The organism is Paraburkholderia rhizosphaerae, from assembly GCF_004366595.1.
Taxonomy (GTDB): Bacteria; Pseudomonadota; Gammaproteobacteria; order Burkholderiales; family Burkholderiaceae; genus Paraburkholderia; species Paraburkholderia rhizosphaerae.
The window spans coordinates 1-45828 of sequence record NZ_SORE01000040.1 but is presented as its reverse complement, the minus strand read 5'-3'; the positions used below and the strand labels follow the sequence as shown (position 1 = coordinate 45828).

The window sequence follows — 45828 nt, the reverse complement described above, 5'->3', positions numbered from 1 at the left end:
CCACCGCCACCGCCACCGCCACCGCCACCGCCACCGCCACCGCCACCGCCACCGCCACCGCCACCGCCACCGCCACCGCCACCGCCACCACCACCACCACCACCACCACCACCGCCACCGCCACCGCCACCACCACCCGATTTCCCGCCGCCACCACCCGTGCCGCCAGACGCAGCGCCGCCACTGCCACCGCCACCCGCCGCTCCGCCGCCACCCGCCGCGGCACCGCCAGCTGCCGCTCCGCCCGACCCGCCGCGGCCTCCGCCGCGCACATAGGGACCGCAGTTGTTCTGGTTGCCAATACAACTATCTGGCGTGAACACCAAAGCCGCGTCGTCGGCTGCGGTCGCGTTCATCGCATCGACACCCGATTGACCCACGGCGGTCGGATCGCCCGGCGCGCCTGCATCGCTGCTTCCCGGCTGCGCTGCAACCGACACACTGCTCGCCGGCAACGCGGCGTCCGCGATGATTAGCCACTGCGGAATCACTTCGCCCGCGGCTGCACCTTGCGCGGCAGCCCAAAACACCGCGCTGAGTGCGATCATCATCACACCCCGTGCTGACAAATCGGAGTGCGTAGTAAAAATTCTGGTCTTCATCGCACTTCTCCCCGGAACCTGCAGCCCCGTCGCTGCGATTCCCTTTGTTCCAATCTTGTCGGCGGGCGGGTTGCGTGACTTTCTGTTCACATGGCCCGCCGCCCTTTATTACCCCGTAGCTTGTCTCGCGCAGCGTTCCGCTATTGACGGTCCGCGGTTTGCAACTCGCCCGCGGATCGCCGCTTGTGACGGTCGATCCGCGTGCCTGCCGGTGTGCGCCGACCGTCGTTATGACCGGCGTTGACCCGACGCACGCGATCAAGCGATAAACATGCCATTGCGCGCACACACGCGCTGCATACGGCGCGACGTGGACGAATCGAGCGCGTGCATGTGTAAATCGGCCGAAAACGTTTCTGCGCTGAAACGGGCGTGCGAAATTAGCGCGCGCGACGTTTCACTCGCGCTGTTGAAGCGAGCGAAGCTCGTCGATGGGGATGTGGCAGCGGATGCGATGGCCGTCGCCGGCATCGGACCAGGGTGGGTCCTGCTGTTCGCAGATCGCGCCGATCTTGCGCGGGCAGCGCGTATGGAACACGCAGCCTGAAGGCGGCGCAGCGGGACTGGGCGGCTCGCCGTCGAGATGAATGCGTGGACGGCTCGCCGTCGTCGCATGCGCATCGAGCGTCGGCACCGACGACAGCAATGCTTCCGTGTACGGGTGATGCGGCCCATCGAACACAGCGGCGGCCGGTCCGATTTCGAGTAGCCGCCCGACGTAGAGCACGGCGATGCGGTCCGACAGATATCGCACAACGTGCAGGTCGTGCGAGATGAAAACGTAGCTCACGCGGTGCTCGCGCTGCAGATCCGCCAGCAGGTTCAGGATCGCGGCCTGCACCGATACGTCGAGCGCGGACGTCGGCTCGTCGCAGACCACGACGCGCGGGTCGCCTGCGAACGCGCGCGCGATCGCGACACGCTGCTTGAGTCCGCCGGACAACTGGCGCGTGCGTGCGCTTAGATAGCGGTCCGGCAAGCGTACCGCGGCGGCGAGCGACGCGAGCCGTTCTTCGCGCGCGCCGCCGTGCAGCGAGGTGAGCCGCGAAAGCGCGCGGCCGATCAGGCGTTTCACCGAATGCGCGCGGTTGAGCGCCGAATCGGGGTTCTGAAACACGATCTGCAGCGACTTCACCTGCTCGTCGTTGCGGCGTGTGACGCGCGACGCCAATGGCGCACCGTCGAGTTCGAGCACGCTGCCTGCGTCGGGCGCAATCAGTCCGAGCAGCATTTTCGCGAGCGTCGTCTTGCCGCTGCCGGATTCACCGACGAGGCCGAGCGTTTCGCCCGCTGCGAGTTCGAGCGATACCGCATCGACTGCGCGGATCACCGCGCCCGCTGCGTGAAAGGTCTTCGAGATGTGTTCGGCGCGTAGCACGCGCTCGGCGCCGTTGGCCTTCGATGCAGAAGGCGGCGCTTGCGTCTGCGTTTGCACGGAGGATTGCATCGCGTGCGCCGCGTATCCATCGTGCCCGGATGCATCCGCATTGACGCGCGGCAATTCGACCGCACGCTCGTGATAGTGACAGCGCGACATCTGATCGCCGTGCGGCGCGCTCATCCGGTAGGGCGGCGGCGCATCGCGACGGCAACGGTCGTCGGCGAGACGGCAGCGGTCCGCGTAGATGCAGCCTTGCCTGATCGAACCGGGTGACGGCAGGCTGCCCGCGATCGTGTCGAGCCGGTTGGCATCCTTGTTGCGCCCGGGACTGGGCAAGCAGCGCAACAGGCCGACCGTATAAGGATGCCGCGGCCGGGCGAACACGTCGCGGGTCGCGCCTTCTTCGACCAGCTTGCCCGCATACAGCACGCCCACGCGTTCGCACATCTTGCCGATCACCGCGAGGTTGTGGCTGATGAATAGCACCGCGGTGCCATACTCTTTGCGCAACTGCGCGATCAGATCGAGCACTTCCGCTTCGACCGTTGCATCGAGGCCCGTGGTCGGTTCGTCGAGTATCAGCAGCGCCGGATTCGACGCGAGCGCCATCGCGATCACCACGCGCTGCTGCATGCCGCCCGACAACTCGTGCGGGTAGCTGTCCATCACGCGTTCGGGCGCTGCGATGCGGACCCGGCGCAGCATCTCGAGCGTGCGCTGCATCGCGTCGTCATAGGTCGCGCCGCTTACCTCGAACGCTTCCGCGACCTGGCGAGCGATGGTCAGCGATGGGTTCAACGCGCGCGACGGGTCCTGATACACCATCGAGATCGCGTTCGCGCGCATCTCGCGTAGCGCGTGCGCATCGAGCGACTCGACGTCCTCGCCGCCAATCGAAATCCGGCCGGCTTTCACGCGGCCGTTACGCGCGAGATAGCGCAACACCGCCATCGCGACGGTCGATTTGCCGCAGCCCGATTCGCCGACAAGGCCGTACGCTTCGCCGCGCCGCACACGGAACGACACATCCTGCAGCACTTCGCGATCGCGCCCGCGCACCCGGTACGCGACCGTGAGGCCGACGATCGTCAACGCATCCGCGCGGTCGCGCCTGGATACGTCGAATGCGGGAAACGCAGCAGCCGGCGACGCGCTCATCGATCGAACACTCCTTGCACACTGTCGGCAATCAGGTTCACGCCCACCACCAACGATGCGATTGCGGCCGCGTCGAATACGACGGTCCACCATGCGCCGCCTGCCATCAGCGTGTACGACTCGGACAGCGCGAGCCCCCAGTCCGCGGACGGTGGCTGGATACCGAAGCCGAGAAACGATAGCGTCGCGACCGAGAAGATCGCGTAGCCGAGGCGCACGGTCGCTTCGACGACGATCGGCGGCAGCACGTTCGGCAGAATCTCGGCGAACATGATGTAGAACGCGTGCTCGCCGCGCAGCTGCGCAGCGGCGACATAGTCGAGATGGCGTTCGGCGAGCACCGCGGCGCGTACGGTGCGCGCGGTGATCGGCATAAACGTGATGCCGATCACGAGAATTACCGTGACATTCGACGCACCGACCGCGGCGAGCGCGAGCAGCGCGACAATCACGAGCGGCAATGCGAGCACCGCATCGATCACGCGGCCGATCAGATGATCGACCCACCCGCCGAAGTAGCCGACGATCAGCCCCAGCGCGGTGCCGGCGACGGTGCCGACCAGCGTGGCGAGCGGTGCGATCGTCAGAATGTCGCGCGCGCCGACGATCACGCGCGAAACTACGTCGCGGCCGAGCTGATCGGTGCCGAACCAGTGCGTGTGATCGGGCGGCAGCAGCGAGTTCAACGGGTCCGACGCGTACGCATCGTGCGGCGCGATCCATTTGCCGGCGATCGCGCAGGCGACCCACCACAGCACGATCAGCACGCCGATCACGAAGCCCGGCGACAACAGCAGCAAGCGCAGGCGTTCGTAACGCGGCTCCTGCGCGCGCGGCGGCGGTGCGGCGGCGGGCGCCGGGGTAGCGTTGCGCGATGCGTCGGGCGCATTCGGCGCATTGGGCGAACCCGGGGCGGCGCTCGTCATTCGGCGCTCCTCACGCGCAGGCGCGGATTGAGCGTCACATGCAACGCGTCCGCAATGAAATTGGCCACCGTATAGACGACCCCGACCGTCAGCACCCCAGCTTCGAGCATCGGAAAGTCCTTTGCTTTTGCGGCGCTGTAGATCAGCGAACCGATACCGTCATAGTGAAACAGCGTCTCCACGACGACGAGGCCGCCGATCATATAGCCCAGCTGCGTCGCGGCGACCGTGATGGTCGGCAGCAGCGCATTGCGCAGCACATGCCGGAAAATCACGACGTGCGGCGGCAAGCCTTTGAGGATCGCGGTGCGCGTGTAGTCGGCATCGAGCGCTTCGACCGTGCCGACGCGCGCCATCCGCGCGATATAGCCGAAGAAGATGAACACCAGCGGCAGCACCGGCAGGATCAGATGCCGCAACTGCTCGAGCACGCCGGCGCCGGCCGGCGCGGTGGCTTCGATGGGCAGCCACTGCAGCCACACGCCGAACACGAGAATCAGCACGATCGACGACACGAACTCCGGCACCACCGTTGCGGAAAGCCCGGTGATGCTGATCATGCGGTCGATCCAGCGTCCTTCGTGCAACGCAGCCCAGACGCCGCCTGCGATGCCGAGCGGCACGACGATGATGAAGGCGAGCAGCCCGAGCTTCGCCGAGTTCGCGAGCGCGCTGCCGATGAAGGGCGCAACCGGTTCGCGAAACGCGTACGACGTGCCCATGTCGCCGTGCATCAGATGCGTGATCCACTGAGTGTACTGCGTGAAAAGCGGCCGGTCGGCGCCGAGCTGATGATTGAGCGCGGCGACCGCGCGTGGGTCGGCGAGCGGGCCGAGAATCGCGCGGCCGATATCGCCGGGCAGCAGTTGCCCACCGGCGAACACGAGCACCGACAGTAGCCACAGCGTAATCAGCGCAAGCGCGAGACGCGTCGCGAGGAAGATCGCGACGCGTGCCGCATTGCCCGACGTGGCGCGTGTGACGGTGGAAGCAGTGGTCGACATCGATCTCCCTTTACTCCAGTCGCATGCAATGCAAGCGACCGGGCTATGCGGTGATCACCGCGCGATCGAAGTACAACTGTGCGAGCGCAGTGAAACGCACGCCGTTCAGCTTTGCGCGTGCCGCTACCAACTGATCGTAGAAGAACGGAATGATCACCGGGGTTTCATCGAGCAGTAGCGCCTGGATCTGCGCGGAGATGCGCTTTTGCGACGTGATGTCGAGCGCCGCATCGAAATTCGCCACGAGCCTGTCGTATTGCGGATTTCTGAAGTGCGCAGCATTCCACGTACCCGTGCTGGTCAACGGCGCTTTCAGGAACACGTTCGGCACGCCGCGCGCGCCGTAGTCGGTGATGCCGAGCGGCGAGTCGAGCCAGTCGGACTTGCCGGGCGCACCCGCGCCGTAATACATCGACTGGCTCTCGACCTTCAGGTTGATGCGCACGCCGATCGCCTTCGCGTAGTTCTGCACGACCACCGCGAGATCCGGCAACTCCATGTACTTTTCGGTGGTCAGCGTGATATCGAAGCCGTTCGGCACGCCCGCTTGCGCGAGCAACTGTTTGGCTTGCGCGACGTCGATCTTGCGTTGCGGCACGCCCGCATCCGAGGACGGAAACACCGGTGCGAACGGACTGTCGTTGCCGACCTGTGCGCGGCCGCGAAACAGGCCGCGCACGATCACGTCGCGGTCGATCGACAGCGCCATCGCCTGACGCACGCGCTTGTCCTTGAACTGCGGGCTGTCGTTGCGCATATGAATTTGCCGGTGCGCGCTCGACTTCACGCCAATGATCCTGAACTCGGGATTGTTCAGCAGACCCAGCCCGCCTTGCACGGTGAAGGTGCCCATCACATCGGCCTGACGGCCTTGCAACGCGAGAATCTGCGCTTGCTGGTCCGCGTAAAACATAAACTGCACGCGCTGCGGCAACGCCTTTTCGCCCCAATAGTCTGGGTTGCGCACGAACGATGCGCCGACCTTCGGCTGATACTTCTCGAGCTTGAACGGCCCGGTGCCGATAAAGGACTTTTCGTAATCGCCCGTGTAGCTGGCGGGCAGGATGATCGCGTTGTAGTTGTCCGACGAAACGTAGTACGGGAAGTTGCCGGTCGGCGCGTCGAGATGGAACGCGACGGTGTGGTCGTCGACGACCTTCGTGCCGCCCTTCGACAGCACGCCCTTTAGCACCGACAACGCGGCCGATCCGCTTGCCGGGTCCGCGAGACGATCGAAGGTCGCCGCAACATCCTTCGCGGTGAACGGCGCACCGTTGCTGAACTTCACGTTCTGCCGCAGCGTGAAGGTCCAGACGTCGCCCTTGTCGTTCGGCTTCCAGGAGAGCGCGAGCGCCGGCCGCAGCATCAGCTTTTCGCTGTCGTCGTCGAGCAGGAATTCGCCGGTCTGGTTCAGCAGCGCGAGGCTGCCGGCATCGGTGACGGTGAGTGGGTCGACGGCGCCCGCGGGCATCAGATGCGCGACGCGGATCGTCGCGTTCGATGCACCTTGCGCGCGCGCTTCGCGCGGCGCGAAGAGCCCCGCGCCCGTCAGCGAAAGTCCGATCACGCTGGCGTAACGCAGCAGGTCCCGGCGTGACAGGCGGCCCGCGAGGAATTCGTCGATTGCATGATTGCCGTACGCATCGGCATCGCGGCGGGCGGCCTCGACGGCCCGGCGAACATGCGAAGGGTACGGTAGGTCCGCGGGGATCTTCATCGATGGATAGTCCGGTCCGTTCTGTTGAGCGTCGCGCGCGACAGAGCATCTGAGCGCGGCGGTGCGAGCGGTACTGCGACGATGGATGAGGGCTCAGTGTAAGCGATTGCTCCGCGCTTCGGCGTGTTTGCCGCCAGGAACCGTGGCGGGGACCGCGCAGCTTGTCTCGTGCTGACAACGTTCGGCGGACGATTGGCAACGCTCGGCGGACGATTCAGTGCCGGGCCTGTCCGCCAATGCGGCACAAGCGTCGCTGCGGCGTGTTTTCAGTGCGCGCTCAGCGCGTTCTCAGTGAGCGGCCGGCGCACGCCGCCAGCGATGGAAGAGAATCGAGCCGATCCAGCATGCCATGAACACCGCGACGATGCCGTAGCCGAGCAGCCCGAAGTGCGCATTGATGGACGCGACTGCGTCCCATGCGCCGCCGGAGAAGCCGAGCTTGTCGGCCACGAGGCCGAGCGCCTCGATGCCGCCAATCGCAATTGCGACCAGCGCCGACACGAAGGTGATGCTCGCGTTGTAGTAGAGCCTGCGCTTCGGATCGTCCATTGCCCAGCCGTACGCGTGGACCATCAGCACGTTGTCGGTCGAGTCGACGAGCGTCATGCCGGCCGTGAAGAGCGCCGGAAACACGAGGATCGAGTACAGCGGCAGGCCTTTGCCGGCCTCGCCCGCGGCAATTGCGAGCAGGCCGATTTCGGTTGCGGTGTCGAAGCCGAGGCCAAACAGCACGCCTACCGGGTACATATGCCAGCTCTTCGTGACGACGCGGAACAGCGGCTTGAGCGCGCGCGATAGAAGTCCGGCTGGCGCGGCGGCGTGTGCGGCCGCTGCGACGTCGATGCTGGCAGCGGCTTGACTGCCGTCCCGCTGCGCGTGGCGATCGTGTTCATCCCCGCGTCCATGTCCGCGCCGGTCGTTCCGGTAACGGCGCCACACGTCGCGCAGGATCGTCAGATTCACGCCTGCGAGCACTAGCAGAAACCCCGCGGACACCAGTGTGCCGATGGTGCCGCCCACCGCCTTGAACTGATCGAAGCGGCCATGCAGCGACAACGCGGTCGCCGCAATGCCGATCGTCGCGGCGATCACAATCGTCGAATGGCCGAGCGAAAACGCGAGGCCGACGCCAAGCGGTTGCTTGCCCTGCTGCATCAGCTTGCGCGTGACCGCATCGATCGCGGCGATATGGTCGGCATCGACCGCGTGCCGCAGGCCGAAGCCATACGCGAGCAGCGCGGTGCCGAGCAGCAGCGGATAGTGGCGAAACGCGATCAGCGCCCACGCCCACGCGCCGAGATTCGCGCCAATCAACACCGCATACAGGATGACGAGTTTTCGTGTCGGCAGGCGTAGGCGCGTGGAGGTGGGCGTCATCAGGCGTCGTCGGGGGAGGGCGGTGAGGTCAGTGCTGGTGCGGATTTTTGTGGATCGGATCGACCCAATAGACGGTTTCCGGCTGTTCCACCGCGTCGATGTTCAGATTCACGACCACCGCTTCGTTATCGCTGCGCACGAGCACGCATTCGAGCGGATCGTCGGTGCTCGCGTTGATTTCCTGATGCGGCACGTACGGCGGTACGAAGATAAAGTCGCCAGGGCCGGCTTCCGCGGTGAACTCCAGGTGTTCGCCCCAGCGCATCCGTGCGTGGCCGCGTACCACGTAGATCACGCTTTCGAGCGCGCCGTGATGATGTGCGCCGGTCTTCGCGTTCGGGTGGATCGTTACCGTGCCGGCCCAGATTTTCTGCGCGCCGACGCGGGCCGCGTTGATCGCGGCCGCGCGATTCATGCCTGGCGTTTGCGCGGTGTTCGTGTCGAGCTGGTCGCCGCGGATGACTTTCACGCCATGTTCGCGCCAGTCGACTGGTCCGTCGTGATCGCCGTGCGCCGGTTGATTCGGATCGTCGTGGTTATCGCTCATTCCTTATCTCCTCGCGCATACCCGTATTCCCAATGCCATCGGGGCGCGCGTCCAGTCATTCTGGCATGGCCATAAATTGTCCGCATGGATTCACGTTCATCGCCCGGCGATCAGCCGCGCACGCGCGAAAAAAAGCCCGTCCGGAGTGAACGGGCTTCTGCGAACCATCGAACTCCGGTTACTTCTTCTTCGTGTTGATGATCGCTTCGGACACGTTGTTCGGCGTTTCCGCGTAATGCTTGAACTCCATCGTGTACGTCGCGCGGCCCTGCGTGAGCGAGCGCAGCGACGTCGAATAGCCGAACATCTCCGCGAGCGGCACTTCGGCGCGCACCAGCTTGCCGCCACCGCCCGCGATGTCTTCCATGCCCTGCACGATGCCGCGCCGGCCGGACAGGTCGCCCATAACGTTGCCCATGAAGTCCTCCGGTGTTTCCACTTCGACGGCCATCATCGGTTCGAGCAGCACTGGTTTCGCGCGGCGCATGCCTTCCTTGAAGGCCATCGAGCCGGCCATCCGGAATGCGTTTTCGTTCGAGTCGACGTCGTGGTAAGAACCGAAGGTCAGATGAACCTTCACGTCGACAACCGGGTAGCCCGCGAGAACGCCGGCCTTCAGCGTCTCCTGGATGCCCTTGTCGACTGCCGGGATGTACTCGCGCGGAATCACACCGCCCTTGATCTCGTCGAGGAACTCATAGCCCTTCGCCGGGTTCGGTTCCAGCCCGATCACCGCATGACCGTACTGGCCGCGGCCACCCGATTGCTTGACGAACTTGCCTTCGACGTCATCAACCTTCGTGCGGATCGTTTCGCGATATGCGACCTGCGGTTTGCCAACCGTCGCTTCGACGCCGAATTCACGCTTCATCCGGTCAACCAGAATTTCGAGGTGCAGTTCGCCCATGCCCGAAATGATGGTCTGGCCGGATTCCTCGTCGGTGGTGACGCGAAACGACGGGTCTTCCTGCGCGAGACGATTCAGCGCCATGCCCATCTTTTCCTGGTCGGCCTTCGTCTTCGGCTCGACAGCTTGCGAAATAACCGGCTCCGGGAAAATCATCCGTTCGAGGATGATCACGTGATCCGGGTCGCACAGCGTGTCGCCGGTGGTCGCTTCCTTCAGGCCGACGGCCGCCGCGATATCGCCTGCGCGCACTTCCTTGATTTCCTTGCGCTCGTTCGCATGCATCTGCAGGATCCGGCCGAGGCGCTCCTTCTTCTCCTTCACCGCGTTGTAGACCGTGTCGCCCGATTCGATCACGCCCGAGTACACGCGGAAGAAGATCAGCTGACCGACGAACGGGTCGGTCATGATCTTGAACGCGAGCGATGAGAACGGTTCGTCATCGCTCGGATGACGCTCCGCCTCCTTGTCGTGCTCGTCGTGGCCAAGAATGGCGGGCACATCGACCGGCGATGGCAGGTAGTCGATCACCGCGTCGAGCATCGCCTGCACGCCCTTGTTCTTGAATGCGCTGCCACACAGCATCGGCACGATTTCGTTGGCGATCGTGCGCTTTCTGAGCGCGCCCTTGATCTCTTCTTCGGTCAGGCTTTCGTGGTCTTCGAGGTACTTTTCGAGCAGCGCTTCGTCGGCTTCCGCCGCGGCCTCGACCATCTTTTCGCGCCATTCATGCGCGAGCTCGACGAGATTCGCCGGGATGTCCTTGTACTCGAATTTGATGCCCTGGCTCTCGTCGTCCCAGACGATCGCCTTCATCTTCACGAGGTCGACCACGCCTTCGAAATGTTCCTCGGCGCCGACCGGAATCTGGATCGGCACCGCGACGCCTTTCAGGCGCTCGCCGATTTGCCGCTGCACGCGGAAAAAGTCCGCGCCGACGCGGTCCATCTTGTTCACGAACGCGATGCGCGGCACCTTGTACTTGTTCGCCTGGCGCCAGACGGTTTCCGATTGCGGCTGCACGCCGCCGACCGAGTCGTACACCATGCACGCGCCGTCGAGCACGCGCATCGAGCGTTCGACTTCAATCGTGAAGTCGACGTGGCCCGGCGTGTCGATGATGTTGATCCGGTGCTCCGGATAATTGCCGGCCATGCCCTTCCAGAACGCGGTCGTGGCGGCCGACGTGATCGTGATGCCGCGCTCCTGCTCCTGCTCCATCCAGTCCATCGTCGCCGCGCCGTCGTGAACCTCGCCGATCTTGTGAGTCACGCCGGTGTAAAAGAGGATGCGCTCGGTGGTGGTAGTTTTACCGGCATCGATGTGAGCGCTGATCCCGATGTTGCGGTAGCGCTCGATGGGAGTCTTGCGGGGCACGTGAACCTCCATGAAATAGCGCGCCGCTTCGAAGCCGCCAGCCGGGTGATCACCCCGTCCGGTCGGCTGCGGCGCGACTGGCAGAGAATATAAGGATAGCGTGTCGGTTTGCGTTTTGCTTGATCTTCCGCATTGCGGCAAGCGGACACGGTGCGCGGCAGATGGCGCGCGGTGGATGGCGCCGTCAATCTGGCGCGCTGAGATGAGAAGCCGGTACGACCTGATGCGTGCGCTGATGCGGCGCTGATGCGGCGCCGATGCGGCGCCGATGCGACACGATGGGGCATCGTGCGGATGCTAAAAAAACCGGCTCGCACGCTTGAAGCGCGGGCCGGCTTTTTACACGCTGTTTGCCGTGCGCCGGTTACTGCGGCTGCGGCAACCCTTGAAGCTTCATGCCGGGCTTGATGCCCTTCGATGTAAACCACCCTTTGCTCATTTCGAGCGCGTAAACACCGTTATTACGCGGGCAGTGATTGTTGGTGGTTTCGGCCTGCATCTCGTCGATGTCGGTGATCGTGCCGTCCGCGCGGATAAACGCAATCGACAGCGGGATCAGCGTGTTTTTCATCCAGAAGCAGTGCACCGCGTTCTCGTTGAACACGAACAGCATGCCTTCGTTCGGCTTCAGTTCCGTGCGATACATAAGACCTTGTTCGCGGTCCGCATCGTTCGCGGCGACGGCGGCGTCGATCACGAACATGCCGGCGGTCAGCTTCACGCGCGGGAAGTCGCCGGGCTGCTTCGCGCCGGGCGGGATTTGCGCAAACGCGTCGCGCGCCGGTACGGCGGCAAACGACAACGCGAGAACCGACAACGCGACGGCAAGCGCGCAGCGCGCCGCAAAATTCGCCCATAACGAGCGCGGGTTGAATCGCACGACCGAACTCCTTGCTGAAGATGAACCGCGAATGTTACGCGAGCGCGTCGAAAAAGAAAAAGGCAGACGGCCTGGCGGCGATCTGCCTTTCAACGCCGTAAGAACGGCAGGTACGGCTTGTTCTTGACTGCGTTATTTCCTGAAACTTATTCTGCGGCCGAAGCAGCGGCTGCCGGAGCTGCCTTCTTCTTCGAAGCGTGCTTGGTGTGCTTCTTCATCGACTTGTGAGCTGCCGATGCCGGCGCAGCTGCGTCAGCAGCCGGAGCCGAAGCTTGTGCGAAAGCAGCCGTTGCGAAGAGGCCAGCGACCAGAGCGGCGATCAGTTTGTTCATTTTGTGAATTCCTCAGCTTTAGTTAATTAACCAGATGACCCGGCGGTCGAGTCATGTCGTTCAACGTGCCATCCACCTTTCGGTTGACAGCCGGCTCATCGAAATCCTCCGCGGACATTTCCAGGAGACGACTGTGAGCTCGCAGAGCCCGTGCGATCCGCGGTGATTTGCGGGACGACGCGCGAAGGGCTCGCGTGGCTGAATGCCGGATAGCTTGGGCGGCATCTGCGTCGTGTAACGCGTGGCGCCGTGCCGCGGTTGACCGAATGCCGGTGAATTTGTGTCAAATGTGCGCGCTGATCGCGCGCGGGCCGCGCGCGCGTCGCGGCGAAGCGGCGAAAAGTTTGCCGGTACAACGGCTTAGGTGACGGCTCAGGTGATGGGCAAACGCCCGTTTCATGTACGAGGCGAGATGCGCGTCAGACAACGCCATCCCACGGTGCGCGCGCGGGCAGTTCGAGCGTGTCGCCGGGTTCGAGGCCGAGCGAAAGGATATCGAGCGCGCCGATGCCGACGCGTACGAGGCGCAATGTCGGAAAGCCGACCGCGGCCGTCATCCGGCGTACCTGCCGGTTTTTGCCCTCGGTAATCGACACTTCGATCCAGGTGGCGGGAATCGTCGCGCGATAGCGAATGGGCGGATTGCGCGCCCACAATGTATCGGGTGGCTCGACGAACTCCGCCCGGCAGGGCTGCGTCACATAGTCGCCGAGATCCACGCCGCGTGCGAGCGCCTTCAGATCCGCGGCGCGCGGCTCGCCCTCGACTTGCGCCCAGTAACGTTTGACAAGTTTGTGACGCGGTTCGGCGATACGCGCCTGCAGCGCGCCGTCGTCGGTGAGCAGTAGCAGGCCTTCGCTGTCCGAGTCGAGCCGGCCCGCCGGATAGACGCCTGGCACGCGCACCCACTCCGCGAGCGATGGGCGGGCTTCGTGTGGCGAGAACTGACAGATCGTGCCGTACGGCTTGTTCAGGGCGAGCAGGGTCATGCTTGAAATTTGGCGAAAAGCGGATCGACGCGGCGGGGAAAATTTCGTCGCGGACGCTCGCGACGGGTTGCAGGCGGTAAGCTGCAAGGTCCGGCCGTAGTAAATGGCGGGATATTAATGCATAATACGGATCACCAAGTCTTTTGTCTTATATAAGACCTAAGACATCGCGCATAACAGTTATCTGCCGAATGTCCGCCGCCGTGCACATAAGTCGCTGAATCCGCGCGGTGCGCGCCGCCGTGCAGCGTTAGCCGGCCGGTCCGTCGCAGCGTTCACGCGCCGCGGTGGGCTAGAATAGCGGCCTGGCCGCTCATGGGCGTCAGGCATGCGCGTAAGAGGAGCGCCGCAGTTTCGCAGGTCCCCAATCTGCTTTTCCCAGCACAGCCATCACTGGAGTCCGATCATGGCGTATCAGCACATCAAGGTTCCGACGGGCGGTGACAGGATCACCGTCAACGCGGATTTTTCGCTCAATGTTTCCGACCAGCCGATCATTCCGTACATCGAAGGCGATGGCACTGGGGTCGATATCACCCCGGTGATGATCAAGGTCGTCGATGCGGCGGTCCAGAAGGCGTACGGCGGCAAGAAGAAGATCCACTGGATGGAAGTCTTCGCCGGCGAAAAGGCGACCAAGGTGTATGGGCCGGATGTGTGGCTGCCGGAAGAAACGCTGGCTGTGGTCAAGGAATATGTGGTGTCGATCAAGGGCCCGCTGACCACCCCGGTCGGCGGCGGCATCCGTTCGCTGAACGTGGCGCTGCGTCAGGAACTCGATCTGTACGTCTGCCTGCGCCCGGTGCAGTACTTCAAGGGCGTACCGTCGCCGGTGCGCGAGCCGGAAAAGACCAATATGGTGATCTTCCGCGAGAACTCGGAAGACATCTACGCGGGTATCGAATGGGCGGCCGAATCGGAGCAGGCGAAGAAGGTCATCAAGTTCCTGCGCGAAGAAATGGGCGTGAAGAAGATCCGCTTCCCGGATACGTCGGCTATCGGCGTGAAGCCGGTGTCGAAGGAAGGCACCGAGCGTCTCGTGCGCAAGGCGATCCAGTATGCGATCGACAATGACCGCCGTTCGGTCACGCTGGTGCACAAGGGCAACATCATGAAGTTCACCGAAGGCGCGTTCCGTGACTACGGCTATGCGCTCGCGCAGAAGGAATTCGGTGCGGAACTGGTGGACGGCGGCCCGTGGATGAAGATCAAGAACCCGAAGTCGGGCAACGAGATCGTCGTGAAGGATGTGATCGCTGACGCGTTTCTGCAGCAGATCCTGCTGCGTCCGGCCGAATACGACGTGATCGCGACGCTGAACCTGAACGGCGACTACGTGTCGGACGCGCTGGCCGCGCAAGTGGGCGGCATCGGTATTGCGCCGGGTGCGAATATGTCGGACTCGGTCGCCATGTTCGAAGCGACACACGGTACCGCGCCGAAGTACGCGGGCAAGGACTATGTGAATCCGGGTTCGGAAATCCTGTCGGCGGAAATGATGCTGCGCCACCTCGGCTGGACCGAAGCGGCCGACGTGATCATCGCGTCGATGGAAAAGTCGATTCTGCAGAAGCGTGTGACGTACGACTTCGCCCGCCTGATGGAAGGCGCGACGCAAGTGTCGTGCTCGGGCTTCGGTCAGGTGATGATCGAGAATATGTAAGCCGGGAAGTGACGTTCTGAGGAACCCCGATGCGCGTGGTGTGCGTCGGGGTTTTGTTTTTTTGGCGTGTGGGTCGTGAGCCGGAAAAGCAGTGAGGATTGGTCGCCAAGTCTGAAGGGACCGCAACGGGCCGCGGTGACCTGCGCTATGCTTCTGGCGAGCTGTCATCCGACCATTGGGGAATGATGCCGTTGCTGCGGTTTTTCATCGTGCTGTCACTGTCGTTGCTGGCGATGCAAGGCGCCCGTGCGCATACGCATGTCGCTGATGCGCTGCGGGCCGTGTCGGTCTGCGCGCCCGCACGGGCATGTGATAAGGGTGGCGATGCAGGACCGCGAGCGGTGCTCGGTGCTTCCGCCGGCGGCGGCAGATATGCGGCCCATCATCACGGCTGTTCATGTTGCGCGACCGGTTGCGGGCTGCACTGCGGCGCGCTGATCGAGACCTTTCGGTTCTCCGCCGCGCTACGGCAGGCGAATGGCGTGTCGCGCCCACACGCTGCGCGACGTTACGACGGCATCAAGCGCGCGCCGCCAGTTCGCCCGCCGATCGCACTCGTCTGAACATCGGACGCGTCGCATGCCGCTGCGCTGCGGGTTCGCGTCAAACGAACGCTGAGCAGGCGCCGCCGTCATTTCGATCGACGCGCGGTTCGCCGTCACACGAGATGCGCGCAAGGCAAGCGCCTCGCGCTTCGCCGCGCAAAAGACACGCAATAGACAGGAAAACAACCAATGATCCGCAGGCAATTTCTGGCTCGCGCACTGGGCGTCGTGGTCGCGTCGCTTGGCGCGCGCGGCGCATTTGCACAGCATGCTGGCCACGATATGCACGACATGAGCGATATGTCGGGTATGGAAGGCATGGACGACATGCATGGGATGCATGACATGCGCGGCATGCAACATATGGCGCCTCATGCCGGTCAACCGGCAGGCGTCGCGCTTGCGCCGCAGAACGCGCTACCGTCTGGCGCGCCGCTCGCCGCGTTGCGCAGGCTCGCCAACGAAAGCAGTGATCCGGGCACGTTCCGCGCGACGCTCGTCGCGCAGCCGCAGCGCCGGCAATTGATGCCGGGCAAGGAGACGTCGTTCTGGCTCTACGGCGATGCGGCACAGGGACCGATCGTCGGTCCACTGATCGAGCTGCGCGAAGAAGATACCGTCGAAATCCGCTTCGTCAATCGCTTGCCGGAACCGTCGACCGTGCACTGGCACGGACTGCCGGTGCCGCCCGACCAGGACGGCAACCCGACCGATCCGGTCGCGCCGGGCGCATCGCGTGTGTATCGGTTCACCGTGCCGCGTGGTAGCGCGGGCACGTACTGGTATCACCCGCATCCGCACATGCAGTCGTCGGAGCAGGTGTATCGCGGACTCGCGGGTCCGATCATCGTGCGCGCGGCCGATGATCCGCTCGTCGCGTGGCCCGAGCGTCATCTATTCTTCACAGACCTCAAGCTGGCCGCCGACGGATCGGTCGCGCCGAACGACATGATGGACTGGATGAACGGCCGCGAGGGCCAATTCGTGCTGGTCAACGGCGCACGCCGGCCGGGCATCGTGGTGACGCGCGACGAACGTTGGCGTGTCTGGAATGCGTGCAACGCCCGCTATCTGAGACTATCGCTTGGCGCCAATTACCCATTCGCGCAGGTCGGCACCGACGGAGGCCTGCTTGGCGTCGCGCGCGATGGCCTGACGGAATTGCTGCTTGCGCCAGGCGAGCGTGCCGAGATTGTCGTGCGAGCGGGCCAGTGGCCGTCGCAGGCGATGCTTAGCGCAGCTGTGTATGACCGGCGCAAGATGGCGATGACGCACGGTAGCAGCCTGCCTCCCGACCCGTTGCGCGTGCTCGCCGACGTGCGCTTCGCACCGGCCGGCGCCAGCGCGGTACCGACACCGCATGTGCTGCCGTCCACTTTGCGCCCGATCGAAGCACTGCAGCCACCTGCAGGAAGCGTCGCGCCGCAAAAATCCGTGGTCTTTTCCGAAGCGATGGATATGGAAGCGATGCATCGGCCGGGCGCGACGATGCACGAGATGCCGGCAGGAATGAAATTCATGATTAACGGCGCGACCTTCGATGCGTCGCGCATCGCGCTGACCAGCCGCCGTGGCGACGTCGAGCACTGGTCGATCGAGAACCGCACGGATATGGATCACCCGTTCCATTTACATGGCACGCAGTTCCAGGTGATTGAGCGCGAGCAGGACGGCAAGAAAATGAAGGAGCCGTATCTCGCGTGGCGTGACACCGTCAATGTTCAACCAGGCGAAACAGTGCGTATCGCGACGGTGCAGGCGATTCCCGGAGAGCGGATGTTCCATTGCCATATTCTCGAGCACGAAGATCTCGGGATGATGGCAACGCTGAAAGTGGTTTAACTGCGCGGAGCAAATACGCACGTGACTCGCTATGCGCGAACCGCGCGACGTCAAAATCAACCGGAAATGAAAAAACCCGGCGTACGCCGGGTTTCAAAAGCCAGGATTTTCAAAAAAATCGTCGGCTTAAAAATGAGGAACCCGGCATAAAGCCGGGTTCTTAAGGGTACGGGAATCGAACGGATTCAGGCAGCAGCCTGGATGTTCGATGCCTGTTTGCCTTTGGGGCCTTGCACGACCTCGAAGCTCACCTTCTGGCCTTCCTTCAGGGTCTTGAACCCGTTCATCTGGATAGCCGAAAAGTGTGCAAACAGATCCTCACCGCCTTCGTCGGGCGTAATGAATCCGAAACCTTTCGCGTCATTGAACCATTTGACCGTACCAGTTGCCATACCTACTTCCCCTGTAACTCATTCACACGAGCCCTCGAAAAGCTCAACGACCGCGGAATGCAGCCGCCCCTCCTCACAAGCTCACCAACGGCATTTTTTCGTATGGACTGCACGTTGAAAAAAGTGCCAGCTTGATTGTTGAGGCTCTTTATTCGAGTGTCAAGAAAATTTTGAGACGCTATGTGCGCCGTTGTAAAGAACCAATTTCCAGGGTTTTTCCTTCTTTTCTTATGTGCGGTGGCCCAAGCGGCACGCCTTGAAAAGTCGCATAATCGACTCACATCCCGTTCGTGGCGCAGTTTGCAGTACGCTGCGCACTGTCCGGTTCGGCCACACGCAAGCGAGGTTCGGGTCCGTTGGCGCAGGTTGTGCGATACTCGTTTCGACGGCGGCGAGGCGCCGCAAACTGGAACGAAAGAGCAATACCGGTGGGCTGGTTCCGCGATCGGCCCCGCGCATTGCGCAAGCGCGACGGGCCGACGCCCGCGGGTCTTTGGCCGACGTGATCAGCGGCCACGGCCGGCTGGTCGGCCGGTTGGGTTTTGACAGGATTGCGGGCCCGTCCGAGTTGTTTAGAATGGATGTATGGCGATTATCCCGGACAAGCAGGACAACACCGTACTGGAGCGGCAGGAACAAAAGCTGAAACCGCCGGCCATGTACAAAGTGGTGCTGTTGAATGACGACTTCACGCCGATGGAATTCGTCGTGATGATCGTGCAGGAATACTTCAATAAAGATCGTGAGACCGCAACGCAGATAATGCTGAAGGTGCATCGCGAAGGCAGGGGAGTTTGTGGGGTCTACACGCGGGACATCGCGTCGACCAAAGTCGAGCAAGTCGTTACCCACGCACGGCAGGCCGGGCATCCGCTGCAGTGTGTGATGGAGGAAGCATGATTGCCCAGGAACTGGAAGTCAGCCTGCATATGGCGTTCATGGAAGCACGCCAGGCACGGCATGAGTTCATAACGGTCGAACATCTTTTGCTGGCGCTGTTGGACAATCCGACAGCGGCTGAAGTGCTGCGCGCATGCGCGGCCAACATCGAAGACCTGCGTCAGAACCTGCGCAACTTCATTCACGACAACACACCGACCGTGCCCGGCACGGACGATGTCGACACGCAGCCCACGCTCGGTTTCCAGCGTGTGATCCAGCGCGCGATCATGCATGTGCAGTCCACCTCGAACGGCAAGAAGGAAGTGACCGGCGCGAATGTGCTGGTGGCGATCTTCGGCGAGAAGGATTCGCACGCGGTGTACTACCTGCAGCAGCAGGGCGTGACGCGTCTGGACGTCGTGAATTTCATCTCGCACGGCATTGCGAAGACGAACAGCGCGGATGCCGCGAAGGCGAGCGAATCGAGTGCCGAGTCGGATGAAGCGGCTGCGCAGAAGGAAACGCCACTTGCGCAGTTCACGCAGAATCTGAATCAGATGGCGAAGGACGGCCGCATCGATCCGTTGATCGGACGCGAAGCGGAAGTCGAGCGCGTCGTTCAGGTGCTCTGCCGCCGGCGCAAGAACAATCCGTTGCTGGTTGGCGAGGCCGGCGTCGGCAAGACGGCCATCGCGGAAGGGCTTGCATGGCGCATCATGCGCGGCGAAGTACCGGACATTCTCGCCGACGCGCAGGTGTATTCGCTCGACATGGGCGCGCTGCTGGCGGGCACCAAGTATCGCGGTGACTTCGAGCAGCGGCTGAAGACGGTGCTGAAGGAACTGAAAGAGCGCCCGCACGCCATTCTGTTCATCGACGAAATTCATACGCTGATCGGCGCCGGCGCGGCATCGGGTGGCACGCTCGACGCATCGAATCTGCTGAAACCGGCGTTGTCGTCGGGCACGCTCAAGTGCATTGGCGCGACGACGTTCACCGAATTCCGCGGCATCTTCGAGAAAGACGCCGCGCTGTCGCGACGCTTCCAGAAGATCGACGTTACGGAACCGACGGTCGAGCAGACGGTGGCGATCCTGCGCGGTCTGAAGTCACGTTTCGAAGAGCACCATGGCGTGAAGTACTCGTCGGGTGCGCTGTCGGCAGCGGCAGAGCTGTCCGCGCGCTTCATCACGGACCGTCATCTGCCGGACAAGGCGATCGACGTGATCGACGAAGCGGGCGCAGCGCAACGTATCCTGCCGAAGTCGAAGCAGAAGCGCACGATCGGCAAGGGCGAGATCGAGGAAATCATCTCGAAGATCGCGCGCGTGCCGGCGCAGAGCGTATCGCAGGACGATCGTAGCAAACTGCAGACGCTCGATCGCGACCTGAAGGCGGTCGTGTTTGGCCAGGATCCGGCAATCGACGCGCTGTCCGCATCGATCAAGATGGCGCGCGCGGGTCTCGGCAAGACCGACAAGCCGATCGGCGCGTTCCTGTTCTCCGGCCCGACTGGCGTCGGCAAGACCGAAGTGGCGCGACAACTCGCGTTCACGCTCGGTATCGAGCTGATCCGCTTCGATATGTCGGAATACATGGAGCGTCACGCGGTGAGCCGTCTGATCGGCGCGCCTCCGGGCTATGTCGGGTTCGATCAGGGCGGTCTGCTGACCGAAGCCGTGACGAAGAAACCGCATTGTGTGTTGCTGCTCGACGAAATCGAGAAGGCGCATCCAGACATCTTCAATGTGCTGCTGCAGGTGATGGATCACGGCACGCTGACCGATAACAACGGTCGCAAGGCGGACTTCCGCAACGTGATCATCATCATGACGACGAACGCGGGCGCCGAGGCGATGCAGAAGTCGACCATTGGCTTTACGACACGTCGCGAAACCGGCGATGAAATGGCCGACATCAAGCGGATGTTCACGCCGGAGTTCCGCAATCGTCTGGATCAGACCATCAGCTTCCGTTCGCTCGATGAGGAAATCATCATGCGTGTGGTCGACAAGTTCCTGATGCAACTCGAGGATCAGTTGCATGAGAAGAAGGTCGATGCGCTCTTCACCGACGGGTTGCGCAAGCATCTCGCGAAACACGGCTTCGATCCGCTGATGGGCGCGCGTCCGATGCAGCGTCTGATTCAGGATACGATCCGCCGCGCGTTGGCCGACGAACTGCTGTTCGGCAAGCTGATGAATGGCGGCCGCGTGACGGTCGATGTTGATCAGGACGAGAAGGTGCTGTTGACGTTTGACGAGCAGTCGCTGCCGCCGCGCAACCCGAATCCGGAAGCGGTTGAAGTGGACTGATATCGTAACCGGGTAATCGGGCAGAAGCACTGAAAAAACGGCGCGGGCATCATGCCCGCGCCGTTTTTGCTTTACAAGCGTCTGTCCGGCGGCACCACGGGCTCACCGCGGCTTGCGTTGCGGGCTGTCGTCGAAACGGATCGGATTGTCCATATACGCACTCAGTTTGTCCCGCGTCCATGGTTCGGGATTGCCGACCGTCGAGATCAGTCCTGTCGTCGCGCCGCCGCCGAGTAGCACCGCGAAGATGCCGCGTAACGGGAAGTCCATGTATGCAGGGTTCGTCATATCGAACGGTTCGGAGCGGATGTACATGTCTTCGGCTGTTGCGCCCATGTCGGGGAACGCGGTCGAGAACTGCAACGCGAGAATCGTCGGGTTCACGTTGTGATAGTCGGAGCCGATTGCGGCGTCGCCCATGATGTAGCTACCGCCAGTTCCCCAATGCTGGCTATCGAAATCCGCATTGACCTGATCGGTCGTGTTCGGCGTCCGGCTTGCGGGAATCTGCCATGGCATCACCGGAAGTTTGAGCGCACGGCTTAGGCCTTGGCAGAAGTCGAAGTAATGCCCCCACTCGCGTGGACCATAACAATAGCCGTTGATATACGCACGCTGCGTGTAATCGTCCGCTTCGTAGCGGTCGATTGCGAGGAAGTGCGGCTTGTTGCTGCCGCTGTATGCAGCCACGCTATTGATGAAGTCGGCAGTCTGCTGTGCCATCGATACCGGGTCGACGTCCTGATAGACCCATTCGGACATGCCCACGCCCCACAGGTTGACCTGCCATCCAAACACGACTTTCGGCGCCACCGTATAAACGAGCCAGTTGACGGCGGCGACATAGCCCTTGACGTCCTCCGTGATGCTGGACGGAATGGTCGCGCTGACGGACCAATGATCGAGCGCGGTTTGCAGCGGTGCGCGCACGGGCATTGCATAGTCCGGGCCGAAACCGCCTTGCTGGCAAGCGCCGAGAAAATCCGGATTGACGATGAAGCCGGCGGGGACGGGGTGCGTACTGTCGATCCTCTCATTAGCCTTGTTCAACGAAAGGATCAGATTCGCGAAACTGCACGCGTGCTGATCCGCGTTCGCGAGCATTGTCGGGGTATCGCCAAGCGAAAGATTGCAGGTGTACGAAATCATCACCGGCAGTACCGGCTGCCCATTCAATCCGGCTTCGACACCGCGGGCCAGGTCGATCGTACTGGTGGTCGCGGGGTCGTCGGTGAGATACGTACCGGCGTCGCCGGCGCCATCGTTGCCCGCATACTTGAACACCGATGATGCGCGCGCGCTGATGAAGTCGGCCTGATTGTTCGGCGTGAGGTCCGCACAGCCGCCGAACGAAAGATACGACGGGAACCCGGGAACCTTCAGGTTGGCCGACCTTTCGATCGACATGTCTAGCGTTGCCGACTGCAGCCTGGTCGCGCCGCTTCCGACGGTGAACTCCGCGGGCACGTTGACCGCATACACGGCGCCGCCTGACAGGAAGGCCGGTGCCGACACGGCGTAGGTGCCGGATTTCACGGGCACGCTGAACGTTGTGTTCTGATTCTCGACGGCAATAGGCTGCGTGTAGTTCATATCGCTGCCCGTCAGACGCAACGTCACCTGCTGAGGCAGTGTGGCGTCGGCCGTCACGCTGATCGGCACCGAGATGAAGCCGGTGGTATCGACCTGACTTCGCGTTACTGAAGAGTCAGTGATCTGCACTGTTTGCAGACTGTTCGCCAGCGTAACGTCCGGAACATTGAAGCTATAGTTGACATTGTTGACAGAGATGTTGCTGACCTTGACTTGCGCGGTGCCCGAAGCGGGAAGCGCGCGCAGCTTCGTGGTTGTGTTGACGCGGCTCGTAAAGGCCGCAAGCGTCGTGTTATTGGACTTATTGAGCACACTAATGCTAAGCGTCTCGTTTTCCAGGCCGCTTACTGCGCCGACCGCAATGTCGAGCGCACCGAAGCGCTGAACCGCGCCGAATGACACATTCACCGAGACGGTCGAGTCCGCGGCGATGGTCAGCGGATTGGGCGAAATGACCAACGGCGCGCGAACCGTGCCGTCGCTGTTGGCGACATCGTCGCCTTGAATCGTGTAGTCGCCCGCCGCAAGCGTGACGTTTGTCGTTTTGCCGTATGCAAGCGTGACTGCGGTAATCTCGCTGCCGCGGATGAACTTCACAACGGGCGCGACACTCGCGAGCGCCGAGTCTGCCGCAGCAGCGCATGCGACAGCCGCGGTGCCGTTCACATCGGGTGCTTGATCGGCCGCGAAAACAAACGACTTCAGATACGCGTCCGGGTCTTGCGTGAGATCGCCGTTCACACCGATTGTGAACTGGTCGCCCGACACCATCGTATGTGGCGCGGTCACGCTGATCTTCGCCGACACCGAGAACAGATTGCTATCGAGTTGTACCGAGTCCGTTTCAACGGTCGTTTCGGCCCAGGTGACGAATAGAACGGTAATGTCCGTGCTCGCGACCGCCGCCGGCGAATTAAAACTCATCGATAGGTACTGGTTAACTTGTACCGGCGTGCCATCGTCATGGCGAAGATTGGAAACGACGATATCGCCATACCACTCTCCAGCGCCTGATGCTACGACTGCATCGTAAAGGATCTTCATGCTGCCTCCTGGAGCAATAGACGTCGATTGCTTTGGTTTTCCGCGTCGAGTCGAAAGCAATCGATTTGATAGCGGATTTTTCGACAAAATCAACATGATATGGATAACTAACGATAACGATCGTGAAAAATCAAATTCCCGGAAATGACGCGTTCCGCTGCATTGATGGGCATGGTTGCCTGCATGCGGTCGTGCGGCGGACCAGGTTCACGAACTTGCGGCGCGGAGCATGACGTCCGATCGGAGTTCGTTGCTGAAATATAGGTGATTCTGGAAGATAAAAAGAAGTGCTGTTTTCGATAAAGCAGCAAATTGGAAATGGCCGGAGTTAATTAACGCCGCTTCGCTTTGAATTGAAGGACTGTGCAGACGGTCACTCCGGCCATCAATAAACGCTTTGCAACGTCAATGCTTGCCGGTGCTGCCGAATCCTCCGGCGCCGCGCTCGCTCGCGACGAACTCGTCGACGATATTGAACTGCGCCTGCACGACCGGCACGATCACCAGTTGCGCGAGCCGTTCCATCGGGTTCAGCGTGAAGGTAGTTTGCCCGCGGTTCCAGGTCGAGATCATCAACTGCCCCTGGTAGTCAGAGTCGATCAACCCAACCAGATTGCCCAGCACGATGCCGTGTTTATGCCCAAGGCCTGAACGAGGCAGGATCAGCGCCGCATAGCCCGCATCGCCGACATGCACGGCGAGTCCGGTCGGCACGAGCGCCGTGTTGCCCGGCGCGAGTGTCAGTGGCTCATCGACGCACGCGCGTAAATCGAGCCCCGCGCTGCCTGGCGTTGCGTACGCCGGCAAATAGTCGCGCATGCGCGCATCGAGAATCTTCAGGTCGAGTTTCATGCAGTGTCAGTTTTCGGTTGGGGTGGGTTGAAGAATGCAAACGCTCAGCAACCTGGCTTGAATGCGTCGGCGAGCAGTTCGTACGAACGCAGCCTCGCCTGATAGCTGCCGGCGACGGTGAGCACGATCAGTTCATCAGCATTGAATTGCTCCTGCAATGCATGCAGACGTTCAGTCACCGACTGCGGCGTACCGATGATGCTGCGTGGCTTCTCGCGATCGATGATCAACTGTTCGCGCGCGCCGTACTCTTGCGCGACACCTTGCGCAATCGACGGAATCGGCGCATTTAGCCCGTACGCCATTTGCACGCGGCGCAGATCGACGGCTTTTTCGAGGTCGGCGGCTTCCTGTTCGCTATCCGCGCAGATCACGAATACCGCGGCAGCAAGATAAGGTTTCGCTTCATGGCCGGTCTGAAAGCGCTCGCGATACGCTTGCGCGACGGTGTGGCCGAAGTGCGCGTTGATGAAATGCGCGAACGAAAAGCGGATGCCGAGTTGCGCGGCGAGCATGCCGCCGAAGTCGCTCGAACCGAGCATCCACAACTGCGGACGCGTGTCGATTTGCGGCTGGAGCAGCACGCCATAGGCGAGATGGTCCGAGGGCAAGGTGCCGCTCATCAAGCCGACCAGATCGGCAACCTGCTGCGGAAAGATATCGCCGCGGTTATAGGTGCCGGCCGCGACCGCTTGCGCGGTGCGCATATCGCCGCCTGGCGCGCGCCCGACGCCCAGATCGATGCGGTTTGGAAACAGCGCCTCGAGCATCAGGAACTGCTCGGCAATCTTGAACGGGCTGTAGTACGGCAGCATGATGCCGCCCGAGCCGAGACGGATACGTTTCGTCACGCTGCCAATGCGCGCGAGCATCACTTCCGGACACGGGTTCGACACGCCGCGCAAGCCGTGATGCTCGGCGCACCAGTAACGCGTGTAGCCGAGATCGTCAGCAAGCTGCGCAAGTTCGATCGTCGCGGCGATCGCATCGGCTGCCGAATGCCCGTCAATCACGGGCGTCTGATCGAGAACGGAAAGTAGCGTCATGACAGCAGCGCTCCTAAAAAATGTCGGTGCGCGAAGCGGGCGGTGGCGTTCAACCGATCAGGCTCGCGTCCGGCAGACGTCGCGCGATCTCGGCCATCAGCGCCTGCGCGATGGCCTGTTTGCCAGCGCGAGGTAGCCGCGTGATGCCGGCCGCGTCGAACAGCACGACTTCGTTGTCGTCGCGGCCAAAAGTTTGCGGGCCGAGATTGCCGACCAGCAGCGGCACGTTCTTGCGCACCCGCTTCTGTTCGCCGTGCACATCGAGGTTGCCGCTTTCGGCTGCGAAGCCGACGCAATACGGCGGATGTGTCAGGTTGGCAACCGCGTACAGAATGTCCGGATTTTCGACGAACGTGAAGGCCGGCACCGCGCGCTCAGCGGTTTTCTTGATCTTGTGCTGGCTAACGTGTTCCGCGCGCCAGTCCGCGACCGCCGCAACGCCGATGAAAATATCGCAGTCGGGCACCGCGCGCATCACTGCTTCGTACATCTGCTGCGCGGTCTGCACGTCTTCGCGATACACGCCCCAAGGTGTGTCGAGCGCGACCGGGCCGGCGACGAGATGCACGTCCGCGCCCGCGTGCTGCGCGGCGCGCGCGAGTGCAAAGCCCATCTTGCCGCTCGAGCGGTTCGTGATGCCGCGCACCGGGTCGAGCGGCTCGAAGGTCGGGCCCGCGGTGAGTAGCACGCGGCGGCCGGTCAGGATTTTCGGCTGGAAGAACGAAGCGATCGCTTCGTAGGTCGCTTCCGGCTCGAGCATCCGTCCGTCGCCGATTTCGCCGCACGCTTGTGCGCCCGAGTCGGGTCCGAGCACCTGCACGCCGTCGCCTCGAAGCAGCGCGACATTGCGCTGCGTCGCCGGGTTCGTCCACATCTGACGATTCATCGCCGGCACGACGAGCAGCGGACAATCGCGTGCAACGCACAACGTCGACAGCAGATCATCGGCCATGCCGTGCGCGAGCTTCGCGAGAAAATCGGTGGAGGCCGGCGCAATGACGATCGCGTCCGCCTCGCGCGACAGATCGATATGCGGCATGTTGTTCGCAATGCGCGCGTCCCACTGGCTCGTGTAGACCGGGCGGCCGGACAGCGCCTGCATCGTGACCGGCGTGATGAATTGCGTGGCCGCGTCGGTCATCGCGATCTGCACGGTTGCACCGGCTTTGACCAGCAGGCGCGTCAGTTCGGCGATCTTGTAGCAGGCGATGCCGCCCGTCATGCCAAGCAGCAGATGTTTGCCGGCGAGTTCTCCGCTAGCAGCGGCAGCGGCCTCGGCGTTCGCCATGCCGATCGCGGATGCGTCCGTGGCGACGGCATCGGCGTCACGCTCGGGACTGGGGGCCGACGCGCCGAGCGCGTCGCTTGTGCCGCGTTTGTCATTGGTCAGCTTGTTTGCCACCTGAAGTCTCCGACTAAAACATGACATCCGTGCGCCACCGATCGGGTCCGAATGCGTGACTCAAATACGGCAGCCCGATACATGACATCAGCGACGACACAAGGCGCGACGCAGCCGCTTCTGAGCCCGCGATAGACCACAACGCAAACCCGCGACGCCAACCGGCGCCGCCGCTCAACCGCTGCGCGTCAGCGCGCGCCGCGCACACGGCGCAGTTCGTCGATCACGAGCAGCACCGCACCGATCGTGATCGCGCTATCGGCGAGGTTGAACGCCGGCCAATGCCAGCCGCCGACGTGGAAATCGAGAAAGTCGATCACGTGGCCATACATCAGCCGGTCAATCACGTTGCCGAGCGCACCGCCGAGAATCAGCGCGAGCGCGGTGCAGAACATTTTCTGCGTGCCGTGGCGCTTGAGCAGATAACAGATCACCAGCGCCGCGACAATGCCGAGCAACGTGAACGCCCAGCGCTGCCAGCCGCCCGCCATCGCGAGAAAGCTGAACGCGGCGCCGCGGTTGTACACCAGCACGAGATTGAAGAACGGCGTGATGACGTGTGATTCACCGTACGAAAACACTTTCGCGATCGCAATCTTCGTCAGCTGGTCGGCGAGGATGACGATCAGCGCGACGCCGAGCCACGGTGCGAGTGATCCGCCAGCGGATTTCGACAGGCTTCTGGACATTATGCCGCGCTCCTGGCTTCGCCGTTGCCGAACAGATTGCTGACGCAGCGGCCGCACAGCGTCGGGTGCTCGGCGTTCTGGCCGACATCCGCGCGATAGTGCCAGCACCGCTCGCACTTCAGATACTTCGACGCGATCACGTCGACGCCTTCGTCCGCTTCGCTTTCCACTTTCACGACGGTTGCCGCCGAAGTGATCAGCACAAATTTCAGGTCTTCGCCGAGGCCCGCGAGCGCGTCGTAGCGCGCGCCGCTTGCACGCAACTCCACTTCGGCTTGCAGCGACGAGCCGATCAGATTTGCGACGCGCGCCTCTTCGAGCGCCTTCGTGACGTCGCTACGGACCGCGCGCAGCAGCGTCCACTTATCGAGCAGCGCGGCGCCGTCCGGTACCTCGGGGTACACGTGATAGGTCTCGGTGAAGATCGTTTCGCTTTGCGGCTGGAACACCTTCCACGCTTCCTCCGCGGTGAACGACAGGAACGGCGCCATCATCCGCAGCAGGCCGTGCGCGATGTGATATAGCGCCGTCTGCGCGGAACGGCGCGCGGCGGAGTCTGGTGCGGTCGTGTACAGGCGGTCTTTCAGCACGTCGAGGTAGAAGCCGCCGAGATCTTCCGAACAGAACGTCTGCAGCTTCGCGACAACCGGGTGGAACTCATACCGGTCGTAGTGCGCGAGGATGTCGGTTTGCAGGCTCGCGGTCAACGCGAGCGCATAGCGGTCGATTTCGAGCCATTCGTCAACCGGCCGCGCGTGCTGTGCGAAATCGAAGTCCGACAGGTTCGCGAGCAGAAAGCGCAGCGTGTTGCGGATACGCCGATAGCTTTCGGTCACACGCTTGAGAATTTCCTCGGAGATCGCGAGTTCGCCCGAGTAATCGGTCGACGCGATCCACAGCCGGATGATTTCCGCGCCCAGCCGATTGGCGACCTCGTGCGGATCGACGCCGTTGCCGAGCGACTTGCTCATCTTGCGGCCTTCACCGTCCACCGTGAAGCCGTGTGTGAGCAGCGCGTTGTACGGCGGCCGGCCATCGAGCATCGACGCGGTCAGCAGCGACGAGTGGAACCAGCCGCGATGCTGGTCCGAGCCTTCGAGATACAAATCGGCCGGGAACTGTAGTTCATCCTTGTGCGAGCCGCGCAGCACGTGCCAGTGCGTCGTGCCCGAATCGAACCAGACGTCGAGCGTATCGCGGTTCTTTTCGTACAGGTTCGCGTCGTCGCCGATCAATTCGCGCGGGTCGAGCGTTTGCCACGCTTCGATACCCGACACCTCGACGCGCTTCGCGACTTCCTCGAGCAACTCGAGCGTGCGCGGATGCAACTCGCCGGTTTCCTTATGCACGAAGAACGCCATCGGCACGCCCCATTGGCGCTGGCGCGACAGCGTCCAGTCCGGGCGGTTCGCGATCATCGCGAACAGGCGCTGCTTGCCCCACGACGGATAGAACGCGGTCGCTTCGACGCCTTCGAGCGCGGTTTCGCGCAGCGTCTTGTCGCCGTCGCGCGGCTTGACGTCCATGCCGGCGAACCATTGCGACGTGGCGCGGTAGATGATCGGTGTCTTGTGACGCCAGCAGTGCATATAGCTGTGCTGAAACTTCTCGCTGCGCAGCAAGGTGCCGGCCTCCCGAAGCGCGTCGATGATCTTCGGGTTCGCGACCCAGATCGACAGTCCGCCGAACAGCGCGAGCGATTCGATAAAGCGGCCGTCGCCCATCACCGGGTTGATGATGTCGGAATCGGCCATGCCATGCGCCTTGCACGCCTGAAAGTCTTCGACGCCATATGCCGGCGACGTATGGACGATCCCGGTGCCGGTATCGGTGGTCACGTAGTCGCCGAGATAAACCGGCGACGTGCGCTTGTAGCCGGGGTGCGCGGACGCCAGCGGATGGTGAAAGCGCAGATTGACCAGCTTCGCGCCCGGTGTGGTCGCGATCACGCGGCCCTGCAGCGCGAAGTCCGTCATGCACGCTTCTACGCGCTCTTCAGCAAGGATCAGCAGCCCGCGCTGGGTGTCGACCAGCGCGTAGACCACTTCCGGATGCACGGTGAGCGCCTGGTTCGACGGAATCGTCCACGGCGTCGTGGTCCAGATAACGATGCCGCCTTCGGCACGCGGCAGCGCAGGCAGGCCGAACGCCTGCGCGGTTTTTTCCGGTTCCGCGAACGGGAACAGCACGTCGATCGTCGGGTCGCTCTTGTCCTTGTACTCGACTTCTGCTTCGGCGAGCGCCGAGCCGCAGTCGAAGCACCAGTTCACCGGCTTCAGCCCGCGAAACACGTAGCCCTTCTCGATGATTTTCGCAAGCGCGCGGATTTCGCCCGCTTCGTTCGTGAAGTTCATCGTCTTGTACGGGTTGTCCCAGTCGCCGAGTACACCGAGGCGACGGAAGCCGACCTTCTGCTTCTCGATCTGCTCGGTCGCGTACGCGCGCGCCTTCTGCATCACTTCAGCGGCCGGCAGCGACTTGCCGAACTGCTTTTCGATCTGGATTTCGATCGGCATGCCGTGGCAATCCCAGCCCGGCACGAAGCCCGCGTCGAAGCCGGCCATGTTGCGCGCCTTGACGATCATGTCCTTCAGGATCTTGTTCACCGCGTGACCGAGGTGGATGTCGCCGTTCGCATACGGCGGGCCGTCATGCAGAACGAACTTCGGGCGGCCCTTGGAGACCGCGCGGATCTTCTCGTAGATCTTGCGTTCCTGCCAGTCCTTGACCCATTGCGGCTCGCGCTTGGGCAGGTCGCCGCGCATCGGGAACGAGGTGTCCAGCAGGTTAACCGGATATTTGGCTTGCGGTTTCGAATCGGCTTTCTTGTTGCTCATGGTGACGTAGCGGTGAATTCGGTGTTGGCGCCGGTGTTGCGGTGGCCGGCGCGGGTTTGCGTGACGGATAAGGCCGGGATAACACCCGGGTAAGACCCGGAGGTGCGACCCGGCGCAGTTTGCGTGCCTTGGGTGCGCCCGCGATGTCTGTTCTTGCGGCGTGTTGCGCAGCGCGGCTGGCGATGCGGCCAGGCCATGTGCGGGCGGCCCGGTCGTGGGCCGCGCTGCCGGCACGCACCGCGGCCGTTATCTAATTCGGTCGGTCGCCGACGTCGAGAAGCCTGTCGACCGGCTACCGGGCGCGCCTTGCGCAGCCGCGCCCGGCGTGCCGAGTGCCGCGAACCACGCGCGGGCGCCCGTTACATCGCGCGCGATGGCCGCAGAAAGCGTTTCGAGATCGACGAACTTCTCCTCGTCACGCAGCTTCTTCAGAAACTCGACGCGCACGAGTTTGCCATACGCGTCGCCGTGCCAGTCGAGCAGATGCACCTCGAGCAGCACGCGGCCGGAATCGTCGACCGTCGGGCGCAGCCCGAGGCTGGCGACGCCCGGCAGCGGCTCCGGCTCGATGCCATGCACACGCACGACGAAAATGCCCGACAGCGCCGGCCGCTTGTGCGCAATCGGTAGATTCAGCGTCGGAAAACCGAGGTCGCGCCCGAGCTTCAGACCGTGCACGACGTGTCCGCTGATCAGATAGTCGCGGCCGAGCGCGGCGCGCGCCGTATCGAGGTCGCCGGCGACCAGCGCCGCACGCACGCCGGAGCTCGAAATGCGCGCGCCGGATGGGTCGGCGACCGTCTGCATCTGTTCGACTTCGAACGCGAAACGCTCGCCGGCCGCTTTCAGCGATGCGAAGTCGCCGGCGCGCTTCGCGCCATAGCGGAAATCGTCGCCGATCATCACCCAGCGCGCGTGCAGCCCGTTGACGATGATCCGCTCGACGAACGCATCCGGCGACTGGCTGGCAAACCGTTGATTGAAGTGCTCGACCACCACGCGGTCGACACCGTTCATCCGCAGCGCTTCCAGCTTGTCGCGCAGCATCGCGATACGCGGCGGCGCGCCGGCCGGATTGAAGAATTCGCGCGGGTGCGGCTCGAAGGTCATCACGCAGACGGGCAGGCCGCGCGCATCGGCCGCCGCGCGCACGTGCGCGAGCAACGCCTGATGGCCGCGATGGACACCGTCGAAGTTGCCGATGGTGAGCGCGCAAGGCGCGCGGCTTTCGGCATTGGGAAGACCCCGAAAAACTCTCACAATAGCGGGCGCTGGTTGGTACGGTCAGTGACGCGATAGATAAAGCGATGCACGAAGCGATGGGATGAAGCGGGACAGATCCCCGCAAAACAAAAGATTATAAACGCACGGGGCCGCCCACGGCGGCGCGGCGCGGATTGCACGGTGCCAGATGATAAAATCCGCGGATGAAAAAACTCGTCATTCTGATTTCCGGACGGGGCAGCAACATGCAGGCTATTGTGAACGCCTGTGCGCGCGAGCGTTGGCCGGCCCAGGTCGCTGCCGTGATTGCCAACCGCCCCGACGCCGCCGGCCTGCAGTACGCGGCATCGCAGCGCATTCCCACCGCGGTGGTCGACCATCGCCAGTTTCCCGAGCGCGCGTCGTTCGACGTGGCGCTCGCCAATCTGATCGATAGCTACGCACCGGATCTGCTGGTGCTCGCGGGCTTTATGCGGGTGCTGACCGACGGGTTCGTCGAACGTTACGCGGGGCGGATACTGAACGTACATCCGTCGTTGCTGCCGAGCTTTCCCGGGCTGAAAACGCACCAGCAGGCGCTTGACGCCGGCGTGCACGTGCATGGCGCGTCGGTGCATTTCGTCACGCCGCGGCTCGATCACGGGCCGATCGTCGCGCAGTCGGTGGTGCCGGTGCGTGCCGGCGACGACGCGGCCGCGCTCGCCGCGCGCGTGCTGGCCACCGAGCATGTGATTTACCCGCGCGCGGTGCGCTGGTTCGTCGACGGGCGGCTGACGCTCGACGGCGAGCGCGTCACGCTGACGCCGCCAGAACCACAAGGATTTTTCTTCGACGATACCGGCCGCGCGCAAGAAGCGGCTGACGATGCCACCGCGGAGGGTGCATGAGGCTGCATGGTTTTCTGATTGGCCAAACCGAGACGCTGCTCGCGGAAGTGCTGAAGTTCGACGGTCCGGCGGACTCGGCCACGAGCCGCTTTTTCCGCGCCCATCCGAAGCTCGGCCATGGCGAACGCGGCGTGATCGCCGAAGCGGTGTTTGCGGTGCTGCGCCGGCGCATGGAATTCGCGCATCTGGCCGAAAGCGGCAGTGGCAACCCGGTGCGTCGTCTGACGCTGCTCGGTCTGATGCAGACGGCGGGCCGCACCGCGTTGAAGCCGTTCGTGACCGAAGCGGAAGCGGAATGGCTGGAGCGGGTGTCGAAGATCGATCCCGGCAGCTTGCCGCAGCGCATCCAGATGAATTTGCCGGACTGGATTCACGACGCACTCGCGAAGCGCTTCGAAGCGCAGGAACTCGTGCAGCTTGCGGCGTCGCTGAACTATCCGGCGCCGCTCGATTTGCGCACGAACCCGATTAAAGCGAGCCGCGACGACGTGCTGCAGGCGCTGACGAATGCCGGCATCGACGCCGGCGCGATGCCGTTCGCGCCGCTCGGCGTGCGGGTGGCCGGCAAGCCGCCGCTGACCAGGCTCGACGCGTTCCAGAACGGCTGGATCGAGGTGCAGGACGAGGGCAGCCAGCTGTTGTGCACGCTCGTTGCACCGCGGCGCGGCGAAATGATCGTCGATTTCTGCGCGGGGGCGGGCGGCAAGACCTTGGCGCTAGGCGCGATGATGCGTTCGACCGGACGTCTATATGCGTTCGACATCTCGGAGCGGCGTCTCGCGAAGCTCAAGCCGCGCCTCGCGAGGAGCGGGCTGTCGAACGTGAATCCGGTGCTGATCGACAGCGAGCATGACGCGAAGATCAAGCGTCTGGCGGGCAAGATCGATCGCGTGCTGGTCGATGCGCCGTGCAGCGGTCTCGGTACGCTGCGGCGTAATCCGGACCTGAAGTGGCGGCAGTCGCCCGAGTCGATTGGCGAACTTGCGCCGAAGCAGGCGTCGATTCTCGCCAGCGCGGCGCGCCTCGTGAAGAAGGGCGGTCGGCTGGTTTATGCGACCTGCAGCATCCTCGAAGCGGAAAACGAGGCGATCGTCACGCAGTTCCTCGCCGATCATCCGGATTTCGCGCTGGTTCGCGCGCGCGACGTGCTCGCGGAACAGCGCATCGAACTGGACACCGGCGATTACCTGTCGCTTTGGCCGCACCGGCACGCGACCGACGGTTTTTTCGCGGCCGTGCTGGAACGCCGCGACTGACGCGCCGACGGCGCATGGAAGGCACTCGACCCGACCATGGAGAATTCCACGTACCTCGAGCCGCTTTCTGACCTGCTGCGCGATCTCGGTCAGCGCGCGACGCTATGGCAGGTCGCGGTGCTGGCGGGCGCGCTTGCGCTTGCATGGGTGAGCGCGCGTCTGTTGCGCCGCACGCTCGAAGCGCGGCGGGCCACCGCGTACGAAGCGGTGCGCTTCGGCGCCGAGGCATTGAAACGATCGTTTTTTCCGTTGATTGGCGCGCTGTTCGTATGGATCGCGCGCGCCATCGCCGGGCGCTTTATCCATACGTCGCTGCTCGATCTCGCGCTGGTGCCGCTGGTCGGCATCGGGATTATCTTCATCGTGTTCTTCTTCGCGCGGCGCGCGTTCGGCCGCGACGGGCAGACACACACGTGGCTCACGTTCGTCGAACGGGTCGTGACGCTCGTCGTGTGGGTTGGCATGGTGCTGACGGTGCTGGGCATTCAGGGCGCCGTGCTCGACTGGATGGCGGGCGTGAGCTTCCGGATCGCCAACACCCACGTCACGCTGCTCTCGCTGCTGACCGGCCTGCTGTGGGTGTGCGTGACGATGGTGGTCGCGATGTGGCTGGGCGCGTCGTTCGAAGAGCGGGTGATGCGCTCAGGCACGCTCGATGCGAACCTGAAAATCGTGCTCGCGCGGGCCGGCCGCGCGCTGTTCGTGCTGGCGGCGGTGCTGATCAGCCTGTCGCTGGTCGGCATCGACATCACGGTGCTCGGCGTGTTCGGCGGCGCGCTGGGCGTCGGGCTCGGTTTCGGGCTGCAGAAGATTGCGAGCAACTACGTGTCCGGCTTCATCATCCTGCTGGACCGGTCGCTGCGGATCGGCGACGCGATCACTGTCGGCGGGCTGCAAGGGCGGGTCACGCAGATCCGCACGCGCTACACGGTCGTGCGCGGCCTCGACGGCATCGAAACGCTGGTTCCGAACGAGCGGCTGATTACCGATGTCGTGCAGAACCAGTCGTCGTTTATGACACGTGGATTACTCAGAGTGCCCGTGACGGTCGCCTACGCGACCGATGTCGAGCAAGTCATCGCGCTGCTGGTTCAGGCCGCGACCGGCGTCGACCGCGTGCTACAGGAGCCGGCGCCCAACCCGCTTCTGATGAGCTTTGGCCCGGACGGCATCAATTTCGAGCTCGTCTACTGGGTCGCGGATGCGGCGACCGGCACGGGCGGCGTCCGCTCCGCAGTCAACCGGAATATATGGCGACTTTTTGCCGCACACGGTATTGCAATTCCGTATGCGCAGCGCGAAATTCGTATGGTTGGCGCAGGCACCGGAGATGCTGGATCAGCGACAACCGCACCGACCGCTAACGAGCCTGGGACGCCGCGTGATACTGTGTAATGCGGAACGCAACACGTCCGCGAGCGCGACCGCGGGGTAATGCGGATTGATCCGCCACAACAATTTTCTTATTTTTTACAACGACTTGGAACCGATCAAGTAGAATGTCGTCCAATTCGTCTGCATGCTTTCACTTTCATGACGCTCGCTGTTGTATGCTTGCGCGGGTGTCGTCCGATTCAGGTAAATAGCCTTGTTCAACTCGCTGCTCGATTTTCTTGCCCATGGGCTGCTGCACCTCTCATGGTGGCAACTGCTCCTCTATACGCTCGCGGTGACGCACGTCACGATCATCGGCGTAACCGTTTATCTGCATCGTTGCCAGGCGCACCGCGCACTGGACCTGCATCCGGTCGTTAGCCATTTCTTCCGTTTCTGGCTGTGGATGACCACCGGCATGCTGACCGGCCAATGGGCGGCGATTCACCGCAAGCACCACGCGAAGTGCGAGACCGAAGAAGATCCGCATAGCCCGCAAACGCGCGGCATCTGGAAGGTATTGCTCGAAGGCGCCGAACTCTATCGCGCCGAGGCGAAGAACGAAGAAACGATGCGCAAATTCAGCCACGGCACGCCGAACGACTGGATGGAGCGCAACGTCTACACGAAGTATCCGATTCTCGGCGTAAGCCTGATGATGGTGATCAACGTCGCGCTGTTCGGCGCCGTCGGTCTCACTGTCTGGGCCGTGCAGATGGTCTGGATTCCGTTCTGGGCGGCAGGTGTCGTCAACGGCCTCGCGCACTTCTGGGGCTATCGGAACTTCAATTCCGCGGACGCCAGCACGAACATTTTCCCGTGGGGCATTCTGATCGGCGGTGAAGAGCTGCACAACAACCACCATACGTATGCAACGTCGGCGAAGCTGTCGAACAAGTGGTTCGAGTTCGATATCGGCTGGATGTATATCCGCATCATGTCGGCTTTCCGTCTCGCGACGGTGAAGAAAGTCGCGCCGACGCCGCGTCTCGGTTCGCGCAAGCTCGTGCTCGATCAGGACACGCTGCAGGCCGTGCTGGCGAACCGTTACGAAGTGATGGCGAGTTACGGCAAGGCGCTCAAACGCGCGTATCGCCAGGAGCTTGCCCATCTGAAAGAAGTGGGCGCGCGCGAGAAGTATCAGCTGATGCGCGGCGCGCGCAACTGGTTCCATAAAGAAGAGGCGGGCCTCAACGAGCCGCAGAAACGCCAGTTGCCGCAAATCTTTGCGAACAGCCAGAAGCTGCGTACCTATATCGAGCTGCGCAATGAACTTGCCGCGATGTGGGAGCGTTCAAATGCATCGCGCGAGCAGCTGCTTGCCCAGTTGCAGGACTGGTGCCATCGCGCTGAACAGAGTGGCATCAAGGCGCTGCAGGAATTCGCGCTGCGCTTGCGGCGTTACGCCTGATCAGGCGAAATCCATTAAACTTCGGTTTACGTCACAAACCCCGCGCTGGCGGGGTTTTTCGCATTCTGGGCCATCGAAAACCCTATCGACAACGTCGATGGCCGCGTTTCAGGTGCACCTGTCTGGACTGAGGAAATGATGAATCAGGTAATCAGGACCGTCGAATACGACCGCCCGCTTGCGCAAGGGATGACCTGCGGCGTCGGCGAAGCGTGGGCCAAGGTTCCGCAGACGCCGTCCGCCGCAGAACGCATCGCGCTGAAACAGCGTATTCGCGCGTTGCTCAAGCGCGAGAAGGCGGTGCTCGTCTCGCACTATTACGTCGATGCGGAGCTGCAGGAGCTCGCCGATGAAACCGGCGGATGCGTGGCCGATTCGCTCGAGATGGCGCGCTTTGGCCGTGATCACGATGCACAGACGCTAGTCGTTGCCGGCGTGCGGTTTATGGGCGAAACGGCGAAGATCCTGAGCCCCGGCAAGCGGATTCTGATGCCGGATCTCGATGCGACCTGTTCGCTCGATCTGGGTTGTCCGGCCGATGAGTTCTCGGCGTTTTGCGATGCCCATCCCGACCGCACGGTAGTCGTCTATGCGAACACGAGTGCCGCGGTGAAGGCACGTGCGGACTGGATGGTGACGTCGTCGATCGGGCTCGAGATCGTCGCCGATCTGCACGCGCGTGGCGAGAAAATCATTTGGGCGCCGGACCGCCATCTGGGCAGTTATATCCAGAAAAAGACCGGCGCGGACATGCTGCTGTGGCAGGGCTCGTGTCTGGTCCACGACGAGTTCAAGGGCATCGAACTCGACGTGCTGCGCGCCGAGTATCCGCACGCGAAAGTGCTGGTTCATCCGGAGTCGCCGGAAAGCGTGGTCGCGCTGGCCGACGTGGTCGGGTCGACTACGCAGTTGATCGATGCGGCGCGGCGACTCGACGCGACGCACTTCATCGTCGCGACGGATCTGGGCATTCTGCACAAGATGCGGCTCGCGGCGCCGGGCAAAACGTTTATCGAAGCGCCGACCGCCGGTAACAGCGCGACTTGCAAGAGCTGCGCGCACTGCCCGTGGATGGCGATGAACGGTCTCGCGAATCTCGCCGACGTGCTCGAGCGCGGCCATAACGAGATCTTCGTCGACCCGGCGATCGGCGAGCGCGCGAAGCTGCCGATCGACCGCATGCTGGATTTCGCTGCGCGCCACAAGAAGCGCGTGCAGGCAAGCGGCGATCTCGCGCGCGATGGCGCGCTGTTTTCCAACGTGGGAGCCGCGTGATGGGTGCTGGCGAGCAGCCTAACTATCTGGGCGACGTCGTGTCGCCGCTCTTTGACGAAATACGCGCGCAATACGGCGACGCGTTCGATGCCGCGCTCGCGCGTAGCGTGGCGGACGCGCTGGCCGAGGACGTCGGTAGCGGCGACGTGACTGGGCGCCTCGTGCCGGCCGATGACATGCGCGACGCGCGAATTATCGTCCGCGAAGAGGCGGTGTTGTGCGGCGTGATGTGGTTCAACGAGGTGATGCGTCGCGTCGATCCGCGTATTGACGTGCGCTGGCGCTATCGCGAAGGCGACCGGATGACGGCTGACACAACGGTTTGCGCGTTGCGCGGCCCGGCGCGAGCGCTGCTGACGGCTGAACGTAATGCGTTGAACTTCCTGCAACTGCTGTCCGGTGTCGCGACGGCAACACGCCGTTTCGCCGACGCGATCAGCCACACGCGCGCGCAGGTGCTCGACACGCGCAAGACATTGCCCGGGCTGCGGCTCGCTCAGAAGTACGCGGTGCGCGTGGGCGGCGGCGCCAATCAGCGGCTCGCGCTGTACGACGGGATTCTGATCAAGGAAAACCATATCGCCGCGGCGGGCGGTGTGGCTGCCGCGATGGATGCCGCGCTGGCACTGGGAGCGAAGGTGCCGATTCAGATTGAAGTTGAAACGCTCGAACAGCTTGAAACGGCGCTTGCGCACGGCGCCCGGTCGGTGCTGCTCGATAACTTCTCGTTCGACGCGATGCGGGACGCGGTGCGTATCACGGCGGGACGAGCAGTACTTGAGGTGTCCGGAGGCGTGAACTTCGACACGATCCGCACGATAGCCGAGACGGGCGTCGACCGTATTTCAGTCGGCTCACTGACGAAGGATGTGCGGGCGACGGACTTCTCGATGCGTATCGTCTAGTCGCCAGCCCGACAGTTCGCCGCGCGTCTACGCGGGCGAGGGGGCGTAGACCACAGGCCATCGCCGCTCGTGCTGCGCGATGGCCTTTCATCTTGGGCGAATGGCTCGATTCACACGTTCCGGTTCGGTACACGGTCCGGCGACAACACGGTCGGAAGCGCCTTCGGCAATGCGGCGGGCCAGTCCCGGCTGAAGTGCAGGCCGCGACTTTCGCGTCGCGACCGCGCGCCTTCGACGATCAGCGATGCGACATCGACGAGGTTGCGCAATTCGAGCAGATCGCGGCTTACCTTGAAGTTCGCGTAGTACTCGTGGATTTCGTCGCGCAGCAGCGCAATTCGATGCTTCGCGCGCGCGAGCCGCTTGTCCGTGCGCACGATGCCGACGTAGTTCCACATCAGCCGGCGTAGTTCGTCCCAGTTGTGCGCGACGACCACTTCTTCGTCCGGGTCCGACACGCGGCTTTCGTCCCAATCCGGCAACGGTGCGTGCACAGCTGCGCCGAAGCCTTCCTGTTCGATCGCGGCAGCCGCGGAGCGGCCGATCACCAGACATTCGAGCAGCGAATTACTCGCGAGGCGATTCGCACCATGCAGGCCGGTGCAGGACGTTTCCCCGACCGCATAGAGGCCGGTCAGATCGGTGCGGCCCGCGAGGTCGGTGACGACACCGCCGCACGTATAGTGCGCGGCCGGCACAACTGGAATGGGTTGCTTCGTGATGTCAATGCCGAACTCGAGGCAGCGCGCGAGGATGGTCGGGAAGTGCTCGTGCAAGAACGCGGCCGGTTGATGGCTGATGTCGAGATACACACAGTCGATCCCGCGCTTCTTGATTTCGAAGTCGATCGCGCGGGCGACGATGTCACGCGGCGCCAGTTCAGCGCGCTCGTCATGGGCCGGCATAAAGCGCGTGCCGTCCGGCAGCTTCAACAGACCGCCTTCACCGCGCACGGCTTCGGTTATCAGGAACGACTTCGCGTAAGGGTGAAACAGGCACGTCGGATGGAACTGGATGAACTCCATATTCGCGACCCGGCAGCCGGCGCGCCATGCCATCGCGATGCCGTCGCCGGTCGCGGTGTCGGGGTTTGTCGTGTACAGATAGACCTTGCCCGCGCCGCCGGTTGCCAGCACCGTATGCGGTGCTTCGATCGTGACGGTACGGCCGGTATTCAGATCGAGCGCATAGAGCCCGTGACAGCGGCGGCCCGGCAGGCCGAGGCGATCGGACGTGATCAGGTCGATCGCGTAGTGATCTTCAAGCAGCGTGATGTTCGGGTGATTGCGCACCCGCTCGCTGAGTGTGGCGACCACGGCGTGACCGGTTGCATCGGCTGCATGGATGATCCGGCGATGGCTGTGGCCGCCTTCGCGCGTCAGGTGAAAACCGAGCTCGGCTGCGTCGTCTTTTGTGAACGGCACACCCTGCGCGATCAGCCATTCGATCGCTTCGCGGCCATGCTCGACAATGAAGCGCGTGGCCGCTTCGTCGCATAGCCCACCGCCTGCGATCAGCGTATCGCGCACATGGTTTTCGACGCTATCGGCCGAATCGAGCACGGCGGCAATACCGCCTTGCGCCCAGTCGCTCGCGCCGTCCATCAACGAGCGCTTCGCAATGATCGCGACGCGCCGCGACTGCGCGAGGTTCAGCGCAACGCTCAACCCGGCAAGGCCGCTTCCGACAATCGCTACATCGAAATTCATCTGCTGCATCTCCGTCATGTTCCTGTTGTCGCGGCGCACGGTGGGCCGTCTGCTGGTACGAAACCAAAGAGCATACGCGCCGCGGACCACGAGGGAAAGCTGGCCGAACGGCCAACGGCAAAGACCAGCAGGAATGGGCAACCGACGCGGCAGCCGCTCTGGACGTTGTCGCAACAGTCCAGAAAACAAAATGCCCCGCACGAGGGCGGGGCATTCTGGATAAAGAAACCAGACTTACTTGATCTTGGTTTCTTTGTACGCGACATGCTTGCGGGCGACGGGATCGAACTTCATGATCTCCATCTTTTCCGGCATGTTGCGCTTGTTCTTGGTGGTGGTGTAGAAGTGACCCGTGCCGGCGGTCGATTCCAGCTTGATCTTGTCGCGTGCGCCTTTTGCCATGATTTACTCCTTAGGCTTCGCCGCGTGCGCGCAGGTCAGCGAGCACCGAGTCGATACCATTCTTGTCGATCAGGCGCAGACCGGCGTTCGAAACGCGCAGACGCACCCAACGGTTCTCGCTTTCAACCCAGAAACGGCGGCTTTGCAGATTCGGAAGAAAACGACGCTTGGTCTTGTTGTTAGCGTGGGAAACGTTGTTGCCGGTCATCGGCGCTTTCCCAGTCACTTGGCATACGCGTGCCATGAGAGCACTCCTAATACGCTTAAATTCTGAGCCCGAACGCCGTATAACTTTCCTGGAATGAGGCGCTGACGACGACCCGCTGCGAGACTTCTCATTGGGTGGTGGCCGCTGATTCCCGTCAATTCCGGAAGGCCTTGGAAGGCTGCTTCGAACAGGGTTAGAGGTTTGGAAAGAGGCAAACCGAGATTCTAGCAGAAAAAAACCCGCAAAATCAAACTTTTTGCCGCCAGTAAAAGGCGCGCGTACGGACGGCTACTTCACATCTGGCCGTTGCGCGCGAAGGAGTATACGTCCCTTGCGCCGACCACCACGTGATCTAGCAGCCGCACGTCGACGAGCGCGAGCGCCTGTTGCAGCAGCCGCGTCAGCTGGCGGTCGGCGGCGCTGGGTCTCGCCGCGCCCGACGGATGATTGTGCGCGACGATCAGGCCCGCTGCGTTCAGCAGCAACGCGCGCCGCACGATTTCACGCGGGTAGACCGCCATTTGGGTCAGCGAACCGCGCGCCAGTTCCTCCGGCTGGTTGATCAGCCGGTGACGCGCGTCCAGATAGAGGCAATAGAACACCTCGTGCGGTAGGCCGCCGATTTTCAGGCGCAGGTAGTCGTCGACGGCTTGCGGTGAATCGAGCAGCGAGCGCTGTTCGAGCTCTTCGTGAAGCGCGCGGCGCACCATCTCGATGATCGCGAGCAATTGCGCGATTTTCGCGCGGCCGATGCCATGCAACCCGGTGAAGTCCTTTTCGGTCGCATTGAGTAGCGCGCGCATCGAGCCGAAGCGTTCCGCCAGCGTGCGCGCCATCTCGAACACATTGCGGCCGGGCAGGCCGGAGCCGAGGATCAGTGCGATCAGATCAGAATTGGACAGCGCGCCCGGCCCGAATTTGAGCAGCCGCTCGCGCGGCATGTCCTGCTTTGGCGGAAAGCCTTCCCGGCGATCCGTCGGCAAGCTGTCCAGCGACGGCAGAGCGGATAGCGGTGCGTGCTCGGGTGCGATGCAGATACCCTCATCCATATCGATGACTCCCGCAGCCCGGTGCCGTACCGGGCGAGCCGCCACCGGATATGTGGCTTACAATAGATCCTTTGCGCGGGGCGTCCGTACGCGGCGTGCCCCGGCCCCCCATGCGCGACGCGGCGCCAGCCGCAGGGCGCGCGAGATGCGCAGCGGCATACGCGCGCTGCGCGATGGCGCCTGGTGCAACGGTACCTGGCGCATTCCGACCGAACGAGTACTGCATGAGCATCATCGACATCTCCGAAGTGAAACCGGGTTCGCACGTCACGCTTCATTACCGGCTTTCGCTTGCCGATGGCGCCGAGATCGTCAACACCTTCGCCGACAAGCCGGCCACGCTGCTTCTGGGGGCGGGCCAACTGGCGCCGCCGCTGGAAGATATTCTGCTGGGTTTGAAGGTCGGCCACCATTCGACCTTTCGGCTAATGCCCGGACAGGCGTTCGGTCCGCGCAATCCCGAGCTGATTCAGCGGGTGTCGCTCGCGACGCTGCGCGAAAACAGTATGCTGGGCGAGGATTTTTCGCCCGGCGATCTCGTCGAATTCAATGCGCCGGGCGGTGGCCGCTACGCGGGCGTGCTGAAAGAGGTCGGTGAAACCTCGGCCCTGTTCGATTTCAATCACCCGCTCGCCGGCCAGGCGCTGACGTTCGAAGTGAAAATCATCGGAATCCTGTAAACATGAGCATCATGGATACGACTCTCGCTGAAACAGAAATCCTGCTGGCGCAGCCGCGTGGGTTCTGTGCCGGCGTCGATCGCGCAATCGAGATCGTCGAGCGCGCGATCAAACTGTTTGGCTCACCTATCTACGTGCGCCATGAAATTGTCCATAACGCGTACGTCGTCGAGGACTTGCGCAAGAAAGGGGCGATTTTCATCGAGCAGCTCGACGAAGTGCCGGCGGGTAGCACGGTCATCTTTAGCGCGCACGGCGTGTCGAAGGCCGTGCGCGCGGAAGCCGAGTCGCGCGGGTTGCGTGTGTACGACGCAACCTGTCCGCTTGTCACGAAGGTGCATATCGAAGTCGCGAAGATGCGTGCGGAAGGGTTCGATATCGTGATGATCGGCCACAAGGGCCACCCGGAAGTCGAGGGCACGATGGGCCAGACCGAGCAAGGCATGTATCTGGTCGAAGACATCGAAGATGTGCAGGCGCTCGTGCTGGCTGATCCGGACCGGATCGCGTTTGTGACGCAGACCACGCTGTCAGTGGACGACGCGGCTGAAATCATCGCGGCGCTGAAGGCCAAGTATCCGCAGATCCGCGAGCCGAAGAAGCAGGACATCTGCTACGCGACGCAGAATCGCCAGGACGCGGTGAAATTCATGGCGCCGCAGTGCGACGTCGTGATCGTCGTCGGCAGCCCGAACAGTTCGAATTCGAATCGCCTGCGCGAGCTGGCGGAAAAGCTCGGTGTGCCCGCGTACATGGTCGATTCACCGGACCAGATCGAGCCGAAATGGGTGATCGACAAGAAGCGGATTGGCGTGACGGCGGGCGCGTCAGCGCCCGAAGCGCTCGCGCAGGCCGTGATTGGCCGCTTGCGCGAAATGGGCGTGCGCAACGTGCGCGCGCTCGACGGCATCGAGGAAAACATCGCGTTTCCGCTGCCGCGAGGCCTAGGTTTGCCCGCCTGATAGGGCGCGATCGCGAGCATGCGGTCGCAACAGTAAGAGCGCGCCGGAAGGCGCGCTTTTTTTCACCACATCTCCGCCTAAATTAAGTTCCATATCACGCGGCGAAGCCGTTTTGGATGTGCCAGGACGCACAGTTTTAGGGAAATTGGCGGCGTAATTTGGTCTCTGGATCGTAATCGTGCCCCTTTTCAAGTCGATACTTCGCGGTCTGGTAATCGACGCCAGTTGCACAAAAATGGTGCATCGATGGAGTCGCCAATTCGGCATCGCGAAAGGTGCCCGAAACCCTTGATGCAGGCGCTTTTCCCCGCCAGTCCAAAGCCCTCGGGTAACGCGGCGCCTTTTTCGACATGGTGCAACTATGGCATGAAAATCGATTGCAACCAGGTTGCGCCAAGCCGGCGTTACGTATCCCAAAAAGCGGTTGCAATGCTGGAAAACCCTGCGCATTCAACAATATTGCCCATCCCATAATTGGAGTTACAATGCGCGCGTTCTTAAGGCTTCAGGCGCTTCGGAACATCGGATTTAGCAAGGCGCAGGAGACCTATTTGATGCATGTCAAGTTTGCTTTCGCCGTGTCTATCGCGGCCGCGGTCGTGATGTCGACCGGGTGCAGCAGGAAGAACGACGGCGAAGCGAGCACGGCCGCGTCGGCGGCCGCGACTGCGTCGGCGGCGACGACGAGCGCAAGCGGGACAGACGGCGGTGCAAGCGGCGGAGGAACGCCGGCGACGGTGGTTAAAATCGGCCACGCGGCGCCGTTGACCGGCCCGATTGCGCATCTTGGGAAGGACAACGAAAACGGAGCGCGGCTCGCGGTTGAAGAGATCAACGCGCAAGGACTGACGATCGACGGCCGCAAGATCCAGCTGGAACTCGACGCGCAGGACGATGCGGGCGACCCGAAGACGGGCACGCAAGTCGCGCAGCGTCTGGTCGACGACCATGTGGTCGCGGTGGTTGGGCATCTGAATTCCGGTGTCTCGATTCCCGCGTCGAAGATCTACAGCGATGCAGGCATCGTGCAGATCTCGCCGTCGTCGACGAATCCGGCCTATACGCAACAGGGTTTCAAAACCACCTACCGGGTGGTCGCGACCGACGCGCAGCAGGGCCCGGCGCTTGCCAACTACGCGACGAAGACGTTGAACGCGAAGCGAATCGCTGTCGTCGACGACGCCACCGCGTATGGCAAGGGTCTTGCCGACGAATTCGCGAAAACCGCGCAGGCGAGTGGCGCGACGATCGTTGCACGCGAAGCGACGAATGACCGGGCCACGGACTTCCGGGCCATTCTCACCAGAATCAAAAGCGTTCAGCCGGACGTGATCATGTACGGCGGCATGGATGCAACGGGCGGCCCGTTCACCAAACAGGCGGCGGCGCTCGGTATCAGGGCAAAAATCCTTGGCGGCGACGGCGTGTGCACCGACAAGGTCGAGGAGCTGGCGGGACAGGCTGTACAGAACCTCGTGTGTTCGGAAGCGGGACTCGCGCTTTCGAAAATGGAGCGGGGCGCGGACTTCGAGAAGAAGTACACCGACCGCTTTCACACGCCGGTGCAGATTTACGCACCGTTCACGTATGACGCTGTATACGTGATCGTCGATGCAATGAAGCGCGCCAATTCGATCGACGCGCCCAAGGTGCTGGCTGCGATGCCGTCAACCGATTACAACGGGGTAATCGGCCACATCGCATTCGACGACAAGGGTGATCTGAAAGAAGGCGCCATTACGCTTTACGACTTCAAGGACGGCAGGAAGACCGTTCTCGACGTCGTGAAGATGTGATGACGGGAATAAAGCGTGGCGGCACCGAACCACCCGTCGGTGCCGTTTTTGCATCCGCATCGAACGTGAACGCTGCTGCGACCCAGCGGCGCCACGTTAGAGGCGAATAACCCTTACCGGTCTTTTACATCAGTACCGCAGTGCCGTTGTGATTCCGTGCATCACAGCCGATCCGGCTGTCGATAAACGCGAATCCAGTCGCACGGGCCAAGGAGCATTAGATGGATATTTTCATCCAGCAGATCATCAACGGACTGGTGCTTGGTAGCGTCTACGCCATCATCGCACTGGGCTACACGATGGTGTACGGCATTCTGGGCATCATCAACTTCGCGCATGGCGACGTGTTGATGATCGGCGCAATGGTCGCGTTGTCGGCGATCGGCGTGCT

38 protein-coding genes are annotated in these 45828 nt (G+C 62.7%); 15 read left to right on the top strand and 23 right to left on the bottom strand.

All coding sequences use genetic code 11. The annotated features are described in order from the left end of the window. The 11 genes from BX592_RS34235 to BX592_RS31615 form a co-directional block, all read right to left on the bottom strand. A partial coding sequence (locus BX592_RS34235; protein WP_208328010.1) for a hypothetical protein occupies nucleotides 1–602 on the bottom strand: 602 nt, incomplete at its 3' end. A gap of 397 nt (nucleotides 603–999) precedes the next feature. Beyond that, nucleotides 1000–3141 (bottom strand): ABC transporter ATP-binding protein, encoded by a 2142-nt coding sequence (locus BX592_RS31660; RefSeq protein WP_134197229.1) that lies wholly within the window; start codon nucleotides 3139–3141, stop codon nucleotides 1000–1002. Further along, a complete protein-coding gene (locus BX592_RS31655; protein ID WP_134197228.1) occupies nucleotides 3138–4067 on the bottom strand; it encodes an ABC transporter permease in 930 nt (309 codons plus the stop codon). The genes BX592_RS31660 and BX592_RS31655 overlap by 4 nt, the downstream gene beginning before the upstream one ends. Continuing rightward, nucleotides 4064–5071, bottom strand: a complete 1008-nt coding sequence (locus BX592_RS31650) for an ABC transporter permease (protein ID WP_134197227.1) — start codon at nucleotides 5069–5071, stop codon at nucleotides 4064–4066. Before BX592_RS31650 ends, BX592_RS31655 begins: the two co-directional genes overlap by 4 nt. A 43-nt stretch (nucleotides 5072–5114) precedes the next feature. Further along, nucleotides 5115–6788, bottom strand: a complete 1674-nt coding sequence (locus BX592_RS31645; RefSeq protein WP_134197226.1) for an ABC transporter substrate-binding protein — start codon at nucleotides 6786–6788, stop codon at nucleotides 5115–5117. Between the two features lie 288 nt (nucleotides 6789–7076). Next, nucleotides 7077–8165, bottom strand: coding sequence for a HoxN/HupN/NixA family nickel/cobalt transporter (locus BX592_RS31640; protein WP_134197225.1), 1089 nt, complete (start codon nucleotides 8163–8165; stop codon nucleotides 7077–7079). A 28-nt stretch (nucleotides 8166–8193) separates the two neighbouring features. Continuing rightward, nucleotides 8194–8712 carry a cupin domain-containing protein gene (locus BX592_RS31635; RefSeq protein WP_134197224.1) on the bottom strand — a complete coding sequence of 173 codons (519 nt, stop codon included), beginning with the start codon at nucleotides 8710–8712 and terminating at the stop codon, nucleotides 8194–8196. A gap of 178 nt (nucleotides 8713–8890) precedes the next feature. Then, on the bottom strand, nucleotides 8891–10996 hold the full coding sequence (gene fusA, locus BX592_RS31630; protein WP_134197223.1) for an elongation factor G: 2106 nt from the start codon (nucleotides 10994–10996) through the stop codon (nucleotides 8891–8893). 364 nt (nucleotides 10997–11360) lie between these two features. After that, the gene (locus BX592_RS31625) at nucleotides 11361–11876 is read right to left on the bottom strand and encodes a DUF192 domain-containing protein (protein WP_134197222.1); all 516 of its coding nucleotides are present in this window, start codon (nucleotides 11874–11876) and stop codon (nucleotides 11361–11363) included. Nucleotides 11877–12022: 146 nt separating this feature from the next. After that, the gene (locus tag BX592_RS31620) at nucleotides 12023–12208 is read right to left on the bottom strand and encodes a hypothetical protein (RefSeq protein WP_134197221.1); all 186 of its coding nucleotides are present in this window, start codon (nucleotides 12206–12208) and stop codon (nucleotides 12023–12025) included. A gap of 419 nt (nucleotides 12209–12627) precedes the next feature. Further along, nucleotides 12628–13197 carry a pseudouridine synthase gene (locus tag BX592_RS31615; protein ID WP_134197220.1) on the bottom strand — a complete coding sequence of 190 codons (570 nt, stop codon included), beginning with the start codon at nucleotides 13195–13197 and terminating at the stop codon, nucleotides 12628–12630. Nucleotides 13198–13603: 406 nt separating this feature from the next. On the opposite strand from BX592_RS31615, the gene icd reads away from it, so the two are divergent. From icd to BX592_RS31600, 3 genes are all read left to right on the top strand, one after another. Then, nucleotides 13604–14860, top strand: a complete 1257-nt coding sequence (icd, locus tag BX592_RS31610) for an NADP-dependent isocitrate dehydrogenase (RefSeq protein WP_134197219.1) — start codon at nucleotides 13604–13606, stop codon at nucleotides 14858–14860. A 98-nt stretch (nucleotides 14861–14958) separates the two neighbouring features. Then, the gene (locus tag BX592_RS31605) at nucleotides 14959–15423 is read left to right on the top strand and encodes a hypothetical protein (protein ID WP_134197218.1); all 465 of its coding nucleotides are present in this window, start codon (nucleotides 14959–14961) and stop codon (nucleotides 15421–15423) included. Between the two features lie 171 nt (nucleotides 15424–15594). Then, nucleotides 15595–17247: a multicopper oxidase family protein gene (locus BX592_RS31600; protein ID WP_134197217.1), complete on the top strand. Its 1653-nt coding sequence runs from the start codon at nucleotides 15595–15597 to the stop codon at nucleotides 17245–17247. A gap of 185 nt (nucleotides 17248–17432) precedes the next feature. Here BX592_RS31600 and cspD read toward each other — a convergent pair whose 3' ends face one another. After that, the gene (cspD, locus tag BX592_RS31595) at nucleotides 17433–17639 is read right to left on the bottom strand and encodes a cold shock domain-containing protein CspD (RefSeq protein ID WP_017776809.1); all 207 of its coding nucleotides are present in this window, start codon (nucleotides 17637–17639) and stop codon (nucleotides 17433–17435) included. 585 nt (nucleotides 17640–18224) lie between these two features. On the opposite strand from cspD, the gene clpS reads away from it, so the two are divergent. Together clpS and clpA are read left to right on the top strand one after the other, a co-directional pair. After that, on the top strand, nucleotides 18225–18539 hold the full coding sequence (gene clpS / locus BX592_RS31590; RefSeq protein ID WP_075155947.1) for an ATP-dependent Clp protease adapter ClpS: 315 nt from the start codon (nucleotides 18225–18227) through the stop codon (nucleotides 18537–18539). Next, nucleotides 18536–20836 carry an ATP-dependent Clp protease ATP-binding subunit ClpA gene (clpA, locus tag BX592_RS31585; RefSeq protein ID WP_134197216.1) on the top strand — a complete coding sequence of 767 codons (2301 nt, stop codon included), beginning with the start codon at nucleotides 18536–18538 and terminating at the stop codon, nucleotides 20834–20836. The genes clpS and clpA overlap by 4 nt, the downstream gene beginning before the upstream one ends. Nucleotides 20837–20938: 102 nt before the next feature. Here clpA and BX592_RS31580 read toward each other — a convergent pair whose 3' ends face one another. From BX592_RS31580 to BX592_RS31550, 7 genes are all read right to left on the bottom strand, one after another. Next, the gene (locus BX592_RS31580) at nucleotides 20939–23473 is read right to left on the bottom strand and encodes a GPI anchored serine-threonine rich family protein (RefSeq protein WP_134197215.1); all 2535 of its coding nucleotides are present in this window, start codon (nucleotides 23471–23473) and stop codon (nucleotides 20939–20941) included. Nucleotides 23474–23878: 405 nt separating this feature from the next. Next, a complete protein-coding gene (dut, locus tag BX592_RS31575) occupies nucleotides 23879–24325 on the bottom strand; it encodes a dUTP diphosphatase (RefSeq protein WP_134197214.1) in 447 nt (148 codons plus the stop codon). Nucleotides 24326–24369: 44 nt separating this feature from the next. Beyond that, complete coding sequence (locus tag BX592_RS31570; protein WP_134197213.1) at nucleotides 24370–25371, bottom strand: LLM class flavin-dependent oxidoreductase; 1002 nt, start codon at nucleotides 25369–25371, stop codon at nucleotides 24370–24372. Between the two features lie 49 nt (nucleotides 25372–25420). Next, nucleotides 25421–26659 carry a bifunctional phosphopantothenoylcysteine decarboxylase/phosphopantothenate--cysteine ligase CoaBC gene (gene coaBC, locus BX592_RS31565; protein ID WP_134197231.1) on the bottom strand — a complete coding sequence of 413 codons (1239 nt, stop codon included), beginning with the start codon at nucleotides 26657–26659 and terminating at the stop codon, nucleotides 25421–25423. Between the two features lie 302 nt (nucleotides 26660–26961). Beyond that, nucleotides 26962–27462 carry a signal peptidase II gene (gene lspA, locus BX592_RS31560; RefSeq protein WP_134197212.1) on the bottom strand — a complete coding sequence of 167 codons (501 nt, stop codon included), beginning with the start codon at nucleotides 27460–27462 and terminating at the stop codon, nucleotides 26962–26964. After that, complete coding sequence (gene ileS, locus BX592_RS31555) at nucleotides 27462–30299, bottom strand: isoleucine--tRNA ligase (protein WP_134197211.1); 2838 nt, start codon at nucleotides 30297–30299, stop codon at nucleotides 27462–27464. The genes lspA and ileS overlap by 1 nt, the downstream gene beginning before the upstream one ends. A 246-nt stretch (nucleotides 30300–30545) precedes the next feature. Next, nucleotides 30546–31559 (bottom strand): bifunctional riboflavin kinase/FAD synthetase, encoded by a 1014-nt coding sequence (locus BX592_RS31550; protein ID WP_134197210.1) that lies wholly within the window; start codon nucleotides 31557–31559, stop codon nucleotides 30546–30548. 167 nt (nucleotides 31560–31726) lie between these two features. Between BX592_RS31550 and purN the strand changes: the two genes are divergently transcribed. The 6 genes from purN (at nucleotide 31727) to nadC (ending at nucleotide 38631) form a co-directional block, all read left to right on the top strand. Then, nucleotides 31727–32410 carry a phosphoribosylglycinamide formyltransferase gene (gene purN, locus BX592_RS31540; protein ID WP_134197209.1) on the top strand — a complete coding sequence of 228 codons (684 nt, stop codon included), beginning with the start codon at nucleotides 31727–31729 and terminating at the stop codon, nucleotides 32408–32410. Then, a complete protein-coding gene (locus tag BX592_RS31535; protein WP_134197208.1) occupies nucleotides 32407–33666 on the top strand; it encodes an RsmB/NOP family class I SAM-dependent RNA methyltransferase in 1260 nt (419 codons plus the stop codon). The genes purN and BX592_RS31535 overlap by 4 nt, the downstream gene beginning before the upstream one ends. 36 nt (nucleotides 33667–33702) lie before the next feature. After that, nucleotides 33703–35061, top strand: a complete 1359-nt coding sequence (locus BX592_RS31530) for a mechanosensitive ion channel family protein (RefSeq protein ID WP_134197207.1) — start codon at nucleotides 33703–33705, stop codon at nucleotides 35059–35061. A 193-nt stretch (nucleotides 35062–35254) separates the two neighbouring features. After that, nucleotides 35255–36451 (top strand): DesA family fatty acid desaturase, encoded by a 1197-nt coding sequence (locus tag BX592_RS31525; RefSeq protein ID WP_134197206.1) that lies wholly within the window; start codon nucleotides 35255–35257, stop codon nucleotides 36449–36451. Between the two features lie 135 nt (nucleotides 36452–36586). Next, nucleotides 36587–37726, top strand: coding sequence for a quinolinate synthase NadA (nadA, locus tag BX592_RS31520; RefSeq protein WP_208328009.1), 1140 nt, complete (start codon nucleotides 36587–36589; stop codon nucleotides 37724–37726). Continuing rightward, nucleotides 37726–38631, top strand: coding sequence for a carboxylating nicotinate-nucleotide diphosphorylase (nadC, locus tag BX592_RS31515; protein ID WP_134197205.1), 906 nt, complete (start codon nucleotides 37726–37728; stop codon nucleotides 38629–38631). The genes nadA and nadC overlap by 1 nt, the downstream gene beginning before the upstream one ends. Before the next feature lie 110 nt (nucleotides 38632–38741). On the opposite strand, the gene nadB is transcribed toward nadC, so the two are convergent. From nadB to radC, 4 genes are all read right to left on the bottom strand, one after another. Further along, on the bottom strand, nucleotides 38742–40349 hold the full coding sequence (gene nadB / locus BX592_RS31510) for an L-aspartate oxidase (protein ID WP_279589218.1): 1608 nt from the start codon (nucleotides 40347–40349) through the stop codon (nucleotides 38742–38744). Between the two features lie 225 nt (nucleotides 40350–40574). After that, nucleotides 40575–40742, bottom strand: coding sequence for a 50S ribosomal protein L33 (rpmG, locus tag BX592_RS31505; RefSeq protein WP_004185395.1), 168 nt, complete (start codon nucleotides 40740–40742; stop codon nucleotides 40575–40577). A gap of 10 nt (nucleotides 40743–40752) precedes the next feature. Then, nucleotides 40753–40986, bottom strand: a complete 234-nt coding sequence (rpmB, locus tag BX592_RS31500; RefSeq protein ID WP_134197203.1) for a 50S ribosomal protein L28 — start codon at nucleotides 40984–40986, stop codon at nucleotides 40753–40755. Nucleotides 40987–41243: 257 nt separating this feature from the next. Then, nucleotides 41244–41999, bottom strand: a complete 756-nt coding sequence (gene radC / locus BX592_RS31495) for a RadC family protein (RefSeq protein ID WP_134197202.1) — start codon at nucleotides 41997–41999, stop codon at nucleotides 41244–41246. Between the two features lie 224 nt (nucleotides 42000–42223). Here radC and BX592_RS31490 point away from each other — a divergent pair, with 224 nt between their 5' ends. The 4 genes from BX592_RS31490 to BX592_RS31475 form a co-directional block, all read left to right on the top strand. Beyond that, a complete protein-coding gene (locus BX592_RS31490; RefSeq protein ID WP_134197201.1) occupies nucleotides 42224–42679 on the top strand; it encodes an FKBP-type peptidyl-prolyl cis-trans isomerase in 456 nt (151 codons plus the stop codon). A 2-nt stretch (nucleotides 42680–42681) separates the two neighbouring features. Continuing rightward, on the top strand, nucleotides 42682–43641 hold the full coding sequence (ispH, locus tag BX592_RS31485; protein WP_134197200.1) for a 4-hydroxy-3-methylbut-2-enyl diphosphate reductase: 960 nt from the start codon (nucleotides 42682–42684) through the stop codon (nucleotides 43639–43641). A gap of 554 nt (nucleotides 43642–44195) precedes the next feature. Continuing rightward, nucleotides 44196–45437 carry a branched-chain amino acid ABC transporter substrate-binding protein gene (locus BX592_RS31480; RefSeq protein WP_134197199.1) on the top strand — a complete coding sequence of 414 codons (1242 nt, stop codon included), beginning with the start codon at nucleotides 44196–44198 and terminating at the stop codon, nucleotides 45435–45437. 221 nt (nucleotides 45438–45658) lie between these two features. After that, the coding region (locus BX592_RS31475) for an ABC transporter permease subunit (protein ID WP_425022177.1) at nucleotides 45659–45828 on the top strand (170 nt) is incomplete at its 3' end.

Excerpts from the sequence above, each read along its gene's own strand:
- BX592_RS31660 (WP_134197229.1), bottom strand. The coding sequence starts at position 3,141 with ATGAGCGCGTCGCCGGCTGCTGCGTTTCCCGCATTCGACGTATCCAGG.
- BX592_RS31655 (WP_134197228.1), bottom strand. The coding sequence starts at position 4,067 with ATGACGAGCGCCGCCCCGGGTTCGCCCAATGCGCCGAATGCGCCCGAC.
- BX592_RS31650 (WP_134197227.1), bottom strand. The coding sequence starts at position 5,071 with ATGTCGACCACTGCTTCCACCGTCACACGCGCCACGTCGGGCAATGCG.
- BX592_RS31645 (WP_134197226.1), bottom strand. The coding sequence starts at position 6,788 with ATGAAGATCCCCGCGGACCTACCGTACCCTTCGCATGTTCGCCGGGCC.
- BX592_RS31640 (WP_134197225.1), bottom strand. The coding sequence starts at position 8,165 with ATGACGCCCACCTCCACGCGCCTACGCCTGCCGACACGAAAACTCGTC.
- BX592_RS31635 (WP_134197224.1), bottom strand. The coding sequence starts at position 8,712 with ATGAGCGATAACCACGACGATCCGAATCAACCGGCGCACGGCGATCAC.
- BX592_RS31620 (WP_134197221.1), bottom strand. The coding sequence starts at position 12,208 with ATGAACAAACTGATCGCCGCTCTGGTCGCTGGCCTCTTCGCAACGGCT.
- BX592_RS31615 (WP_134197220.1), bottom strand. The coding sequence starts at position 13,197 with ATGACCCTGCTCGCCCTGAACAAGCCGTACGGCACGATCTGTCAGTTC.
- icd (WP_134197219.1), top strand. The coding sequence starts at position 13,604 with ATGGCGTATCAGCACATCAAGGTTCCGACGGGCGGTGACAGGATCACC.
- BX592_RS31600 (WP_134197217.1), top strand. The coding sequence starts at position 15,595 with ATGATCCGCAGGCAATTTCTGGCTCGCGCACTGGGCGTCGTGGTCGCG.
- cspD (WP_017776809.1), bottom strand. The coding sequence starts at position 17,639 with ATGGCAACTGGTACGGTCAAATGGTTCAATGACGCGAAAGGTTTCGGA.
- clpS (WP_075155947.1), top strand. The coding sequence starts at position 18,225 with ATGGCGATTATCCCGGACAAGCAGGACAACACCGTACTGGAGCGGCAG.
- clpA (WP_134197216.1), top strand. The coding sequence starts at position 18,536 with ATGATTGCCCAGGAACTGGAAGTCAGCCTGCATATGGCGTTCATGGAA.
- BX592_RS31580 (WP_134197215.1), bottom strand. The coding sequence starts at position 23,473 with ATGAAGATCCTTTACGATGCAGTCGTAGCATCAGGCGCTGGAGAGTGG.
- dut (WP_134197214.1), bottom strand. The coding sequence starts at position 24,325 with ATGAAACTCGACCTGAAGATTCTCGATGCGCGCATGCGCGACTATTTG.
- BX592_RS31570 (WP_134197213.1), bottom strand. The coding sequence starts at position 25,371 with ATGACGCTACTTTCCGTTCTCGATCAGACGCCCGTGATTGACGGGCAT.
- coaBC (WP_134197231.1), bottom strand. The coding sequence starts at position 26,659 with ATGGCGAACGCCGAGGCCGCTGCCGCTGCTAGCGGAGAACTCGCCGGC.
- lspA (WP_134197212.1), bottom strand. The coding sequence starts at position 27,462 with ATGTCCAGAAGCCTGTCGAAATCCGCTGGCGGATCACTCGCACCGTGG.
- ileS (WP_134197211.1), bottom strand. The coding sequence starts at position 30,299 with ATGAGCAACAAGAAAGCCGATTCGAAACCGCAAGCCAAATATCCGGTT.
- purN (WP_134197209.1), top strand. The coding sequence starts at position 31,727 with ATGAAAAAACTCGTCATTCTGATTTCCGGACGGGGCAGCAACATGCAG.
- BX592_RS31535 (WP_134197208.1), top strand. The coding sequence starts at position 32,407 with ATGAGGCTGCATGGTTTTCTGATTGGCCAAACCGAGACGCTGCTCGCG.
- BX592_RS31530 (WP_134197207.1), top strand. The coding sequence starts at position 33,703 with ATGGAGAATTCCACGTACCTCGAGCCGCTTTCTGACCTGCTGCGCGAT.
- nadA (WP_208328009.1), top strand. The coding sequence starts at position 36,587 with ATGATGAATCAGGTAATCAGGACCGTCGAATACGACCGCCCGCTTGCG.
- nadC (WP_134197205.1), top strand. The coding sequence starts at position 37,726 with ATGGGTGCTGGCGAGCAGCCTAACTATCTGGGCGACGTCGTGTCGCCG.
- nadB (WP_279589218.1), bottom strand. The coding sequence starts at position 40,349 with ATGCAGCAGATGAATTTCGATGTAGCGATTGTCGGAAGCGGCCTTGCC.
- rpmG (WP_004185395.1), bottom strand. The coding sequence starts at position 40,742 with ATGGCAAAAGGCGCACGCGACAAGATCAAGCTGGAATCGACCGCCGGC.
- rpmB (WP_134197203.1), bottom strand. The coding sequence starts at position 40,986 with ATGGCACGCGTATGCCAAGTGACTGGGAAAGCGCCGATGACCGGCAAC.
- radC (WP_134197202.1), bottom strand. The coding sequence starts at position 41,999 with ATGGATGAGGGTATCTGCATCGCACCCGAGCACGCACCGCTATCCGCT.
- BX592_RS31490 (WP_134197201.1), top strand. The coding sequence starts at position 42,224 with ATGAGCATCATCGACATCTCCGAAGTGAAACCGGGTTCGCACGTCACG.
- ispH (WP_134197200.1), top strand. The coding sequence starts at position 42,682 with ATGAGCATCATGGATACGACTCTCGCTGAAACAGAAATCCTGCTGGCG.
- BX592_RS31480 (WP_134197199.1), top strand. The coding sequence starts at position 44,196 with ATGCATGTCAAGTTTGCTTTCGCCGTGTCTATCGCGGCCGCGGTCGTG.